This is a genomic window from Shewanella gelidii, assembly GCF_014647855.1.
Classification (GTDB): domain Bacteria; phylum Pseudomonadota; class Gammaproteobacteria; order Enterobacterales; family Shewanellaceae; genus Shewanella; species Shewanella gelidii.
The window spans coordinates 1-57671 of sequence record NZ_BMPZ01000005.1; the positions used below are offsets into that span (position 1 = coordinate 1).

Sequence of the window (57671 nt, forward strand, 5' to 3'; positions counted from 1 at the left end):
TCGAGTGATTGGGGAAGGGTTCTCGGATGTGAGTCTGCTGAGTGGTTTGAGTGATAAGCTGTATTACCTGGCATTTGAGTCCACGCAAGTGACGGACTTTAGCACGCTGGCAAACTTCACGCAGCTTAACCAATTACAGATTACTCGTCATGATGGGCTGGACAATGCAAACTCGCTCGCGGGTCTCAGTCCGGTTCAGCATCTTGAGCTTTCAGACAACGCAGGCTTGGTGGATATTAGTGCGCTGTCGAATCTGACGAATTTGTATTATTTAGGCCTGAACTATACCCAGGTGAATGACTTAACACCGCTGTTTGGTCTGACGGCGCTGCAGAGTTTAAACATCGAGTATATTCCGCTGGCAGATACGAGTCAGGTTGACACGTTGCGAGCGAATGGTGTGGAAGTGTGGGGACAACCACAACTTTAGTTTTTGTGTGATGCCTTACTGCCCATATAGGAACGATAGAATGCATAAATTAGTTAGTGTTGTGCCATCCGTTTTGTTGTTGGTATTGTTTGCAGCTTATGTCGGTTTGGATATTGATCTGATGGCATATAAAAGAGAAAACAGTGCGCTTCAAAGTAAAGTTGAATCTTTGCAACAGACCGTGAATCAGCAAAAAGGTCTAAGTTCTGTGATAATTTCTGATTCACTGGATATGAACGAGGCCGGTAAGAAAAGTCGACCTGTCGTGTCATTTGTTGAGGGTGATAATGCTGTTCCTGATTCAAAACGTCGTCCTACTTTGGGTTTTGTGCGGAGTATGCGCCATCAAAGTCTAGCGGCTCCTCATGCAGCTCAAAATCACAAAAGTAGCATGGAAGCTAAGGACGCTATTTCGTTCGAACGAGAACTTATGCAAAGCTCCGAGACAACATGGCGACAACGAAATCAATTGATAATGTAGGTCGGTTATTTTAAGTACAACAAAAAGACTATGATGTGAGTTTAACCTGTATCTTGCTTATTGCCATTGATACGTCAGCTAAATGAAATATAACATCTGAATCGCTTGAGCCATTAAAACGAACAGTCGCTAATGAATTTGATCACCTTTTGTGTATAAGGGTGAATGATTTCTAGTGATTGTGCGTGTAAATGAAGCCGGCTTGCGGCTTCTTCGCAAGCTTTATTGCCGTAGAAATCATCTCCCAGAATTGGGTGGCCTAACGCTTGCAGATGTACGCGTAGTTGATGGGTTCGTCCTGTCGTAGGTTTGAGTTCTACCAGCGTCGAGAACTCTCGATATTCGAGAACTTTATAGGCCGTAATTGCCTCTTTGCCAGATTCGCAAACTTTTTGTAGTGGTGGTTTATCTTTATTGGCTGCAATGGCAAAATTTATACACCCTTGTTCCTGTGTTATTTTTCCCATAACTTCTGCGATATAGACTTTTTTGCTGAGTCTGTTTTGAAATTGCGTTTTAATGTGAGATTCGGCTTTCTTGTTTTTTGCAAACACCATGATTCCTGATGTAGCGCAATCGAGGCGGTGTACCAATATTGTTTTGGGTTCGATTTGTTGTAATCGGGTTAAAGCACAATCAAATGTATGGGCTGCGATACCAGGGTTTGAAAGCAATCCGGAAGGCTTGTTGATGACAATGATATCTCGGTCTTGATAGCGTATATCTAGCCAAGGTAAATTCGGTGGATTGTATTCAAATATTTGCATGTATTGCTCCTTCGCAGCGGCGAGCAATACTATCAAAACGAATCAAGAAATTGAATTCGAGTTTGTCTGATCCGTCGGCTTGGATGGATTCAAGTTCACCTCACGGCCATACACATCAATGTTTTGGGAGGTTTAGCATTGGAGCCGATAGTCCGAGGCTAGAATTCCGTCAACCACATCCTGAGCTTCAACCCCCAGCTTGAGCTGAGACCCGTGGTGACAAATTTTATATCACCGGCTTTATCAATAATGTAAATCGATGGAAATGCACGAACGCCCCATTTTTTGTGGATACGCTGAGTGTCATTGATCGTGGGGAAGTCAATGTCATGCTGCAGCATATATTGCTTAATTTCAGCGTTACTGCCGGACTCAACAGCTAGAGATATCACCCGATAATCCTGTGCGACGGCATGAACCATCGGAGAAGTGACCTTACAGTAACCACACCAAGAGCCCCAAAAGTACACGAGAGTGGGTTGTTCTGTATCGATTAAATTAAGTGTCTCACCTAGAATACCAGTTGCAGATAACTGAGGGGCTTTGCCGTCAATCATATCTCGTTGCAGGTAGGCTGAAAATGCTGAAAAAACTACAGTGAGAATAAGCAGTTCTTTTGCTCTGGCGTACCAAAAATATTTAGAAGTGAAGCCTGCTTGCTTTTCTTTTATCAGGGTCGCGTCATCTTCAGGCTTTGGATGTATCTTTGTCATATTCGATGCTTTTTTATTCATGGCTCACTATTTCTTATAAACTCTTATCGTTATAAGAACGTGTTTATCATGATTTTTATTCAACTTAATTTTACAAATATGCTGCGGGTGTTTTGCGGATCCATATTCGGCTATAGGCCATAAGTTGTGGATAAAATGTTCTAAATGCAATTTCAATTTCTATATTGAGCTGTTTCACAACGTCTTCAGCACCATTAAATAATTCAGGATTTGAAAGGCGTTGACCGACGCCAAAAATGGCTTTATTGAGGCCCTCTTCATGACGATAATTTAAAAGCCAGTTGTTTTTTTCCATATTTGGCAAGACGGATTTAAGTTTTTCCGGTAAATCAGGAGTTTGTTTCAACTCTAGATAAGCCTTGCTGCAAAAGGCTTCCAAGCTTAGGTGATGATATTCTTCCCAGTATTGTGCCAGTATATGATCAAATGCTAAATCCATCAGAATTGGCGCCACACGAGTATAAGCTTTCGGAAATTTAGCTATTAACTCTTTCGTGATTTCATGGGTGTCGGTTAGCTGATCAATTTGGCGATGCAGCCAAATGCCTTGCTGTAAATGTTTAGGAAATCGCTCGATATTTCCTTTGGCAAAATCGCCACTTAAGTTGGCTGCTAATGAGGTACTGCTGATGTCAGCTAGGTGCAAATGTGCAAGGAAGTTCATAGAGGGTACTTGGTTAGAGTTCAGCGTTTACGGTATCATGTGCGCCGAATTGAAGGAAGCCTTTCCCGGCTGGCGGTAATTCTCTGGGCCAATGATTTGTCGTGTTGGAGATTACACACTGCAAATATTCTGATTTTTGGCGATACAATTTATTAGGTGAAGGGATCACGGATGATGTGGAATTGGTTACTGAACAAAATCGGCAAAAAACCGGTACAGCAGCGTAAAAAAGTCCAAATCGACATTCCCTATGAGCAGCATCAGTATCGCGTTGAAGATATGAATGTCGGCAAGCTGACCAAAAATGTATCTAATGTGAAGGAAGATGCTCAGGATTCTTGATCTTCATTAGCTGTGGCCATAGACTAGCGCGGTTATAAACTAAGCCGAGACCAACCATGCGCGTTGCTGATTTTTCTTTCGACCTTCCAGATGAGCTTATTGCCCGCTATCCAACTAAACAAAGAACCGCTTCAAAGCTGCTGACGCTTTCAGGTCAAGATGGAAATCTTGCTGACAAAATGTTTACGGATATTTTGGAGCAAGTGCAACCTGGCGATCTCATGGTTTTCAATAACACTCGAGTTATTCCTGCGCGGCTATTTGGCCAAAAAGAAACCGGCGGTAAGCTGGAAGTACTTGTTGAACGCATGCTTGATGATAAACGTATCCTTGCTCATGTTCGCTGCTCTAAATCCCCTAAGCAAAATAGCCTAATAATTCTTGATGGTGGCTATGAGATGAAAATGGTCGCGCGTCATGATGCTTTGTTCGAGCTTGCGTTGAATCACGACAAAACCATCTTAGAAGTGCTCGAAGAAGTTGGTCATATGCCGCTGCCGCCGTACATTGACCGGCCAGATGAAGAAACCGATAAAGAGCGCTATCAGACGGTTTATAATCAAACGCCTGGTGCGGTTGCTGCACCGACAGCAGGCTTACATTTTGATGACGACATGATTGCCCGTTTAAAAGCAAAAGGTGTCCAAATTGCTTTCGTCACCTTACATGTTGGTGCGGGAACATTTCAGCCTGTTCGTGTCGACAATGTTCTAGAGCATAAAATGCATTCAGAATGGGCCGAGGTCTCTGAAGAAGTCGCGGATTTGGTTGCTCAAACGCAATCTAACGGCAATCGGGTGATTGCTGTGGGAACGACCTCTGTGCGTTCACTAGAAAGTGCAGCCCGTGCGAACAATGGTAAACTCAAAGCATTCCGCGGAGATACGGATATTTTTATCTATCCTGGTTATGAGTTTCAGGTCGTTGATGCCATATTGACGAACTTCCATTTGCCTGAGTCCACACTCATTATGTTAATCAGTGCTTTTGCGGGTTATGAGCCGGTGATGTCTGCATATCAGCATGCCATCGAACACAAATATCGTTTCTTTAGCTACGGCGATGCAATGTTTGTGACTCGAAAACAGAATTGAGTTTTGAGTTTGTATTAAAATATGCCGTGTTTTTGTGAGCTACGCCCACTTAAAACACGGCAAATTTAGTTTTTGGGGTTGAAGCAAAGGTTTTTGTCCTCATCTCTATAGGTAATCCGAGGAATGAACTTTCCTTTAAATGACGTCAGACTGTTTCTCTGGCGAGGTAAAATATGAAATTTGAATTAGATACGACAGATGGACGCGCACGCCGTGGGCGACTTATTTTTGAAAGAGGCACTGTTGAAACGCCAGCCTTTATGCCCGTCGGTACATACGGCACTGTAAAAGGAATGACGCCAGAAGAAGTGCGTGAAACCGGTGCAGACATTCTTCTCGGCAATACTTTCCATCTCTGGCTACGTCCAGGTGAAGAGATCATGCGCAAACATGGTGATCTTCATGACTTTATGAATTGGCAGCGTCCTATTTTGACTGACTCAGGCGGTTTTCAGGTCTTTAGTTTGGGTGATATTCGGAAAATCACCGAAGAGGGGGTTCACTTCCGCTCGCCAATTAATGGTGAAAAGATTTTCCTAGACCCTGAAAAGTCGATGCAAATCCAAGATTCATTAGGGTCGGACGTGGTGATGATTTTTGATGAATGTACACCATATCCAGCGACCCATGATGAAGCCCGAAAATCGATGCAAATGTCTTTGCGTTGGGCTCAGCGTTCTCGTGATGAGTTTGACCGTCTTGAAAATCCAAACTCTTTATTTGGCATTATTCAAGGTGGTGTCTATGAAGATTTACGTGATGAAAGCGTAAAAGGTTTGACCGAAATTGGCTTTGATGGCTACGCCGTTGGTGGTTTAGCGGTTGGTGAGCCCAAAGAAGATATGCACCGCATTCTTGAGCATGTATGTCCGCAAATTCCGGAAGACAAACCCCGTTACCTTATGGGGGTGGGTAAACCCGAAGATTTAGTGGAAGGCGTGCGTCGTGGCGTTGATATGTTCGACTGCGTGATGCCAACGCGTAATGCGCGTAACGGTCACTTATTCACGAGTGAAGGCGTCATCAAAATTCGCAATGCGCGTCATCGCGAAGATACATCCCCGTTGGATTCAAAGTGTGATTGTTATACCTGTAAAAACTACTCAAGAGCGTATTTATATCACCTTGATCGTTGTAATGAGATCTTGGGCGCACGCTTGAATACAATCCACAATCTGCGCTATTACCAGAGTTTGATGGAAGGTTTGCGTGGCGCTATTCAGACAGGTACATTAGACGACTTTGTAAAAGAATTTTATACCAGTTTAGGACGTGAAGTCCCTGAGCTTAAAGACTAACTAATCACTAATAAGAAGAGAGAACTATGTTTATTTCAAATGCTTATGCTAACGCTGCGGGTGCTCCACAAGGTGGTGGTACTATGGAATTGATTTTCATGCTTGCTGTATTCGGGGTGATTTTCTATTTCATGATTTTCCGTCCGCAAGCTAAACGCGCCAAAGAGCAAAAGGAGCTAATGGCTTCGTTGAGCAAAGGTGATGAAGTGTTAATGAATGGTGGCTTGCTAGGTAAAATCGCGAAAGTATCAGAAGACAGTGATTATGTTCTATTGAGCTTAAATGACAGCACGCAAGTGACTGTGAAAAAGGACTTCATTACAGCCGTTCTGCCAAAAGGCTCTATCCAGTCGTTATAAGCCAAGAGGGCTAGCGCGTGCTAAATAAATATCCTATGTGGAAGAACTTGATGGTGATAATTATTATCGCCATCGGTTCATTCTACGCTATTCCTAACCTTTTTGGTGAAGATCACGCTGTTCAGGTGGTTGCAAACCGAGGTGCGGAAGTCACTGTGTCTACTCAGTCTCGAGTGAATGAGCTTTTGGCCGAAAAGGGCATTAGCATCAAACGTTCTGAGTTTGAAAATGGCCAGTTGCTTGTTCGAGTACAGGATGCTGATCAACAGCTCCTCGCGAAAGAAGTGATTGCTGAATCACTCGGTGATAAATATACCGTAGCGTTAAACCTAGCGCCTGCAACACCTGAATGGCTTGAGTCTGTGGGTGGATCACCGATGAAGCTCGGTCTTGATTTGCGTGGTGGGGTTCACTTTTTGATGGAAGTGGACATGGGTGAAGCCATTCGTAAGATGGAAGAAGCTAAAGTCGCGGATTATCGCTCACAATTACGTGAAGAAAAGATCCGTTACGCTGGAATTCGCCGAGGTGCTACTGGCATTGAAATTAAGTTCCGCAATGCTGAAACCCTTGCTAAAGCAGAAAACTTCTTAAAGCGTCGCAGCAACGATATGGTGCTTACCGATAGGTCTGACGGTCCACGCTATTTGCTTGTAGCAACTATGAGTGAAGCGTACTTAAAGCAAGTGAAAGAAGAAGCGCTGCAACAAAACATTACGACCATTCGTAACCGTGTCAATGAGTTGGGTGTTGCTGAACCTGTGGTTCAACGCCAAGGTGCTGAACGAATTATCGTCGAGTTACCTGGCGTACAGGATACGACACGCGCGAAGAAAATCTTAAGTGCGACAGCTTCGATTGAATTCCACATGGTCGATCAGAAAGCAGATGTTGCATCTGCAGTGAATGGTCGCGTACCTGCGGGTTCAAAGCTATATCAGCGCCGTGAAGGCGGGCCTGTTGTTCTCAAAAGTGCGGTTATGCTTACCGGTGACCATATCACAGGTGCGCAGCCTAGCTTTGATGAATACAGCCGTCCTCAGGTGAGCATTAACCTTGATGCCAAAGGCGGTAACATTTTCTCAAACGTCACTAAAGATAATATTGGGAAGCCGATGGCAACCTTATTTATCGAATATAAAGATAGTGGTGAAAGAGACGCTGAGGGCAAAGTAAAGCTGAAGAAGATTGAAGAAGTCATTTCCGTGGCAACGATTCAAGCGCGCCTTGGTCGTAACTTTGTCATCAATGGTCTTGACCATGCTGAAGCACAAAGCCTTGCTTTGTTACTTCGTGCGGGTGCATTGATTGCGCCTGTTTACATTGTTGAAGAACGCACCATTGGTCCAAGCCTCGGTAAAGAAAACATCGAAAACGGCCTACAAGCAATGATTTGGGGGATGGCTGTTGTTCTCCTCTTTATGATGTTTTATTACCGTGGTTTTGGTGTGATTGCTAACCTTGCCCTGAGCGCCAACTTGATTATGGTCGTGGGTGTGATGTCAATGATCCCTGGAGCGGTTCTAACACTGCCTGGCATTGCGGGCATGGTGTTGACTGTCGGTATGGCTGTTGATGGTAATGTGTTGATTTATGAGCGGATCCGGGAAGAGTTACGTGCAGGCCGAAGTATTCAGCAAGCGATTCATGAAGGCTATGGTAATGCATTCTCAACCATTGCTGATGCCAACATTACCACCTTTATGACTGCATTAATCCTGTTCGCTGTCGGTACAGGTGCAGTGAAAGGTTTCGCTGTTACGTTAATGATTGGTATCGCTACATCTATGTTTACTGCCATCGTGGGAACGCGAGCCATTGTCAATGGTTTATGGGGTGGTAAGCGTATGAAGAAACTATCAATCTAAGGGAAAGTTGTCATGTTGCAGATTTTAAATTTTAAAGGCACGGTCAACTTCTTACGCCACGCGGTTGCGATTAGTTTTGTGTCTATGGTTTTAGTTGCGGGCTCTCTGGGTTCATTGGTGTTCAATGGGATCAACTGGGGTTTAGACTTTACCGGTGGTACTGTTGTAGAGCTTGAATTTACTGACCCTGTCGACCTCAATGGCTTTCGCACAAAATTGACTGCACCAGCTGCTGAAGGTGCTGTGGTGCAAAACTTTGGTTCAAGCCGTGATATTCTGGTTCGATTGCCAGTCAAGGCTGAACTGAAAAGTGATGATCAAGTGGAAGCCGTTATTAAAACCGCGAAAGCGATTGATAGCAATGTCATTCAAAAGCGAGTTGAGTTTGTTGGCCCACAAGTCGGTAAAGAGTTGTCTGAGCAAGGTGGTTTAGCGGTATTAGTGGCGTTGATTTGTATTCTCATCTATGTCTCGTTCCGCTTTGAATGGCGCCTCGCGTTAGGTTCTGTTGCTGCTTTAGCACACGATGTCATTGTGACTTTAGGTATTTTCTCGGTATTACAGCTTGAGTTTGATTTAACCGTGCTTGCGGGGCTGTTGACCGTGGTTGGTTATTCATTGAACGATACCATTGTTGTATTTGACCGCATTCGAGAGAACTTCTTAAAGATGCGCAAAGGCAGCTCAGAGGATGTAGTTAACACGTCGATTACACAAACTATGAGTCGTACCGTCATTACCACAGCAACCACTTTGGTTGTGGTTATTGCGTTATTTTTAAAAGGCGGCAGTATGATCCATGGTTTCGCAACAGCGTTGCTGATGGGTATTTTTGTCGGTACTTTCTCTTCTATCTACGTGGCAAGTTTCTTAGCCATTAAACTCGGAATTAATCGAGAGCATATGTTACCGGTTGAAATTGAGAAAGAAGGCGCAGATCAACCGTCGATGACGCCGTAGAAAACATCGATACTCAAAAAACCACCGTTAGGTGGTTTTTTTATACCCGTAGAAATGAGGCAATAGCTCTGGTTGAACTCTATTTGAGGCGAGTTTTATAGTTTAAGCTAGAGGCTCAATTATTTTTGGATTGGGCCACGCCCAATTTCGACTCGGTTTCTTCCAGTATCCTTTGCCCGATATAGCGCACTGTCGGCTGCAGCATATAGCTGGTCGACATTCACCGTATTGTCATCGATTGCGGAAAGGCCGATGCTAATGGTTATGTTGAGCTGCAAGCCCTCAAATTGGAATGGGTACTCACTCACTTGCTGGCGAAATCTATCCATCGCGAGTCTGGCATGCTCAGCCGGTGCATGTAACAGCAAAATGGCAAATTCTTCACCGCCAATTCGTCCTGCAATATCGGTTTGTCGCAAAGACTGTTTACAGAGTTTGGCAAAACTTTTTAGTACGGCATCGCCGATGGGGTGGCCATAGGTATCGTTGACTTCTTTAAACTTATCGATATCGATGAGCGCCATTGTTGCTGGTAAATCATGTCGCTGTGCGCGATGAATTTCTTCTGTTGCACGGGATAAAAAGTGCCGACGATTATACAGCTCAGTTAAACTATCATGGTTGGCGAGGCGTTTGAGCTTTGTTTCAAGTTGAATACGTCGATCTATTTCTTGCTCTAAATTCTCTCTTTCTTTTTCTAAGGTTTTTCTTTGACGAATGGCCTCGTCGGTATATCGATTTCGATAGTATTCCAGCCATGACGTAACACTTAAAATTGTGAGGTAAATAATACTAAATCGAATTTCGAACTCGATGGACTGCGCCAAGTCTATATTGCCATTCATGACTAAACTGACAAGAAGCGCCACCAGTAAAAGGACGCTCCATTGCACCCCGAGACGATTACCAAATAAAAAAATACTCAGTACCGGATACATGTAGCTCCAAAGAATTTGTCCTTCACTTTTGTCCCCCCAGATTGATACGAGAACCAGCATCACGAGAAACAAACAGTTGGTGGCATGATAGACCATTGATGGCCGTTTCACTTTGGTGATGAAAAATAAACTCGCAATCATGCTGCCCATCAACATGACGACGACAGCGGCAATACTGTAGTTTCCGGCAAAAAAGTTTTTAATAATAAAAATAATACTGAGCGGAATCGAAATGAGTGCGAGCCATACGTAATGATTGAGGCGCAACGCATCATGGGTGGTTTTGCAATTGCTTTTTTCAATGAGGCGATCAACGACGCTTTGGCATTTACTCAGTAATGGATGCATGCAATCTAATGACCTCTCGGTGGCTACTTGTTTTAGTATATGTGAAGCTCGGCAGTAATTCATTGTAACAACATAAGTTTTATTCAATACCAGTGTAGGTCTATATGCGTGGGAGGCACTTGATAGACAAATACCTCGAAAGCGATGTCAATTTATGGCGTCGATAATCTTGCATCGATGGAGCTAGGTTTGATTGGCGGTGTGAAGTAAATCATAGCTATTTTAACCGCCGTGAACGGTTCGAGAGTTGAGGACAAGGTGAGGCAACTGAATTGTAAAGAAACAGTATTCGACAACGTAAGTCGTTTGGCGTTAGCATGTGATTGCTTATTGAGAGTTGCTTCACATTTTTAGTGTGTTTCCGACTTGATGCAGTTGGGTTATCTAATCCTAGAGAATAGATAGTGTGTGAATGAATTAGTGGTAGGAACGAACATGGAACAGCGCAAATGCTTTGTAGTTGGTGGCAACTTGTTACAAGCCCACACATGGAAAGGGTTGTTGGAATCTTTTGGCCTTGATGTGGAGTTGCGTGGTGAAGCGTTATTGGGTGGCGTTGGCGAACTGCCTGCCGATATGCAAAATGTCGAACTATGGGTTCCAGAGCCACAATTAGCCGAAGCCAATAGTCAACTGGCCTTGCTCGATGTTCAGTCTGCAAAGTGGAAGTGTGTTCAATGTCACGAAATCAATGAGGGAAGTTTTGATTTATGCTGGCAATGTAGTGCTGAACGTAGCGAAACTCATAACTAATCATAGGTTTGCGTTGCATGTGTCGATTTCGTTAATTACACTGAAAATCAATAATCGTTCATGTGTATTGCAAGGAGTATTCGAGTGAAACATAACCCAGCCTTCCTAGCCTTAGTTGAAGAAGTGATTCCCCATATTTCGGAAGTTACCATTGAGCAGTATCAAGCTGATGATCGATGGCAATTGATTGACGTACGAGAAGATCATGAGTGGCTAAAAGATCATCTTCCAGAAGCAAAACATATGGGGCGCGGCATTATTGAGCGAGATATTGAAGCCAGATTCCCAGATAAAGAAACGGCTCTGTTACTTTATTGTGGTGGCGGTTACCGTTCAGCACTTTCTGCTTTAAGTTTGCAGAAAATGGGTTATACCAATGTCGCCTCCTTGATTGGTGGTTATAAAAGTTGGGTGCAAAACCAGCTGCCAGTGGTACAAGATTAATATTCAATCGAAGTAAGGGCGTTTATTCATGCAGTATTTTCCTCTCTTTGTGGACACACAATCTCTCAACGTTTTGATTGTTGGGGCGGGAGAGGTCGCAGCTAGAAAACTTGATTTGTTGGCGCGCACTAAAGCCAATATTGAAGTGATCGCGCCCAATGTTTCTGACGAGGTTTTAGCATACGCCGAGCAAGGCCGAATTACGCTAACGCCTCGACCAGTGCTCGAATCTGATATAAAAGATCAAGCATTGGTGTACCTGGCGACAGCCAATGCAGAGCTGAACCGTCAACTGGCAGAAGTGGCAAAAGGTAAAGGGGTATGGGCGAATGTCGTTGATGACCCACGCTACTGTCGTTTTATCACGCCCTCCATCGTTGATAGAGGCAAACTGGTCATCGCAATAAGTACCGCAGGCAGCGCACCAGTATATGCCCGAGATATTCGTGCACGTCTAGAAGCTTGGCTGCCACAATCTCTGCGCCCTCTATTTGATTTTGTTGCCGAGAAACGTTTACACGTGCAATCGTCGGTCGCAACAGGAAAAGAGCGTCGCTTAGTATGGGAACGTTTTTTTCAGCTGAACCGTGATCGTTTTGATGAAGAAACAGCAGAGCACTTTGAGCAAGCATTAGTTGGAGGCTCAAGCAAAGGCGATATTCTGCTTTTGAGTCAAGATACAGATTTAGAGCTTCTCCCAATTGGTGCGATGCCGTTACTCCAACGTATTGACAAAGTGCTGTGTGATGATGAACTGCCGCCCGCACTGCTCGAATTGATCCGACGAGACGCCTCGCGCGCGCCCATGATGTCTCCGAGCCATCTGATAGAGGCATACACCCATGGGAGTCGTTTGTTAATTTATGGGGCGCCACAACAAATCACCCAATTGAAAGCCGCTATTCCAGCGGCAAAACATATCCAAGCAGGAGCGCTATAGCGCTTTCAACCTCACTTTCAATACGCGCAGGTTTTGGCTAAATACAGAACTGCATTTGTACGCGTAAATCAATCACTTCATCAGAATAAGTAATCTATATCATGGCTTTGAAAGCAACTGTATTTAAAATTCAATTAAACATTGCCGATACCGATCGGCACTATTACCAAGATCACCAATTAACCGTTGCCCAGCATCCATCTGAAACCGATGAACGCATGATGGTGCGGTTATTAGCTTTTGCAATGAACGCAAGCGATACATTGGCATTTAGCAAAGGTCTTTGTGTTGACGAAGAACCTGAGCTTTGGGATAAAAGCCTCAGTGGTGAGATTAACCTCTGGATTGAGTTCGGTCAGTCTGATGAGAAATGGCTTCGCAAAGCCGCTGGCAGATCCAAACAAGTTCAACTGTACGCTTATGGCGGGCGTAGCGTACCGATTTGGTGGCAGCAGAACGAGTCTTCGCTTGAACGGTATCAAAACTTGACCGTTTGGAATATCGCCGAGGATTCAGTCAAAGAGATGGCGCAATTGGTGAGCCGCAATATGGAGATCCAATGCTCAATAAGTGATGGTCAAGTGTGGTTATCTAATGCAGAACATAATGTGATGATTGAACCAGAAGTCTTGAAATATGCTGTCATAAATAACGGTTAGCAAATGCATCATTTTTTAAACAAGACAGGGAGCTGATAGCTCCCTGTCTTGTTTTTACAAGATCAACCAAACGCTGTTCCTGTTTGGGCGTGATACTTATCTTTATTTAAAGGTTAACTCCCATGATTCGATGCGACCGGTATCACGACGTGCGCTATCAACGGCTTTCAATTTCCAAGTGCCAGCGGACTCAGTTCCACTCATATCAACGGTATAGGTTTTCACAATATCGTTGGCACTGCCACCACTGTTGTCATGAAGTACAGCCACTTGACCTGCCGGTGAGTGCAACTCGACCTGTAAGTCACCAATATACGTATGGCTAATATCGACTTTAACCGTTACTGAGCCTGAGTCTCCTGTTCTTGTGACGTCAATTGGGCTACTTACACCAGAAGAGCGGTTATCTGGAATGGAGTAGTTATTGTCATTGCGATAAGTCGCTGCACCACCAGTATCGCCTCCACCGGTGTTGCCACCACTTGGCTCAGTAAAGCTTGCCGCGAGACTCGTGCCACTAAAGTCACTGTAGCCTTGGATCATGACATGGTAGGTACCTGCTTGTGGGTTGCTGACTGGGCAGGATTCGGTATTTCCGTTTTTCCACGGGCGGCAGTCATAGCTACTGGTTGTTGGCGCTGCACCATACTGAACGTAGAGATCAGCATCTCCAGAACCACCACTCATTGCAAAATTAAGATCGGTAGCGCCAGCAGGAACCTCTAAGGTAAAGAAGAGTTCATCTCCTTTCGCTCCCGAAAGGTTAGTTTTAGCGATGCCATTTTCAAGCGCTCCATCTCCAGAACCCCCACCTGAACCCGGATCGGTTGGGCCATCACATGATGCATCTAAGTATGCTTTCGCGGCGACAGCATTGACGAGTCCAAATCCAGTCTTGTTGTCACGTCCTGCTGCATCTAAATCTTCAGCAGTTGCAGTGAGTGCCGTACGAACTTGAGAGGCACTACACTCTGTATGGTAGCTCCAAACCAAAGTTGCCACGCCAGACACGTGAGGGGTTGCCATCGAAGTTCCATTATAATATTCATAGTCTTCATTGCTCGTATTGCTGACGGTGGCAGTGTTGCCCACCTGAGCACGAAGCGCTAGCCCTGTCGCTCTATCGACAGAGACAGATACGATTGGAGCGTCACTTGGACCATCAACAAGGAAGGGGTTTTGTAGTCCTGGCAGCGCAGTATTACTAAATACAATGGCTGCTCGTGCACCCGCGTCAGAGCAAGCTTTGACTGCGTCGATCTCTGGATAACTAGAACCCTGATTACCGACACGTTCTACCAAACAAATCTGGTTGCTCATGTTACCGCAATTGAAGCTGCTGCCATTGACCGAACATTCGGCGAGTGTTGCCGTTTCACTGCCATTGATTGGACCATGAATAAAATCAGTGCCAGGTTTGACGTAGCGATTGTGTGGAACAACGCCATTTGCAAAATATGAAACCCCACCCACATTAATGTCTGCGAGACGGCCTTCACCGACTGTAACCGTAGAAAGAACTGCCTCGCCTGGTCCTGAAATTTCAACTTGGTCAGTGAACTGAGAAAATGCAGCATGATCTTTGTTGCTATCGACAGCGGCAACAGACATGACAGCATCATAGGAGGCAGGGTAGCTATGAGTTGAGTTGCCATCGTTACCCGCAGCGGCAATAAGCAGCACTCCGTTATTGGCATGGGCATTCAGCGCATTGCGTTCTGTTGTGCTAGAGCTTGAGCCGCCTAGGCTCATACTGACGACGTTTGAACCATTGGAAACACAGGTGTCAATTGCGGAAACGAGCGAAGAAGAGTAACCCCAACCACTTTCATTAAATACTTTAATAATATGGATATTAGCATTTTGATTTGGCATCACACCCACAACGCCTTCGGTGTTATTGATCGCAGCTATCGTTCCTGCGACATGTGTACCATGGGCATTATTATTGCCAGGATCGAACCAGTTTCCTGTGCCAGAATTGTTGGTGCCAGTGACATTATTGCCACTGAGGTCGTTGTGGCTGCGGTCATAACCAGAATCAATAATGCATATGGTCCGGTTTCCAGTGAGGCTGTCACTCAGTGACGTAGCACCGACGTAGCTTTGTCCCCAAGGTGTTGTTTCAGAAAGGAGACGCCGTGGTACATCCTCTTCAACATACTCGACATCTGCTCTGAGACGTAGGTCTCGAATGCCTTTCGAATCAAGCTTTGTTGTATAACTGTTGCTCCGGCCAATTCGCTTCATTTCTCTCGCTTTTACACTATTAAGCGCACGGTGATGGCCATAAACTTCAACCGTTTGTGGGATATAGTTAACGGAGCTATCAGATTGCACTTCAGACTGGGATGCTGTGGCTAGATTCGGGTTATTTCTAAATTTGACGATGTAGCGCTTAGGTAGTGGGGATTGTTGTGATTGGAATTGACCGCTTCTTAGTTCTGGTGCTAGATTCGGTGCGGCATGTACACTTGCAGAGACAGCAAGTGCGACACTTGAAAGGCTTAAAACCTTTGCTGTTTTATTGAATAAACTCATACTTATCTTCCGTGTTGTCATTTAAATAGAAACTTTCTAATTTTTGCAATGGCGGCATTCAGAGGAACCAATATTCTCTGAACAGGCCTATCGAAGTTAGAGGTGTGTTTTTGTTTTGTAAATGAAATGTTAATTGTCGGTCGTGCGGTAAAGTGTTGATATATTCACCAGTCTTAATTCGACTATTTATTCATTAATTGATGTTATATTTCTACTCAAACTCTATCTGTGTGATTTTTTAGGTGAACATCTTGCGTATTTATGCGTCAGCCGATCTCCCTTGATTAAAATTATTTTATCTTTATGCTTGATTAAGTATTTGTTTAGATGTGCTTTTTTGTGCCCCGGCGTCAATGTTAACTTTTTATTCCTTCTGGTTATAAGTTATTCCCTTATGCCTTTTTATGACTGAGTTACGGTACGCTATGCAGTTTTTATTCAGTTTTATAAATCGAGTTGTTCATTTCATGACACTTGCCAAGAATTTGGCGGCATCAGATAAAGTGAGGTCAGTTCAGAACGTTGAGGAATATCAGTAAGGAAGCGAAACAGGGAGCGTGGAGAGTATAAGCTGGCAGCAAAAATAGTGCTCAGTGATGCTTACACATCGTTTGAGTTCGGTTTGCTTTGGGAGAGGACTGCGCATAAAAAAAGCCACTCTAAGAGTGGCTCATCGTTCTGCTACGCACGACTAGTTGGTCGCTGTTCTTTGCTGTTTATGCTGGATAAGTGGTACAAACCCACCGCCATTATACGATTGTTCAAAACCAGCATTCAGTAAGTCTTGATTTGCAATACCGCTACGGCGACCGCTACGGCAATACACCACTATCGGAGTCTTTTTATCAATCTTATAATGGCTTACGCCTTGTAAGATTTGTTCAAATGGGATGTTAATAGCATTTTCAATATGACCCCGCGCGAATTCAGCTGGCGTTCTTACATCAATTAATACTGCACCTGCTTCAATCTTTGCCCACGCAACATTAGCGTCTTTGCCTGTTGTTGCTTGAACATTTGTCGCAACAAGTACACAAAGTAGCAGGCCAAATTTGATCAATTGATTTTGGATCCCCGAAAATCTAGATAACACGTTGACTCCTTAATGATTTAAAACATACCTAACTTTGCGCAAGCTCGGCTTCTGTTTTCATTCCTAACTTCCGCATTATCATAGATGCTGGACAGAATCCTGTAAATGAACTCTGAAATAAATTGGCTCCAACAAATGCAGTGAACCAAATGAAGTTAGGGTGGACGTATACGGTAAGTATAAGCGACAGCATTATCATAAAACCTGCAAATGCCATGGTTGCGCGTTCAGTTGACATAATAAATCTCCTTATGAATGAGATGGGGTAAATTGTTTTTTCATGACTGCGTAATACAGAACAGGAATGACGACAAGGGTGAGTATGGTCGAGATGAATATGCCAAAAATCAGGCTAATAGCGAGCCCGTTAAATATGGGATCATCAAGGATAAATAGGGCGCCTATCATCGCCGCAAAAGCGGTCAACATAATTGGCTTCGCTCTGACAGCACCTGAGTTTATTACCGCTTGCTCAAATGGCATGCCGGCTTGGGTTTGCTGGTTAATAAAGTCGACTAACAAGATGGAGTTTCGCACAATAATGCCGGCAAGTGCGATCATGCCAATCATTGAGGTGGCAGTAAATTGAGCGCCTAATAATGCATGCCCAGGCATGACCCCAATAACCGTGAGAGGAATTGGCGCCATGATGATCAGTGGCACAATGTAAGAGCGAAACTGAGCGACGACGAGCAGGTAAATCGCGATCATGCCGACAGCATAAGCAATGCCCATATCACGAAAAGTTTCATAAGTTATTTTCCATTCACCATCCCAAAGCACTGCAACTTCGTTCAGGCCTGTGGGCTGTTCGATGTAATATTGGTTGAATTTCAATTTGTCGCGTATATCTCCAACCATATTGAACATACCGTATAGTGGGCTATCGAGCTTCCCAGCCATGTCTGCGACAACCATGACCATCGGGATCATGTTCTTATGAATGATTGGTGCATCTATCGTGCCTCTGCTGATTTGCACAAGCTCAGTGATGGCGATTGCATATCCTGAGCGGTTTAGCAGTTTAAGGTTCAGGACTTGCTCAAAATCCATTTTTGCAGCTTCAACAAGCGATAGGCGTATCGGTACAGGTTCTTTTTGCTGTTGAATGTGCAAGTAGCTAACATCCTTACCGCCGATAGAAGTTGCAATTAAATTGACGATACTTTCATAAGCTATCCCTTCGATACTTGCTCGACTTCGATCAATTTTCACGACCCATTTTTCTTGCTCAAAGGGAAGGTAGATATCAATATCAATTAAATCAGCTGTTTGCCTAAATGTCTCTTGGAGTGCATTTGCTGCTTGTTGTCTGATCTCATGGGTTGGGCCATAGACTTCAGCCAAAATAGGTGACCAAACTGGTGGCCCCGGCGGTACTTCAATCACTTTGACATTTGCGTGGTGGCGCAAACCAATTTCTTGTAATTGGGGGCGAATTGCTAAAGCGATTTGATGGCTATCTCGCTCACGCTCAGATTTATTGACTAAGTTAACTTGAATATCACCGAGCTCCGCTGAGTTACGTAAAAAGTAGTGGCGGACGAGGCCGTTAAAATTCATGGGTGCACTTGTGCCAGCATAAAGCTGTAAATTATCGACCTCATCTACTTGATGTAGAGATAGAGACAACTCTTTTAGTACTTTCTGTGTTTGCTCAACGGGTGTTCCTTCTGGCATATCTACGATGATTTGTAGTTCGGATTTATTGTCAAAAGGCAGCATTTTGAGTACGACCAATTGCAAAGCCGGTAACGCTACGGCAATACCGATACAGGCGACAATGCCAATAGTGAGCATGGCTCGAGCTTTGCGCGCATGTTGCCCGATTAAAAATGGGCTGATGAGCGTTTGAAAGATACGGTTCATCGGGTTGCCAGTTGGGGCCCGCTTTTCAGCGGTTGGTTCAGGATGCGCTTTCAATAAGCGCTGGCTTAACCAAGGCGTAATGACAAATGCGATAACTAAAGAAATGAGCATTCCCATGCTTGCGTTAATCGGAATGGGACTCATATATGGTCCCATCAAGCCTGAAACAAATGCCATGGGCAACAAGGCTGCAATGACGGTAAAGGTTGCGAGTATGGTCGGCCCACCCACTTCATCAACCGCGATAGGTATCAGTTCAGAAAGTTTACGTTTGCCCAGAACCATATGTCGGTGAATGTTCTCAACAACCACAATTGCATCGTCAACCAAAATTCCGATTGAGAATATGAGCGCAAATAAAGAGACGCGATTTAGGGTAAACCCCCACGCCCAAGATGCGAATAAAGTAATTGCCAATGTAATGATGATAGCAATGCCTACAACCACAGCTTCTCGTGCACCCATAGTCAATAAAACGAGTAAAACCACCGCGGCAGTCGCAAATATGAGTTTAAAAATGAGAGTGTTGGACTTGTCAGCTGCTGTTTTTCCATAGTTTCTGGATATCGTGACTTCGATATCTTTAGGAATCAACACATTGTCAATTTGCTCTAATCGAGTGATGACATCATCAGCGACATTAACGGCATTTTCTCCCGCTTGTTTGCCAATCGCTATGGTGACTGCTGGATATATATTTTCTTTGTTACTGTGCCAAACGCCTTCTGATGGAATATCAGACTTTAAGCTGATTTCCGCAATGTCTTCGAGGAACACAGGAACACTATGTCCTGAGTCGCTTTGTTTGATGGCTACGACGAGTTGTTTTACATCATCGAGGGTTTGTAAGAACTGACCTGCCTGTACCTTAATTTCTTGATTATTCTGTACTAAAGAGATCTCTGGTGAAACATGGTTGTGATTATGGAGCACGCTCGATATCGCGTCGAAGGTGACCCCATAGAAATTCATTTTTTCTGGATTCATCCGAACATTGAGCACAAGTTCATGTTTGCCGAGCGTATAGATCTCTTTTGTACCAGGAATACGCTTAATTTCAGTTTCTAAACCATGGGCTACATGGGTCAATTGCTCTGCGGAAATTGCTGGATTTTTAGACCATAGAGTAAGGCTCACAATTGGAACGTCATCAATACCACGTGGTTTGATCAAAGGTTGACCCACACCAGCCCCTGAAGGTAAACGGTCCATATTGGAATATAGCTGATTATAGAGTTTTACTATGGCTTCATTGCGGGGAACACCTACATCAAAAATGGCAATAATGAGGGCACCACCGGGTTGAGAAAAGGAGTAGAGGGTATCTATTCCTTTGATTTCAGAAATAACCTGTTCAGCAGGAAAAGTCACTAAACTTTCTATTTCGGCGGGAGTGGCACCAGGGTAAGGAATAAAAACATCGGCGAAGGTGACATCAATTTGGGGCTCTTCTTCTTTTGGTGTAACTAAAACCGCGAATAACCCGAGTAGCAGACCAAGAATGGCGAGCAAAGGGGTGAGCGCATTACTTTGGAATTTCTGAGCGATTTTTCCCGATATGCCGAGTTTGGCTGCAGAATCTTGGCTTGAATGATTGTCCTGGCTCATTTGCAGTTACTCTTTGGTGTCAGCGTATTGAGGATGCAATAAAGCGTCATAAGCGTTTGAGGCGATCACATCGCCGTCAACGAGGCCTGATAAGACTTCAACTTGATCGTTTAGATGCCGACCAATGCGAATTTGACTGAGGACAAATTTTCCATTGAGCTGTAGATAAACACCACTGACTTCATTGGCGTATACCAACGCAGACTTTGGAATATATATGGATTGGTAACGCCCATGAATAAAGCTTGCTTTTGCCCACTGTCCTGGTGAAACCCCTGATTGGTTTGCTGGTATTTTTATTCTTACTTGGTAGCTAAGTGTGTGTGGATCTGCAAATTCAAAGATAGTGATATCCCTTGTTGAGAGTTGTTCGCCATTGGCTAACTCCAACAACATAGAGGGATGCTCTTTTAGAGCCTGGATATGTTTTTGAGGGACATGGGTAACCGCGCGGAGTTGGTTCGTTGCATAGCCACTCATGAGTGCTTGACCAGAATTTACGGTTTCACCAACTTCTACATGGCGCTTTGTGACGATACCCGAGAAAGGTGCGGTAACAATGGTATAATTTTCAGAAGCTTGTGCGTGTACGAGTTGTGCCTGCGCTGCTTTAACAGCCTGTTCGCTGGATTTTGCATTGGCGATGGCGTCATCCATCGCGCCTTGTGAAATTGCTCCTTGAGGGAAGAGTTCTTGATATCGTTGTAGTTGCAGTTGGGCTTGACGGTTGACTGCATTAGTTTTTGCAAGCTGTGCAGAAGCATTCGCCACTTGTGCACTTTGTTCTGTGGCGGTGATTTCTAACAGTGCTGAGCCTTCAGTGACGCGATCATTGATGTCGTAGTTCAGTTTAAGAATGCGACCATGGGTTTGTGCCGAAACAGTCGCGGCTTTCACTGGTTCTAGTTTTGCGTCTAATGTGATTCGATAATCGTAGTCTTGCTTTGATACGGTTGTCGTTACTATTTGGCTTGGTTTTGGTTGGATGGATTCAACTGTTGAGGCCTCAGCTGTCGCGCCTTGTATTCCAAATAGCCATAGCAGTAATGCTGTTCGTCTGCGCATGTTCACACTCACTTCTTATTTAATAAGAAAATTCTAATGGAATGTGATCAGGGATTCAAGCATTCATTAGACAAAATTAATTTATAGGTGATAAAGAGATGATGCATGTTTATTTTAATAACATGCAATTTGTTGCTTTTATTCACTTTTTTCTGTTGCCCGCAATAGGTGCTGACAATTAAATTTTGTTTATTGAGCTTGACTAAGCAGTGCAGCTGCAATCCGGTGATGGTGTGAATGAGCCCGAGTTTGAAGAGGGGGACCATGAGTTTTCATGGGGTTGATCTGCGTGAGAAATCAAAGTATGGCGGGGGAGTGCAGCAGCAATGCGCTTGAGCGTAGAGTGACATTATTTCGAAAGGGAAGATTGAAAGTCATCTTTCCCTCAGATAGCGATTGCCACTCATAAAGTGCTTTAAGTGGTTCTGTTTCGGTGTCGTTGATAGAGCCGCGGATTCATCAGCATGATGTGTATTATTTATTTGTAACACTTTTAAATGACCGTGGCTTTGCTTAACCAATGCTGCATTTCTGCCGCTGTGATGGGTTTACTGTACAAATAGCCCTGAGCTTGATGACAGCCATTTTGCGATAGTATTTTGGCTTGCTCAAAGGTTTCGACACCTTCAGCGATCACGCTTAAATTCATCGCATTGGCAAGTGCGATAATTGAAGCGATAATCACTTGACTATCAGTGTCCTGCACTAAATCAAATACAAATGAGCGATCGATTTTTAATTTAGTGATCGGTAATTTCTTTAGATAGTTGAGTGAGGAATACCCCGTACCAAAGTCATCGATTGCGATTTCAATTCCCATCGCTTGTAATTGTGCCAACTGCTTTATATGTTCGTCGGCTTTACTCATGACAAAATCTTCTGTGATTTCTAATTCTAAAGCATGTGGCGTGAATCCAGTTTTAGTGATTGCTTGTTCGACAATTTGATTAAATCGACCATGACGAAGCTGCATACCCGCAACATTCACTGCGATTCTGCCAAAGTCTAAGCCCAGATCATGCCATGCTTTCCCTTGTTCGCAGGCCTGATGTAGAACCCAATTACCGATATCCCAAATGAGACCGAGTTGCTCTGCGAGCGGGATAAAGACTGCTGGCGAGACTTGTCCAAGCTCTGGGTGTCGCCATCTCAATAAGACCTCAATACCTAGGCAAGTGGCGTGATTTAGATCCATTTGGGGTTGAAATACAAGCGAGAATTCGTTTCGATTTAATGCACCTCTCAGTGCATTTTCGATTACGTTTTGTTCTTCGATGTCTTGTGTGCTGAGCTCACTAAATAATGCTGATTGATTGCGGCCTTGCTGCTTAGATTTGTACATGGCTGTATCGGCATTATGGATTAATTGTGAGGGTGTTTGGCCATCATTTGGATATAAGCTAACTCCTATGCTAGCGGTAACAAACAATGCATGTTTTTCAATATAGAATGGTGTTGCAAATGCTGCAGAAAGGCGTTGAGTCGCGGTTTCAACGTCTTGGCTGCTTGTGGTATTTTCCAAAATGGCCACAAATTCATCACCGCTGACTCTTGCAATTGTATCTTCTTCACGAATGCAGTCTTTCAATCGACCGGCTACAGCGACAAGTAGTGCATCACCCGCGCTGTGACCTAGGCTATCATTGATGTTTTTGAACCGGTCGAGGTCGATAAATGCAACTGCCAGTCGACTTTGGCTTCTTTTGGCTCGGTTTAAACTTTGCTCTAGGCGTGCACTGAGCAATAGGCGGTTGGGTAGATGGGTTAAGTTATCGTGATGAGCCAAAAACTCCAGTCTTTCTGATGTTCTTTTGTAGAAGCTCATATCGCGAATTACGCTCACATATCTTTCCGGCGTATTGTTTCCTGTGGTAACCGCATTAATCGTCGCCCAAATGGGAAGCAACGACCCATCTTTACATTGAGTTACAAGCTCACCTCGCCAAGAGAGATCTTGCTCCAGAGTATGGTGTACGCTATCAATGTCGAATGTAGCCGGTGCTTGGCGGGTAAATAGTGATAACGTGGGCAGCCCAATTAGGTTTTGTTTTTGGTAACCGGTCATATTGATAAATGCTTGGTTAACATCAACAATTTTGTTTTTATTGTCTGAAATAATTACGCCTTCAACTGTGGACTGATATACGGTCGCAGATAAGCGCAACTCTTCTTCTATCGATTTTCTTTCAGTGATATCTCGCTGAACAGCAACGACACCGGCTTGTTTGCCAGAGCGAGAGTAAAAGGGGAAGTACCTCACTTCGATATCGCGCTTACTCCGATTCGCGTCATAAAAAAGTCGCTCAAATACAACAACCTCACCTTGCATCGCACGTTTATAGTGCGGCAAATAGTCGTGATAGGCGTGTTCGCCAATAATATCTCGAGTGAATGCGCCAATGACCTGCTTGTGGGTTTTATTGACCAATTTGAGGTAGCTTTGGTTGGCGGCAAGATAAGCATGCTTGTCATCGATAACGGCTAACATGTCTGTTGATGCCGTAAATACTTGTGCGTATAGGTTTATTTCTTGCTCAGCTTTAATTCTGTCAGTGATGTCGTGGATGACACTAAATAGCAATGGCTGATTTTGGACTTGGATTGGACTTGAAAATACCTCGACATCACGAATATTACCGTTAGCGAGCTTGTGTTTAAAAATGAAGTAGTTTCGTTTACAGCTTTTGGCCCGAGACATCTCTTGTTTGATCTCTTGTGGTGAAAGCTGGTTGAGTGCCATGATATTGAATTGGGTGAGACCTTTGCTGTATCCATAATAAGCTTCGGCGGCTCGATTAGCCGATACAATTTGCCCCGTTTCTGGCGAAATGATGAGCATCGGAACCGTGGCTTCATTGAACAAATTTTGATAAAGCTCAGTTGTATTCGAGCTGAGTTGCTTTGGGTACATATTTACTCCACCATCAAACACAACGATTGGGACGAAAACGCATCTTTGAATCGATATACTTGGATTAGTCTTTCAAGTAGTAGGTTAAGGTTGAGACAACACGAACTCGCTTCATATGGGGGGTATTGCTGTCTCGGTCATTGATACTAAATTGTCCTTGGCTCGCTCGTTTAATTTTTCCTAACTTGGATTCAGAATCTTTTGCGAACTTCTCTGCGACTTGGCGACCATTTTGCGTGGCGAGTTGTACCATTTGCGGTTTGATTTCGTTGAGCTTGGTAAACAAAAATTCAGTGCGGCCATCATAATTTTGAGTCGTAATGGCGATACCGTCTTTGGCAAGTTCGATGATACGTGTGCGAGTGGCAAGCAGCAGATCTACTTGCTCGGTATAAACACTAACTGTGACTTTCGCTGCGTAGCGGAAGCGTACGTTGGGGTTTACATAGCCTTGAGCTTGTCTATCTTCGATTGAGGGGAGCGACAGTGTGATCTCACTTCGGTGAAACCCCTGATGATTCAAAAACTCGACCACACGTTCGGTTTTCTCTTGTGCGGTTTGGTAGAGAGCCGTTAAATCATTATCGACTTGAATAAATTGAATTGGCCAGATGGCGATATTGGCTTTTACTTCACGTTCAGCGAGGCCTTTCACGGTCACCGTTCGCTCTAGGGCTTTCATGTCTATGACGGCGTTGCTTGTCGTCACGCCAAAAGTGATGATTCCAAAGCTGATTAAACCACCCAAAATAAGCGCTGCGATGCTTTTTGATTTATCCATAAATCTTCCCTGCAAAAAGATGTAAGTTATTGCTTAATATAGATCCTGCAATAGATGATTTATATCAACAATAACCCTATAAATATAGCGGGTTTCAAATAAAATAAAATAGGAAGAAAGGTTTTATATTCATTTGAGCGACGCTCAAATGTTGAGGAGATAAAAAAGGCCGCAATTAAGCGACCTTTTTATTCATTTCAGCATTTCAAATAACGCCATCCTCATACTGAGCATGTTGAAATACCGATGATTGCAGATAGCGTTAGAAACTTGAGCTATATTGCAGTGAATAATATACAGCGTCAGAGCGTGTGTGAGCGCTGATATCACCAACAATTGCGCTATTCTCAATAACTGTAGCATCTTCGCCACGAACAACAGCTAAACCGAAGTCAATGCTTGCTTTCGGTGTCATTGCATAACTAAAGCCAGCAGTGTACCAAGTACGGTCTGAATCTGGAATTGAGATCGAGCTAATTTCACCAGCAACCGCTTGGTCTTTCATTATGCCAGCGCGCGCAGTGAATTTGTCATTGATTGTATAGGTACCGCCGACGCTGAATAACCAAGAATCTTCCCACTGGTATACTTTCAGAGGCGCTTCATCGACAATCACATTTCCAGCAACAGAGCCTTCATTGACGGTAATTTGATCAAAATCACCCCAAGTAGTCAGTTGCGCTGTGTAGTGAACCGCGAATTTTTCATTCAGCTGATGGAAGCCCGCAAATTGCATAATATCTGGCAGTGGGATAACAATCTCATCGAAAGAAACAACAGCGCCAAGCTGAGTGTTTAGCGTATCGATATCACCTTCAGCTTTAAATTCTGGGCTAAAGCGGTAGCTGAATCCAAGGCGGTTGTTTGCGTCAATTTCGTACGTCGCGCCAACAATACCACCAAAGCCAATGCCGTCAGCATCAACGTCAACAAGGTTTGCCGGTACAACAGCGCCACCAGGGCCAATAGGTAAGTTACCTTCACGCGTTAAAGTGCCTTGGCCGTAGACTAAATCAATACCGGCACCAACACTGAACTGCTCGTTAATGCGGTAAGAAACACTGGCATTGAAGTTCATTGTGGTCACTTCAGTGTTTCCAAGCAAATCAACCGGTGCAGGAATTGGGTCGCCAGTGACAGGGTGATTAATTGTGCTATTGGCTAAAGAACCCGCATCGGTCCCTGTTGCAAAGTTAGTGAATGCGCCAATACCAAATGCAAACTTATCGTTTATGGGTTGGATATAGTAAAAGTTAGGAATGAACTTATTTGTACCAGCGCTATTAACACTGCCATAACCATTTTCAGGAGGCATCCCAACGAGTTCGATATCTTTCACTGAGATATCGATATCGATGTATGACAGACCTACCGAGTATGAGGTTTCGTCAAATAGAGCCATTGCAGCAGGGTTACGAGATAAAACAGAGGCGTTGTCTGCAATCACGGCGTCGCCAGCGAAAGCACGACCAAATCCAGTGGCTGATTGACTATTAGATTGAAATCCTGAAGCCATGGTTTGTGAGCTGACTAGAGCAATTGATACAGCAAGTAAAGTCTTATTGAAGTACTTCATCATTATCTTCTCTTTTTTTGTGGTTCTCGCATTTGTAGTTTTTGGTGGCTTTCCTTGCCGCAAGAACTTATTAGACCAGTGCATATTAGGGAGCAGGAGTTAGCTCAACAACTCCGACCAGTTGTAAATTTTTGTTAATGAAATGTAGATCTCGTTTTTTGATTAGAGTGATTATTCAGGCGTATTAAAATCAATGGTCTAAAACCGAATATGGCTCTACACCTAGCTTTCAGAGAGGTAAAATAGAGCTAAGGCTCTAATGTTGCGGTGGTGTTAAATTGGGGTGGTTGCAAAAGTTTTTCTAAAACCTCAAAAGCGTACGCGTGTACGCTTTTGAGGTTTTCAGTGTTGAATGTCACAAGTTAAGCAATAGCGCTCTTGGCTTCGCAAAGTTAGTGTGAGCAGCGCCTTTGGCGAGACCTCCAAATACAAGGTGAAATGTTGGATTTTGTGAGTTGATGATTATAGGTGGTTCAGTTGTCGTCAAATGCTTCGACTTTTGGCAGGCTGTTGCCGTCGCTTGTGATTACTGATTTAGCGGAAGTTATTGGGTGGGAGATTAAATAGGTACAAAAACAAAAAAGATCACCGCAGTGATCTTTTTAAGCTTTAAGTTTGGCAACTTTAGCTGCGTCTATATAAAGGTGTTAATAATTTCCTTTTTTACATACTCAAGATCTTCTTCTTGCTCTGCAACTGCAAGCATGTATGCATCGTTTGCTTCAAAGCCCATACCTTTGTAGTTTTCATCAGCAAAGGATTCTTCCAACATAAAGCGCTTTTCAGCTGGCACGACAAATAAAGTGACTTTGCCTTGTTGGCCTTCCATAACGAGGTGAATACTCTTTACACCTTGAAAATCACAATAAGTGGTATAGAAAACTTCACCCGGTTGCTGTGTAAAACGGCTATTTTCTAAGCCTTTCAGCGAAGCGAGTTGAACATTTACATCCTTAAAGCTGACGTTTTGATCCGCAGTCATTGCTTCATCTTCGTGGTAAACATGCGCTAATGCGTGATCACCTAGATCTACAGGGGCAAGTCTCAATAAACTAAAACTAATACCCGCAACAAACGCGACAGATGCCGCCATAGCGACCATGAAACCGGTTTTCTTGCGTTGGCTATGATGATGCGTTAATTGTTGACGTAAAATCAGTTTGTCAGACAAGTCGTCTGGGACATCAACTTTTAAGGCTTGTTCTAGTTTTGCATCGAGAAACTTTAAGTCGTTGACGAATTCTTCTCGGCTTGAATCTTCATTTATTGCTGCCAAAAACTCAGGATCTTGGCTTTGTGGCTCACCATAAGCGTGGCGGCGAAACTTTAGCTCATCCATTGGCTTGACCTCTCACTTCTGTTGTATCTAAAACGTCTTTTAGCTGGTTGCGCGCCCGAAACAGTCGAGTCATTACCGTATTCCGGTTTAGATCCAAAAGTTCTGCGATTTCTTCACCGCTAAATCCGCCAATAATTTGCAAAAGTAAAGGTTCACGATACTCGGCGTCTAGCTTGCCAATTTGTCTGCGTAGCAGATACTGTTCGGTATGTTCCTCATTGCTACTTGAGAAAACATCAACCAATTGTTCCTGCTCAACATCTGAGTAATCAAATTGCTTCCGTTCAAACCGTCTTGCGTTTTCTCGGCGAAGGATTGTGATTAACCACGCTTTTGCTGCTTTGTCGTCTTTTAAAGAATCTAAAGACTTCCAAGCTCGCAAAAAGGTCTCTTGAGTTATATCTTCAGCAACGTGTTTATCTCCACACAACCAGAAGGCATAGCGGTAGATATCTGCGTGCAGAGCCCTGACAAGGCTATTGTATCGTCGTTGTTTACTTAGCATGTCAGAATTGACCGTGGTACTCTTATTTTTATTTCGCCATTGATCAAACATTTTTCATTCTAATTGATATATGTATGTTTATTAGCTTATGTTTCTTAGCCTGAATAGCAAGCGAATTTGTTTGGTTCAAGACGGGTTGAGCGCGTCTAGTGTTACTTTTTCCTCTGGTTTATCATTCAAAGGTAAACTCTTTACTAATGAAATAAGCGCATCATAATCATAGGTTTGCTTTTTTCCGCCATACGCAATTGCTTGGAGTTGTGAGATGGTATCGCTTAATTTAGGTTGCTGTTGGCTGAGTTGAATAAGGGTGAGTTCCTTATTCGAAGCCGTCTGATAATAGTGCAAAAGCGCTTTGAGCGTTTGGCTTGCATTTTTGTCTTGTGCTGCTATCTGTAACGCGTTCAATGCCTGTGCAGTGTTGGCCTTTGTCCCTTGTGGATGTCCCTGATTACTGAGGTTTTCAACGGATATTTGCGTCAGTTGCTTTGTGCGTGCTTGATACAGCATCCCTAATGTCAATAGCCAGCAGAGAGCGAGAAATCCACTGAGCCAAGGCCAAAATCCTGCTCGTGGTTCTGAAGTCTGCGCGGGCGGAAGATTCGTCGCTTGCAGCAGGACAGGTGCGACGACTTGAACTGTTCGAGCTGGGATTTTTGCAAAATCTTGTTTTTTAAGGTGTGGGTTCCACCAAGGCACGATAATTTCTGGAAGCGTGAAACTACCTGCTGTTGTTGGAACAATTGCCGTGGTTTGGACTAGTTGTGAAACGAGGCGTTGATCCCGCACAATGCTTTTTCTTTGGGGCTTCTCAGGGTAAGTTTTGAGGCCTTGCGGCAAGTTTTGTTCAATCTCTGGGAGTTGTGACTCGTCAGCATTGGAGGCTATGAGAGTGATCTCTCGCGTGATTGGGCTGCCGACTTGGTATTCTGTCGTTTTGTTTGCGTCTTCTTGTGGCCAACTTTCTTTCAATACCACTAAGTCAGCAACCAATGCTGTACCTTGCAGGTGTGCTGGCAAAGAGTTCACCAATACCACATGTTTTTGTGCTCGAGCATGCATAGGACGGCTTTCATTAAACGTAAACAAGCCTTGGCGGCCCGGTGCATTGATGAGTATGTCTCCCGCAAAGCTTGCACCTGCAATCGTCAGTTCACCAGGGAAGCTCGGTGTAATTGCATAGGTTCGCTCAATCACGCGAAACCTACGGCCATCCACCAGTTGGTCGAAATCTTTGTCGTCGCCAATTTGTTTAATTTTCGCACCTTCGAGTACTGGAGCGTTAATGGCCCCCCGTTGTAACTCAGCAGCTAAAAATAGGCGAACGGTATAAATCAGCATTTGTCCGACATAGGCTTCTTGGCTTGATAGTTCTGCCTCAATAAAAAGATTTTTCATTTTCTCCGGTATTGCCGTCGCATCAACAACTTTAAGTGGAATTGGGTTGGAGCCAATTTTATCAATACGTAGGGAAGGGATAGTGATTTGCCCTTTATTCTTTGGTGCGAGAAGAATTTGCCACCGGGTTTCTTTTGATGTTTTAAAATTGATCATCTGAGTGCTGCGGCTCACGCTTGTGCGACCGACGATAAAATCTTTCAATAAAACAGAGGTATCTAGATTTGCGGCATCAATTTCGTCATCGGCCACAATATTTAAAACAAAATACTCACCTTGGGTAACTGGGTTTCTATCAACCGAAGCCTGAATGCTACTCAAGGCATAGCTGTGGCTTGAAAGTATCAATAAAAATGCTGCTATCATTAAATGACGAATTACCACTGTTGTTTTTCCCTTACTTTTTGACCGCGCTGACGGCGTTTCTCATATTCAAGCTGCATTTTATTGCGAAGTAATATTTGAGGATCTTCCTTAATGGCTTGAAGAGCCTGCTGCATTTCTTCAGGAAGTGCTTGCTCGCTTTGCTTTACACTAGCTTGCTGCTGCGCTTGCGCAGATTTACTTGGGTCATTTTCAGAACTATCGTTCTCTTGTTGAGTAACCGCTTGTTGTTCTTGCTGTGCTTGTTCTTTCGAGCCCGCTTGTTGTTCGTTTAAATTCTTTTGTGTTGGGTCAGCTGCCATTTCTGGTGTTGCTGACTGAGTATTTTGATTGGCTTGCTGTGATTTTTGTGCATCAGAGTCTTGAGTCGAAGAGTCTTTCTCTGAAGATGATTGTTCTGATTGGTTTTGCTCAGCGCTATTTTCATGACTAGATTTATTTTGCTGACCATTTTTTTCACTACCTTCACTACCTTCACTACCTTCACTATTTTCTTCGCGGTTTTGCTCGTTATTCTCTTCTTGATTGTTTGACGAGTCAGCATCAGACGGGTTTGGATTTGACTGCTGGTTAGCGAGTTGTTTTGCCAACTCTAGATTTGCTCGGGCATCTGCAAAATCAGGTTGTTTTTCTAGCGCTTGTTGGTAACGTTGCTGTGCCTCTGCATATTTTCCCATCTGCATGAGTGCATTCCCTTGATTAAAATGCCCTCGCGCTGACTTATCCTGCTCAAATTGCTTCAGTGCGGCTTCATAGTTGCCATTTTTGTAGAGGGCTGACGCTTGCCATTGTTGATGCTCGAATATATTGGCTGCTTTTTCGTAGTCATTTGCTTGATAAGCTTGCTGTGCTTGTTGATTTTTGGTTTGCCATAGATCTTGCCAATCCATCGCGTAAGATTTTGGTAAAGGAAGAATAAATAGCAAGCATAAGCTTGCGAACAAGCCATGTCTAAAGCTTAGCAATACAGGAATAATTAATAGGAGTGCCACAAAAGGACCGAGATCGCGCCATGCCTCTCCAGTGAGCTGTGTTTCAACCTCACTTCCTTCTTGTGCTAACCAGCCAATGAGCGTGGTGACTTCTGAACTGTCTGCTTGAGCAATGAATACACGGCCATGACTTTGTGCGGCCAGTTGCTGTAGTAGTCCATAATCTGTTTTTGTAATGACTAATTCATTACTGCTATTTCGCAATAGCTGACCGTCAGGAAGACGGATTGGAGATCCTTGAGGGCTGCCTAACGCAAGTATGCCCAATCGATACCCTGTCTGTTTTAACAGGTGAACGCTCTCGTTAAACTCATCTGGAGATACACCATCGGTCAAAACGATGATGTCGCCTCGAATGTGTCCCCCTTGAGCTAATAGGCTTTTTGCTTGGTTTATGGCGAGCGCTAAATTAGACCCTCTAACAGGCATAATATCAGGGCTTAATGTTGGGATAAGGTTAAGTAAAGTTGCCGAGTCCGTTGTGAGCGGGCTAATGGTGAAGGCGTCACCTGCATAGGCAATCAAGCCCGTTTCTCCATCTTTGATTGTTTTAAGAAAATCAATCGCCCGAAAACGGGATTGTGTTAATCGATTTGGGGTGAGATCGGTGGCGTACATTGAGAGTGACATATCCATCACCAGTACACGACCTTGCTGGCTCGCAAAAACGGGAAGTTCTTGCTGGTTGACTGCAGGTCCTGCCAATGCAATAACCGCGATAAGCCAAGCAAAACCTAGACTATATAGGTTGTATTTGGTCGTTGTGTGTTCACCGTTTACCAAAACGTTGGCAAGGTGTGGCGCAATATAACGATGCCATCCATGACTGTGTGATTTTCTTCGCCAACTGATCAAGCAAAGTATAAGCAGAGGCACAATAGCCCAAAGCCATTCGGGTCGAATAAAATGTAACGTCATGACTTCGGCCTCCGCAGCGGTTTGGTGAAAATGTGTAAAGAGGCTAAGTATTGTAAGCAGCTTAAAATTAGGCCGATGGCAAGTGGCCAATAGAACAGCTCTGTTTTTGGTCGATAGCTCAATTGTTCACGGCTGACGGGTTCGAGTTGATCAATTGCTTGATAGATTTCTTGTAACTCTTCCGTATTTCGGGCTCTAAAGTATTGCCCGCCGGTGAGACTTGCTATGTGGCTGAGTTGTGTCTCATCTAAATCTGAAGAAGGGTTAACTCTTTCTGTACCAAAAAAGGATCGGCGCTCAAGAACTTCAGCACCAACCCCGATTGTGTAAATGGTGATGTTCCGTTGCTTAGCTATTTCAGCTGCTTGTTCTGGGGTGATGCTCCCTGCGTTATTGGTCCCATCAGTTAACAAGATCAACACGCGGTTACTTTGTTCGATTTTATCAAAGCGTTTGACCGCGAGACCTATGGCCTCACCAATGGCAGTTTGTTTTCCGACGAGGCCGATTTGTGCTTCCTTTAAAAACTGTGCGATTGAACGTCGATCTTGAGTGAGCGGAGATTGCAAATACGCGTGATCGGCAAACAAAATGAGGCCGAGCCTATCTCCTTGACGACGCTCGATAAACTCACTGAGTACATGCTGGATGAGTCGAAAACGATCAACGCGTTTTCCATCAATAACCATATCATCGATTTGCATGCTGCCAGACAAGTCCACTGCCAGCATTAAGTCGCGTCCACGGCTGGGGAGGTCTATGGGATCGCCTAGCCATTGTGGTCGAATGAGGGCTGCGATTAGCATTAACCAAATAAACCAACTGCCTTTGTTACTCAAATTGGTATTGCTGTGAGATGTTGTGTGGATACGACTTGCAGCGCCAGGAAGCAGCAGATGGCCACTAGCTTGTGCTTGTGGCTTTCTTTTAATGAGAAATGGCAGTGGCAGCAACAAAACGAGCCATAGCCATGCGAAAGAAATCATGACTTGAACTCCTGAGCCACACTGGTTTGTTGAAGATGCTTTGGCTGGCAGGTTAGGGTTGGTGCCACTACTTTTAGCCATAGGATTGCAGATGTTTTTGCGTGCTGCCAATCTTCTTGGCTAATTGCAATCGGTTGATAGCTTTGGTTGAACATCTTTTCTAAGTGCTGCCATTCAAAATGTTGGTTTTTGTGTTCTGGAATTTGAGCTTTTAACCAATGAAGCCATGCCGGGCCGGTTAAATTAGCCACTTGCTCTCTGGGCACATAATGCATCACAACGCGCTTTAATGTACTACTGAGTGTGAGTGCGGTTTTAGTTTCATCATATTCGATTGATTTAATCGCGCTGATCCCAAGTTTTATAATCGCGTAGCGCCGTTGACGGCGAATTAAGTAAAGCGCGATACCGAGACTAGTAGCGATTAAAATAAATGCGAGCACGACATAACCCAAAGCGATTGGCCAGACGCCAATAGGCTCTGGAGTCACAATATCTTTAAGTTGTGCAAGTGCGGGGTTTGCTTCCTCAATTGTTGCTATGGCGTAGTTTGATTGGGTTGCTAAAGCCAGGCTGAACAACTTCAAGGTTTGACTGAATCGCCCTTTGCCGATGAGTTTTTCAGGTTCGTTAAGGGTGCTGTCTGTTCGGTTCATCATAGTTGTAAACATTAGCGGAGCAACTCCATTTGGTCGGCTAATGTTTTCGCTGCATCGATATAACGGGTTTCAATGTTTAGTTTCGCTAGCATTTGTGCCACATTATTTTGTTGAGAAAGCTGGCCGTTTAACCAGTGTTGATAGCTCTTTCTATCGAGTATTCGTTCTTGCTCTGCATCTTTCACTGGCAAACGAAACTGCTTTGGGAGCGCCTTTGTGCCTTGGCGCAATGGGTCGGTAATGAGGAAAGTTCCGATGTCGCAATGTCGCTTTAGCTCTGATAGCGGTGGGATGCAGGTATCATTGATGTTGTATCCATCTGAAACAATCCAAATGAGTGATCCTGGCTTGGCCAGTCGCTGAAGTCGTTGACACGCTTCGGCAAGATGGTTTTTATCAGTAGTTCGAGATGCAAATTGCTTGATTTGGTTTCCATGTACTTTCGCCATTGCGGAAATCAAACTTAATATGCCTTGCTGTCGGCTTCTGGGCTTAAGCTCAATATGTTCTGTTTCTGACGAGATCAGTGCGCCAATTTTGTCGCCGTGCTCTATTGCGTTCCACCCCAGTGCCGCAGCGAGGTGCGCTGCTTGTACCGATTGCAGCATCAGGCTTGAGCCAAAATAAAGGCTCGCGCTGAGATCAACCAAGATAATGACAGGGCGCTCACGTTCTTCAACAAAAAGTTTTGTGTGTGCTTTACCTGTTCTGGCTGTGACTCGCCAGTCAATGGTTCGCACATCATCACCACTCTGATAATGTCTGACTTCTGCGAACTCCATGCCGCGCCCTTTGATGAGGCTGCCGCGATGGCCGGCAAGATTGGCCCGAGCACGATTGTTGCGCTCGGGAATGGCTTTTGCGATAGCTTGGCAAGCGATAAGCTCTTGCTGATTTAAATGAATACCATCGGCAAACAGGGGAAGTGATATGGGTTCAGACATTTAAGGTACGGCTACCAAACTTAAAATGTGGTGAATGACGTCGTCCCTGCTGATACCTTCAGCTTGCGCTTGGTAGCTCAAAAGTAGACGATGGCGCAGTACATTCGGTGTTACTGCTTGTATATCTTCTGGTGAAACAAAATCTCGATTATGCAACCAAGCTCTCGCTCGAGCACATCTCTCAATGGATTGAGTAGCTCGAGGGCTGACACCATAGTCCAACCATTTGGCAAGTTCATCGCTGTATTTATGAGTCTGGCGGGTGGCCATGACAATATCGACAATGTAATTTTCCAGAGGCTCGGCAAGATACAGTTGTAGTGCTTCATTACGTGCTGCAAATATTTCCTCTTGCGACAAATTCTCAATTTGAGGCATGGTCTTGGTCATGGCTTCATTTCGAGATAAACGTAAAATTTCCAGTTCAGTTTCAGCTGATGGATAGTCTAGGTTTAAATGCATCAGGAAACGATCTAACTGCGCTTCGGGTAGCGGGTAGGTCCCTTCGTTTTCGAGTGGGTTCTGCGTCGCCATCACTAAAAATAGTTCAGGAAGCTGGTAGCTATTTTTTCCTACTGTGACTTGCCCTTCAGCCATCGCCTCAAGTAGAGCAGACTGCACTTTTGCCGGTGCACGGTTGATTTCGTCTGCCAAGATTAGGTTATGAAAAATAGGACCAGCTTCAAATTCAAACGTCGCTGTTTGAGCTCGATAAATATCGGTTCCGGTTAGATCCGCCGGAAGCAAATCGGGCGTAAATTGAATTCGATGAAAATCTCCTTCAACGCCATCGCACAAAGCTTTCACTGCTCGGGTTTTAGCAAGACCTGGGGGGCCTTCCACGAGTAAGTGGCCATCTGCAAGTAATGCAATAAGTAGGTTTTCAGTCAAACATGGCTGTCCCAATATGACAAGATTGAGATAGTTTTTTAAGGATTCAAATCGGCTCAAAGGCATGGTGTTACTCAAATAATTGTTCTACTGATCAATAGACTGCACATATGGTAAATAATTCCATATGCCGTTGGCTAGTGTAAAAATGCAAACAAGTGTTTAAAACTTGAGATTAAAAAGTTAGAATCAGATCACACTTTTATGGTCTGACCTGTTAAAGCGGTACGGGTTAACAAGGATATAAACAATACGTTACCTAATTTTAGGTAAAAAGTATGCATAAATTGAGGGCGACAAATGAGTGATAGACAACGGGTGACTAATGCCAATGGCGATCGGATCGCAATTGTTGCAGGACTTCGAACCCCATTTGCTAAGCAAGCAACCGCGTTTCATGGTGTTTCAGCACTAGACATGGGGAAAATGGTTGTAAATGAGCTACTTTCTCGCGCTGAGCTCGATCCTAAAGTTGTCGAACAACTTGTTTATGGGCAGGTTATCCAAATGCCTGCCGCGCCCAATATTGCTCGTGAAATCGTGTTGGGCACTGGTATGGACGTTGCGACAGATGCGTATAGCGTGACTCGAGCCTGTGCGACGAGCTTTCAATCCACGGTGAATATTGCCGAATCTATTATGGCAGGCACCATTGATGTGGGCATTGCTGGTGGCTCGGACTCCTCTTCAGTTTTACCGATTACCGTATCAAAAAGGTTGGCTCATTCGTTAGTCGATTTGAATAAGGCGCGCACGCTTGGACAAAAACTTGCTATCGCTAAACGACTGCGTCTGAAAGACCTGTTACCAGTGCCACCGGCTGTTGCCGAGTACTCTACGGGCTTTTCGATGGGACAAACTGCAGAGCAGATGGCAAAGTCCCACGGCATCAGTCGTGCTGATCAAGATGCACTTGCACATCGTTCCCATACGTTAGCTGCAGCAACATGGAATTCAGGAAACCTAACCCAGGAAGTCATGACCGCGCATGTTCCCCCTTACAAACAATTCATCGAACGGGATAACAATATTCGTGAAGACTCAGTGCTTGAATCTTACGCTAAGCTACGCCCTGTCTTTGACAGAAAGCATGGCACTGTAACCGCTGCGAATAGTACGCCGCTGACAGATGGGGCTTCAGCAATTTTGTTGATGAATGAGTCTAAAGCCAAAGCAATGGGTTATCAGCCACTCGGTTATCTAAAAAGCTATGCATTTAGCGCAATTGATGTTTGGGAAGATTTATTGATGGGGCCTTCTTATGCGACCCCTCTTGCCCTTGCAAGAGCCGGTATGGAGTTAGAAGATTTAACCTTGATTGAGATGCATGAGGCATTTGCCTCGCAGGCACTAGCCAATATGAAAATGTTTGGGTCGAAGAAGTTTGCCGAAGAAAAACTTGGTCGTAACCGTGCTATTGGCGAAATTGATATGGATAAGTTTAATGTGACTGGTGGTTCATTGGCTTATGGTCACCCTTTTGCAGCAACAGGGGCACGGTTAATTACTCAGCTCTGTAATGAGTTGCAGCGCAGAGGTGGCGGAACCGGTCTTGCGACCGCATGTGCGGCGGGTGGTCTAGGCGCGGCGATGATAGTGGAAGTGGAGTAAAAAGACATGGAAAAGACTTTTGATTTAAGCCGCCGCGAAGACGGTGTTGCCATTTTGACTATGGATGTACCGGGCGAAACCATGAATACGCTCCGTGCGGAATTCGGCAGTGAAATCAGTGAGATTTTGAAAGAAATAAAATCTGACCAATCGATTCGTGGTTTGGTAATTATATCTGGCAAAGTGGATTCTTTTGTTGCGGGTGCAGACATCGCCATGCTTGATGCCTGTAAAACCGCCGCAGATGCGAAGGCGCTTTCCTCTCAAGGGCACCTCGTATTTAATGAATTGGTTGAACTAAACATTCCGGTTGTCGCGGCAATTAATGGTGCATGTCTAGGGGGCGGGTTAGAACTTGCACTTGCTTGTCATCAACGCGTTGCGACCGACAATAAGAAAACCATGCTTGGCGTTCCTGAAGTCCAACTCGGATTACTCCCTGGTGGCGGCGGTACACAAAGGTTACCGCGTTTAGTTGGCGTTGCTAAAGCCCTTGATATGATGCTCACCGGTAAGCAAGTTCGGCCAAAACAAGCGCTCAAAATGGGGCTTGTCGATGACGTGGTTCCCCAGTCAATTTTGCTGGAAACAGCGGTTCAAATGGCATTGCAAGGCAACCCTGTTCGTCAAAAACCTAAACAAAGTAAGATCAATACCGTGCTTGAACTGACGAAAGTTGGACGGAACATTATGTTTGACCAAGCAGCCAAGCAGGTACTTAAAAAAACACAAGGTAATTATCCTGCTCCTGAAAAAATTATTGATTGTGTTAAGCAAGGGTTAGACCGTGGGATAAGCCATGGCTTAGAGGTCGAAGCAAGCCATTTTGCAGATTTAGTTGCTTCGCCTGAGTCCGCAGCACTGCGCTCTATCTTCTTCGCGACCACAGAAATGAAAAAGGAAACGGGTGCACAAGGTGTTGAACCCAAAGTGGTGAAAAAAGCTATGGTGCTTGGCGGTGGTTTAATGGGAGGCGGAATTGCATCAGTAACAACCACTAAGGCTAAGGTTCCGGTGAGAGTGAAAGACATCAATCAACAAGGATTGAGTAATGCACTAGCTTACGCCTATAAATTGTTAGAGAAAGGGGTAAAGCGTCGTCATATGACACCCGCAGTGCGAGACGGCTTGATGGCATTGATGACAACAACGACAGACTATGTTGGTGTAAAAGATGCGGATATTGTTGTCGAAGCAGTTTTTGAAGACTTAGATCTTAAGCATCAAATGGTCAAGGATGTCGAAAGAGAGTGTCACCAAGATACTATTTTTGCTTCTAACACTTCTTCATTGCCGATAGGCCAAATAGCCGCTGTGGCGGAACGACCTGAAAACGTGATTGGTCTTCATTATTTCTCACCTGTTGAAAAAATGCCGTTAGTCGAAGTCATAGCCCATGACAAAACTTCTCCAGCAACCATTGCGACAACCGTTGCTTTTGCAAAGCAGCAAGGAAAAACACCAATCGTTGTCAAAGATGGTGCGGGTTTTTATGTCAATCGCATCTTAGCGCTCTATATGAATGAAACGGCACAAGTACTCTTAGAAGGGCAAGATGTTGCCAAACTTGATCGTGCATTTGTGAAGTTTGGATTCCCTGTTGGCCCAATGACTTTATTGGATGAAGTTGGAATTGACGTGGGAGCGAAGATATCCCCGATTTTGCAGCGTGAGTTAGGAGAGCGATTTGTTGCGCCAAGTGCGTTTGACAAGCTCCTTGCTGATGATCGCAAAGGCCGTAAAAACGGAAAAGGCTTTTATGTATACGGAAAGCAGGCAAAGAAGGGTAAAAAACAAGTTGATGAAACTGTCTATAACATTTTAGGCATCACACCTTCGGAAAGTTTGGATGCTGCTGATGTAACAATGCGTTGCGTCTTACAAATGCTCAATGAAGCAGCTCGCTGCCTCGAAGAAGGTATTATTGCCAATCCACGAGATGGTGACATTGGAGCTATTTTTGGTATTGGTTTCCCACCATTTTTGGGCGGTCCGTTTAGGTACATGGATAGTCTTGGTATCGGAAGCGTTGTGCAACAACTGCAAGGGTACCAAGAAAAATATGGTGAACGGTTTGAACCTTGTCAGTTGCTACAAACCATGGCGGACTCTGATGCGCGCTTTTTTGAATAAGATTGGATTTACTCAATGAGCGTGAATAGGAAAGGGAGGCAACGATAGCTTTCCGGTATTTAAAAAGCGGCAATTGATTGCCGCTTTTTTTACTCTTTCCGGCACAGCCTTGCCTGTTATTTGTTCAGATTTGAGTGGTTTTCGGTTATCATCTGTCCACATTTGTAAGGTAAAAGTGTTATTTCAAAATGCGATATAATGCTTTTTTTATGTATAGAGGTATGTAAGTGGCTGGATTGATATTCATTTTTTCTATGTTGTGCGGGTACTCGTTAGGGTATTTAGCGTTTAAACATGGGTTGTCAGTATGGCGCTGGGCTGTTCTTGGAAGTGTATTTGGCCCTTTAGTATGGCCTTTGTTTATGACACACAAGCAACTTGCATATCGGCGCAGTACCCAGCGTGACGATGTTAATCTGCAATTTTAATTCATGAGCTGCAGTCATGAAAAAAGGAGCCAGAGGCTCCTTTTTCGTATGCTAAGCAAATGCAAATTTATTGCGTTAGTTCCACCAACCTTTTGCAGGAACTTCTTCCAAGTGCATCAAACCTTCAGGCAACTTTACTTGCTTACGAGTTGTTTTAGATAGACCAAGTGCTTTTTTCAAAGAATCTAACATTGTGAACTCCTTAAGCGATTTCAGTAAATGAATAAGTGATTTGTGATTGTTCTATTTGTTTATTCCATAAGTGTTCTAAGCTAGCAAACTTCATCGGTTCATGTCTGACTATGGGGAGACCAGCAACTTGAATGGGGTCATGTCTGACAATTGGAAGTCCAGCAATTTGAACAGGTTCATGTCTAACTATGGGGAGGCCGGCAATTTGAACAGGTTCATGTCTAACGATGGGGAGGCCGGCAATTTGAATGGGTTCATGTCTAACTATGGGGAGGCCGGCAATTTGAACAGGTTCATGTCTAACTATGGGGAGGCCGGCAACTTGAATCGGTTCATGTCTAACGATGGGGAGGCCGGCAATTTGAATAGGTTCATGTCTGACTATGGGAAGCCCGGCAACTTGATTAGAGCCATGCTTGATAATTGGTAGGCTTATAATGTGAGTTGATTTGCTTTTTTTTGTTTTTAAATCAAAAACCTTTACGAGAGGATGTGAGCTCTTGTTTCCTGATATAAGTTGTGCTGTATTAGCTGTCTCTATTGGTGTGCTTATTAATAAAGAGGTTAAAGTAATTAATCCAGTTATCATTGTATGTACTCTCGTTGTTTTCAATAAATTGACGTCGAGAGTACATAGCAGTTCTTGTGCCAATTCTTCGTATTGGCAAATTTTAACTATTTGATATTGGTCACATTTAGCATTGCGCTTTGTTTTTCCAATAATTCTGAAAATTCGTTATGAGGGATTGCTTTGCTAAACAAGAAACCTTGTATTTCTTGGCAGTTTAACCCCTTTAAGATATTGAGTTGTGACATATCTTCTACGCCTTCTCCAATCACAGATAACCCCATGTTATGAGCTATAGTAATGATAGAGTCTACCATTTTCATGTCTTGTTCTGATTTATCAATGTCATCGACAAAACTTTTATCTATCTTCAGCGTATGTATCGGAAAGCGTTTTAAATAAGACAGGGAAGAATATCCTGTGCCAAAGTCATCTAGTGCAAGGTGAACACCTTTATCAGCTAGTTGTTTCATAACTTCTATGGCTTTTTCTGGATTTTTGATCACAGTGCCTTCTGTTATTTCCAACTCCAAATGTTTAGGAGGTAATTTGGTCAATTTTAGTGTTGAATCTATTCTTTCTACGAGATCTGGTAATGCGAATTGGTGAGATGACAAATTAATGGCTACACGCCCTTGAAACAATCCAGATTCCACCCATTGATGGGCTGCAAAACATGCTTTTCTTAAAACAATGTCGCCTATTTCTACAATTAAACCATTAGACTCTGCGAAAGGTATAAATTCATTCGGGGGGACTAAACCAAATACAGGGTGGTTTAGCCGAACCAACGCCTCCATACCCGTAATTTCATTGAGCTTTATGTTCACTTTTGGTTGATAATAAACTTCAAATAAATCATCTTTTAAACCATCTCGTATCAGGTTTTCTGTTTCCAATTGTTTGATTGCGTTTTTATTTAGTGACTCAGAAAAGAATTGGTATCGGTTTCCGCCTGCTGATTTCGCATAATACATTGCAATATCTGCTTTCCGTAATAGTGCTTTTTCGTCGATCTCGTCTTCAGGGTAAAGCACGATGCCTATACTTGCTCCAATGGTTAGCTTTTCGTTGTCAACTTCGAAATGATTTCTGAAGCATTCAATTATTCGCGAAGCTATTGCGGTACTGGCATTTAAAGCGAAAGTATTATCGACTAAAATTGCAAATTCGTCTCCACCTAGTCTATATATAATTGCGTCTTTAGAAATCTGTTCGTGAATTCTATGTGCAATTTGTATAAGTAACTCATCTCCTATTTGATGCCCTAATGAATCATTAATTCTTTTAAAGTTATCAATATCTAATACCATTAGCGCATGAGGAGCCTTTCTTTTGACTATATGGCCTAGAGTAACTTGGAGGTTTGAGCGGTTTGGTAAACCAGTTAACAAATCAGTATTGGTAAGTTTTCTAAGCTCTTCTTCTTGTTTTTTTCGTATCGAAATGTCCGAAAAAACGCCGACATAATGGCTCAGCTCACCGGCTGCATCGTATATCGCATCTATAGTCAGTTCCATCGAGAAGCTCGAACCATCGCCTTTAGACGCCTCAACTTCACCATACCATTGACTTTGCTGGCTTAATATAGCTCTGATTTTATCTGAAAAGTGTTCAGGGTATAAATCAAAGCGAAGAATCTGACCGATAAAATAGTTCCGAGACTTGAGTGCGATACTGCAACATGCTTCATTGACTTCTACAAAACGATAATTGCTATCGAGAATGAAAACCCCTTCAGATATATTTTCAATGGCTCGTTCAAACAGCCTTAATTGCTCTTCTGCATGTTTGAAGTTATTGATATTTTTAATAGTACCTGTCATACGCAGCGCATTGTCATTTTGATCTCTTTCAACGATTTTAGCTCTGTCCAATATCCAGACCCACTGACCATCTTTCGCTTTTACGCGATACGCAGCCTCAAAATGATCGGTTTCGCCATAAAAGTGTTTATCAAGTGCCTCTTGTACTCTTTTTTGATCAATTGGATGTATATTGCTTTCTTCATTATTAAGACCGGAGCGCTGACCATCTTTTGGAAAGTCGAGTTCACCCCAAATATTCGAACGGAAAATTTTTCCAGATTCAATATCCCAGTCCCACATTTCATCACCGCTGCCCCATAATGACAGCTTCAATCTTTCTTCACTTTGAGCTATCTTTTTTTGCGTGTCCCGTCGTTTAAGTATCAACTTTATACTTAGGTATAATAAGAACACAAATATGAAAATGTATACTGCTTTTGCACTAGTCGAGTACCACCATGGGGGGGTTATTTCAATATTTATTACTTTTTTACTTCCTAAATTCCCAGTCACGAGGTCTATTGCATAAACTTCAAAAATATATGTGTCTGGAGGTAAATTAGTGTATGTGGCATAGTGGTTTCCATTGGAGTTAATCCATTCTTCGGATAAACCGTATAGCCTGTATTTGTATAATAATTCATTCTTTGAAAAATTTGGAGCATTGAACTTTATCGTTAAAGGGTATTCTGAATATTTTACTTTTAACAATTGGCTTTCGTTTATACTATCTGTGTAGTATTCTTCTGTGTTTATTACTGGGGAGTTAAAAATTAACAGTTCTTCTAAGTTTGTAATTGGCGCCCCTCGTTTTTTTATAAAGTATTCAATCTCATCAATATTCAATAAGCTGATTCCGTCTTTTCCTCCGAGGAATACATTCCCTTTTAAAGTAGTGCTTGCTTGTGAGTTGTATTCTTTTTGAGCACCTTGAATTGAAGAAAGGTTGATTAGTTTCTTGTTTGAAGAGTTATATGCTATTACGTTGTTAGATGATGCAGCAATAATATAGTCTCCAGAGATTTCCATTGAATATATTATTTTTTGATCTTTGTATATTGTGTTTATCGAATTAGTCTTAGTTGAAAATGTCATGATAGATGTAGATGTGCCAAAATATAAGATGTCACCTAGCATTTTAAGTGAGGCTACAAGCTCATCGTTATATAAAGGCTTTATTATATCGCCATTTTTTTCATACAATCCTGATTGAGATGATATATAGAAAACCCTATTTTTTTTTGTGATGTCATATATAGGGTTTTCAATTTTTGTGTCAAATAAGCTGTGCGTTCTGGTTAGGTAGTTTATTGTAAGCAATTTACCGTCAGATGTTCCTGCATATATTTCATTTGAGTCAATATCACTGCTAATGGAAGTGAAGCTTCCTTTATGCAATTGTTTTACTTTTCCTGTTTTTATATTATAAAGATGTATACCTCTATGGGAACCTATATAAAGATGGCTGGTAGTAATTGCTAAATGTTTAGGGCCAGCAATACCGATATCTATCAAACTATTAATGGTGAAATCTTTTTTATATGTTTTTATAAATTGTGTATCATCGCTTGAGTAAAAAAGGCCTGATTCGGATTGAACTATAGACCAAACGTTGTTCTTTGCTGCAGCTAGGCGTTTGATTAAATTACGTTCTTTTCCTATTATGGTTACTCCTTTGTTATCAGCAGTAATATAGAAATCCCCATTTAATGAATGTATTTCTATGTTTTCAAAACCCTTTGTATCAAAGTTTATTTTTCCAATGGTTTTTGTGGTTATTCCATTCGTGATGCTAATGTTAGAGTTTTTAATGTATGCAATATTGTCATTGTCGTATGTTGTGGCAGCATCTATATCCACGCGAAAGTTTGTTTTTGAGTTTATCCATATGTTGTCACGAAAAACAAAACCATAGTCTTTAGCGCCTTGGAGAAGATTTATTGTTCCCTTTGTTAATAATTTATCCTCGCTGTTTGTTACTTCATATATATATCCATCGTAAGTTCTTAGGTAAACGTTGTGGCTTTCCTTTATGACCTTCTTTATCCCGCGAAAGTTTTTGTTTTCAGTTAATTTAGTTGTCGTTTTTGAACTGAAGTCATAAGAGAATAATGTGTTTTCAGTCCCAATGTACAAATGGTCACCTATTAAATCAAGTGACCAAATCGGTAGTGATTTTAAGTACTCTGTGTTTTCTAAGGGATAAAATTCGTCTTTTACAAGATCGTAAACAATTAACCCCTTATCAGTACCTATGTATAGCTTTTTATCGTTTGACTTTAAACTTCGAATAAATGAACTTGGTAATTCGGATTTTTTATCTGCGAAATATTGTTTGAATTTAGTTCCATCAAATCGGTTCAATCCATTTAAAGTACCAAACCAAGTGTAACCGTAATGATCTCGTGCGATAGAGGTAACCGTGCTTTGTGATAGACCCTCTGTAACATTGTAAGATGTTGATTGTAATTCAATTGGGAATTGTGGCTCAGAAGCATACTCTCTCGCTTGTGCAAAAGAGCACACAAGCCAAAAGAAAAGAAATATAGCTTTCGTTAAAATGTTGATAGGCATAGATTCTAGCTTATTTATTAGTCGTTTGTGCTTGGAATGGCTGCAATGTATCCCACTTTTCCAGAATCATCAGCCATTGTCAAAAGAACATGTCAGTAATTCGTTTGATGTCTAGACATTTGTGCCGAACGTAGAAGATGCTTATGTTTAGTCATTCCTGATGTATGGTCAATTATTTCACCGATAAGAGATGAGCTAGCTGGTTTGACTGTATAGTGGTTCCTTTGTATTGATTCTTGCTAGAGGAACGCATGGTGTTTGTTCTTCTTGCAGAAGTTGTCAAGCCTGGGTTTTCTCCAATTCATCGGTGCTACAACTGGAATTTCTTCGAGTTTTTCTTGAATGCTCGCAAGTCGGTCAGTACATGTCTAGTGTTCAACTGGGTTTGTTGCTTATGCTGTTCGCCAGTGTTGTACAGTACGAGACGATCACTATTTTTGCTTCGCATCGAAGCGACCATGAATCGGATTAAGTCCGCACGAGTTAGCTGTTTTATTTGCTCTACGACATTTTCTCTTTGATTAAACTGATGATCTTTGTTACCGATACTAATCCAGTAACGCTGACTGCGAGTTTTTAAGTTGCTATCAGATTCAAGAATTTGTTGAATTAACCCGAGCTTTGTTGTTTCCCACTGTTCGTTGGTGATTTGTAAAACTGCATAATTGAAATCTGCGATAAACTCATCAATGGCTTCAAGGAGTTGCAGAGGGCCAGCAGAAGGAGATTGGACATAAAAAATCATCCCTGGGTGGCGGTTTAGGGGCAAATAACCAGTACCTACCATATACCCAAGCTGACGTTTAGTCCGTAGTTCGTTAAAAAATGTGGATGACATGGTATGATTTAGCAAACTAAATAGCGCCATGTTTTCGGGTGTCGAGGTCGTTGACTGGTAGTAGACAATTATCGCGCTATCTTGATGCGCTACTTCTAATTCTCTGAATAATGTTTTGCAGCCAGTTAGGTTGATGAGCTCTCGGGTTGACTCTGTACTGGGCTGACTGACTTTGCTTAGGGTTGCTTGTACGGAGGTCGCTAGGCTTTTCGCTTCAGTACTCAGCCAATCACCGTAAACAAATCCTTCGACATGGGTGTGCTCATAGAAATCATCAATATGAGAATTTAGGTCTTCGAGTGTCACGTCTTCTAAGCAGTCAGCAAGGCGTTTTGGTTCGTAGCTATATTTCTGTAGAGTGACGGTTAGACTGGTGAATAATTGAGAAATGGGCTTGGTCTGCGTCGTATTAATCCAATTTCTAATAAGCTGATTTTTTATTTGAGTAAAGCGTTTTTCAGTAAAAGCTCTCTCTCTTCCTTTTTGAAATAATAAAGCGAGCAAACTTTCTTGTTTGCCTGTGTAACCACTTAAATGCAGTGTGAGCCCACCTTGGTGAGAGTAGATACTGTAGTGTAGCCCCGCGATTTCTGCTTGATAGGTGTGTTCGTTCAAATAGTCTGATAATAATTCAATGTACAGCTTAGTCATTGCTGCTTGAAGCGGTGTTTTACAAGCAACCTGGGAATCTACAGAAAGATATAAATGACCTTTTGGGACGTTGAAATGATCATCCTTTTTGTGCCAAAGCGTAAAACCTGGCTGTTGATGAATGATGAGCGGTTTTGCGGCGACATTAGGTTCACTGCGGGTTTGTGCATCTTCAATTATAAATGGGTTTTTAGTTGGAAGAGTCAGCTCAGCCCTTACTCCATTGACTTGCCAAGCCTGCAGTTGTTTTTTAGTAAAGTTTTCGATGTGGTAGGGGGTGTGGTACCAATCTGCAGTTCTTTCAGTATCAAGATCTTGTGCTACGATCTGTAGGCGCATATTTTGCGCGTTCATCAGTGCCAATAGTTGCTGCGTTTCTTCGATATCAAGGCCATCCATACGGTAGTCTCCGACTACTAGATCAGCTGCAGGATAGTGATGCATATTAATGCTAAGGTGACTGACTAAATCGAGAGACTTGATCTGCTCTTGGTACTTGAATGCAATATTGAGTAGATTTGCACGTTCTTGATAACGCCAGCTTTCTAACCCTTGAGTACGTATCAGCTCAATGTATTCAAATGTTGCTAATACGATAGTATCGACGTTCGCTAAGCCTTTATCTGTCAACTGAAAGGTGATGGCATAATCTTTAAAGTTGTACCCACTCACTCCGCCACCTGCGGACATGTTGTTTGCAAGGCCACGCAGTTTCAGATAGGACAAGAGGCTGCCGGGGCCTTCATTCCCAAGTAAATGGCTGATGAAAGTGAGAGGCTTATGCCGGTATAGGCGCTCAACTGCAGGTAAATGGAAGTTGAGGCTTAGCCGTTTTTGCTCTTTCAGGGGCACAATGTTGATTTGTTTGCCAAGTTCATTCGGTGTAAAAAGTGGTGTGTCGTGATAAGACTTTTCGATATCTTGGTTTTTGATATTCCCAAAATAAGCCTCTATCATTGCTTGTGTTTTTGACAATTCAATCGGAGCTACAACGCAAAGGGTCATGAGATTAGCGCTATAATTTTGATTATAGAAGGTTATCAATTCTTCACGAAGCTGGTGCTGTTCCCCTGAAAGGGTTTTAAGATTGCCGACCGAAAACTTAGCAAAAGGGTGTGCTTGGTTTGCTGTTTCTTTTTGAACTTGGTATACCCGACGAATATCATCTTTTAGTTTCAGGCTGTATTCTGATTCAATAGCTTGGCGCTCTCTATCGACAAGGTCTGCGGTAAACAAAGGTGCGATGAAAAACTGGCTAAAGCGGTCTAAAGCTTCTTCAAAAACGTCCGCTGAAATACTAAAGAAATAATTGGTATGTTCGGTGCCTGTCCACGCGTTGTTACTCCCACCATGTTGGTTAATAAAGGCATGGTATTCACCAGACAGAGGGTACTTTTGCGTTCCTAAAAATAGCATGTGCTCCAAAAAGTGAGCCATACCTTCTCGATCTTCAGGATCGTCAAAATGGCCCACGTTAACAGCCATAGAAGCCGCAGCTTGTGTCGCCATTGTATCTTGGATTAATAGGACCCGTAGCGAGTTCTCCAGCGTAAGATATTTATACTGCCGATGATCATTAGGGCTGATTGTTATTTGCTCAGATCGAGTCAATCGGAATGCCTATTCTTTTTTTTACTTACTATATAGTGATGGGATAAGGCGTTTTTAGCAAATATATGCGAGGTTAATCGACTAAAGATTAACAAATTGAAGGTTTGTTGTAGGGCGATTTAACGCTACAATCAAAGTTAGATTCTAAAATATTGTTTAGCTAGCGAGAAAAGGTGTATGCAGCTGTATTTGATGCGTCATGGTGAAGCTGGATTCAATGCAGCTTCTGACAAGGAAAGAACCTTGACGAATTCTGGACGGTATCACACAAAGCTCATGAGTAACTGGCTGTGTCAGCAGGTTGCTGACTTTGACCTAGTACTGGTTAGCCCGTATCTCCGTGCGCAACAAACTTGGCAGGAAATCAGTCAACATTTTCCATCACCTCGCAAGTGGTTGGTGTTGGACGATATTATTCCTGCAGGGGATCCAACAACTGCAGCGGATGTCTTATTAGCTTATGCTGAGCAGTATAAAGCGGATAAAGTTTTAGTGATTTCTCATATGCCGCTGTTGGGTTACCTTGTTGCTGAGCTGGTGAAAGGCGTGGAGCCGCCCTTGTTTGCAACCTCTGGTATTACAATGATCGATAAACACGGCGAATCTTGTAGCATGGGATGGCAACAAACCCCCCATACCATTAGTTAGGTTTTAGTCTGCTGAGCCCAAACATCTTCGTGATTTAACGCTTGTACTCTAATTCACCTAAGTCCATCAATACCAATAATGATGAATGTCCTCCCCACTCTTTGGGAGCCTGATGAAAAGCAATAACCTGTGGGTGCTGAGCTAACCACCTAGGAACTTGCTGCTTCAAGGTGCCACTTCCTAATCCATGCATGACGCAGCAGCAGTGAATGTTTTGCTTCACGCAGGCGTGTAGAAGCGCACTCAGTTCACTTTTTGCTTCAGATTGACGAAGGCCGTGCAAATCCAAAAGCAAATCAGGCGTATAGTCCCCCCGTTTTAGCCGCTTTAAATGAGCATTTTCTTCATGATTCCTCACCCATCGCATTGGACCTTCTTCAGGGAGTAAAGGCTGATAAGTGTCTGAAAAATAAACCTCCGCATGAACCTGTTTGCTTGCAGGCGCAGCAGCTCGCTTTTTTTGCACGGGCTGGCGAAATTGGTGTTTGTCTTGTTTCAATGGCTTTATATCAGCAAAAGTAGCTGAAAAATCATCCATTGTTTGTTTATTCTTAGGATTATTCATTAGGCTATTTTATTGAATCTCATGCCATATGAATAGACTTCAGTTACAATGAGCCGGTATTAAAAAGCTGGAGTTTGTTTTGGATAAAATTTTTGTAGACGAAGCGGTAACAGAGTTACGCACAGTTGGTGATATGTTGCGCTGGGCAGTGAGCCGTTTTAATGACGCTAACATCTACTATGGTCACGGTACCGATAATGCTTGGGATGAAGCAGTATCACTCGTATTTCATGCGCTACACCTGCCCGAGGAAATCGGTCAGCAGGTGATCCATTCAAACCTGACCAGTAGTGAGAAACATAAAATTGTCGAATTGATTATTCGCCGTGTTCAAGAACGATTGCCGGTTCCTTATTTAACAAACCAAGCGCGGTTTGCGGGGCTTGATTTTTACGTGGATCAACGTGTGCTTGTGCCTCGTTCGCCTATCGCAGAGATGATAGGAAATCGATTTAGCCCTTGGCTATATAACAAGCATGTAAATCGAGTCCTTGATTTATGTACGGGTAGCGCGTGTATTGCGATTGCTTGTGCTTACGAGTTTGAAGAAGCAGAAGTTGATGCACTTGATATCAGCGAAGATGCTTTAGAAGTTGCGCAAATTAACGTTGAGTCACTTGGAGTGATGGATCGTGTGTTCCCGATGCAGTCTGATTTATTCTCAGCGATCCCCAAAGGGCCGCACTATGATCTCATTGTGTCAAATCCGCCATACGTGGACGCAGAAGATATAGGTGATATGCCAGATGAGTATCATCATGAACCAGAACTAGGTCTTGCGTCCGGTTACGACGGTTTGGATCTCACGAAAAAGATCCTCGCGAATGCCGCAGATTATCTGACAGACGATGGATTACTTGTTGTTGAAGTTGGCAATTCAATGGTGCATTTAATTGAACAGTATCCTGATGTTCCTTTCACCTGGGTTAATTTTGAACATGGTGGCGATGGAGTTTTCGTAATAACCCGAGATCAACTGGTTGAAAATGCAGCTTTATTTGTTCAATTTAAGGAAAGCGAATAGTATTCATTGGCAAAGAGATGCCGAATAGAGCTACTCTTATTTTAACTTAGCAATGTTATAGAGGTGTAAGAAGAAGGATGGCAGGAAACAGCATAGGTCAAAATTTTACGGTGACAACTTTTGGGGAAAGCCACGGAGTTGCACTTGGTTGCATTATTGATGGTTGCCCGCCGGGGTTGGCGTTGTCAGAACAAGATATGCAACACGATTTAGACCGCCGTCGACCTGGTACTTCTCGTTACACCACCGCAAGACGTGAAGCCGATGAAGTGCAGGTGCTCTCTGGGGTTTTCGAAGGTAAAACCACGGGAACCTCTATAGGGTTACTGATCAAAAATACCGATCAGCGTAGCCAAGATTATTCAAACATCAAGGACTTATTCCGCCCTGGGCATGCCGATTACACCTATCAGCAAAAATATGGCACGCGTGATTATCGAGGTGGCGGCCGTTCTTCTGCTCGTGAAACAGCTATGCGTGTCGCAGCAGGTGCTGTTGCAAAGAAATATTTAAAGCGAGTTCATAATATCGAGATTTATGGTTACCTGTCTCAGCTTGGCCCGATTGCCGCTGAGCAAGTTGATGTTGCTCAAATAGAACAAAATGCTTTTTTCTTTCCTGATGCATCTAAGCTAGATGCTTTAGATGAATATATGCGTGACCTAAAAAAGAGTGGTGACTCGATTGGTGCCAAGGTCAGTGTAGTGGCAAGTAATGTTCCTGTTGGTTTAGGTGAGCCTGTTTTTGACCGGTTAGATGCCGATATTGCACATGCGCTGATGGGAATTAACGCGGTAAAAGGTGTTGAAATTGGAGACGGCTTTGATGTTGTTGAGCAAAAAGGCTCAGAGCATCGGGATTTAATGTCCGTCGATGGGTTTGAGTCGAACCATGCGGGAGGGGTGTTAGGTGGTATTTCATCCGGTCAACCGATTGTCGCGCATATGGCATTAAAACCAACATCTAGTATCAGTATTCCTGGTCAGAGCATGACCAAGCAAGGCGACACCGCTGATGTTGTGACTAAAGGTCGCCATGATCCTTGTGTTGGGATCCGAGCGGTTCCAATTGCAGAGGCGATGCTTGCGATTGTGTTGATGGATCACCTGTTAAGGCATCGCGCGCAAAATCACGATGTGCAAACATCCACACCGATTATCGGCATGAAATAGTTAAATCGATTGAACGAAAAACCCAGCAGAATATGCTGGGTTATTTTTTGAGTTTTATTCCTTTTGGGTGCTACTCATATGACCCAGAGAGGCAATGATCATTTCATGACCGAACCCCTACCACAGAAACTCCATTGGCTGAGTGCATGCTACTTTTTCTTCTTCGCCATTCTTGGGATTATGGTGCCGTATCTCGGTGTTTTTTTTGATCATCGAGGCTTTGATGCTCAGGAGATAGGCCTGTTACTCGCAATACTCATGGCGACTCGCATCATTGCACCCAATATTTGGGCCTTTGTCGCCGATAAATCTGGTAAACGGACAGAACTGATCCAATGGGGCGCGGGTGCAGCTGCGTTAAGCTATTTGAGCTTTTTTTATGAAGGCGGTTTGGTTTATATGGCTGCCAGCTTGGCCATTTACTCTTTTTTCTGGAATGCAATCTTAGCCCAGCTTGAAGTGGTCACGCTTGAAACGCTGTCTGACAAAAGCTATCTGTATGGGCGAATCAGAAGTTGGGGGAGTTTAGGCTACATTGTTTTGGTTATCGGAGCCGGTTATGCCATAACGTTGTATGGCCCAGAAGTGGTGCCTAAGATAGGTCTGGCCTTGTTTATGGGAATGTTCATTAGTAGCTTACTGCTGCCCTCTGACAACAATATGCGACGCTCTGTTGCGAATAATAAAAAACTTAACATCAGTCGCCCAATGATTTGGTTTTTAATATCTGCGCTGTTTTTACAAATGAGTGCAGGACCCTTCTATGGTTTTTTTGTCTTGTATCTTCGAGATATTGGCTACTCTGAATCTATTGCTGGTTTCTATATTGCGTTGGGGGTATTTGCTGAAATATTTATGTTCGCAGTCACCCCTCGTTTCTTATCTAAATATGGCGTAAAAAAGTTACTAATCACAAGTGTTGGATTTACAGTGATACGTTGGCTACTTTTGGGTGTCGCCGCAGAGCAACCTTTATTATTAGCGCTCAGTCAAATATTGCATGCTTTTACTTTTGGTTTGACCCATGCCGCCTCTATTCACTTTATCCATCAACAATTTGATAAGCACCATCGAAGTCAAGGTCAGGCGCTATATGCTAGCTTGAGCTTTGGCGTTGGGGGGGCTTTAGGTACATGGCTTTGTGGCATCATATGGGCAGATGGAAGCGGTGCATTCGATGCGTGGATGTTTGCAGCTGCTTGTGCCACCATATCTTTAGCTGCCGTATATTTAATCCGTGAACAAACGATAATCCAGTGACTTCATGGGGCCGGTAGAAAGTTTAGGTATGACAGTTCAGGTTTCCGTTTTAAACCGCACTCATTGAGTGAAAAGATAAAATAGTGAAAAGATAAAATAGTGAAAAGATAAAATAGTGAAAAGATAAAATAGTGAAAAGATAAAATAGAGAAAAGTGAGATATGCGCCAAAAATTTCGTTTGGGGTTATTAATTAACCCGGTTGCTGGTTTGGGCGGCAGTGTCGCCTTGAAGGGAAGTGATGGTGTTGCTTCACAAGCCATCGCTCTCGGTGCCAAACCTCAAGCGAGCCATCGAATGGCTCAAGCATTGGATATCTTTGTCAAATATGCCGATGAAATCGAGGTGGTAGCCGCAGCAGGCCTAATGGGAGAGGATTTAGCTAAAAGCAAAGGCTTTACTACACAAGTGATAGATACTTTAAACTCTGCACAATTTGGTGAAACAACTGCCTCTGATAGCCGTCATTTTGCCAGTGCAATGATGACTCAAAATATTGACCTGTTACTATTTGCTGGGGGCGATGGCACCGCGCGGGATATCTATGCTGCAGTTGGCGATTCTCTACCCGTATTAGGCGTGCCTGCAGGCGTCAAAATTCATTCAGGTGTGTATGGTATTACTCCGGTTGCCTCAGGCATGGTTGTTAAACAGTTGCTTGAAGGGGAGCTTGTTTCGCTTATGACGGCAGATGTGATGGATATCGATGAGGCGCTGTTTCGGCAAGGCAAAGTCATGGCTAAACGTTATGGGGAAATGCAAGTTCCAGCGGAACCACGATATATTCAAGCTGTGAAAATGGGTGGCCGGGAATCAAATGAATTGGTATTAGCTGACATTGCTGCTGAGGTTATTGAGCAAATTGAAGGTGAGACCGTCATTGTTGGCAGTGGCAGTACTGTGGCCGCTGTCATGCAGGAGTTGTCATTAGACAATACCCTATTAGGTGTGGATGTGATTGCATCGGAGTCTTTACTTGCTTCAGATGTTAAAGCGAATGAGCTGATAGACATTGTCAACCAACGTCGCTTAGACTCCTTGCCTGTAAAATTGATGATCACTGTAATTGGTGGACAAGGTCATATATTAGGACGCGGCAATCAACAGCTCACCCCCGAACTGTTAAAAATGATTGGTAAAGAAAATATTTTGCTCGTCGCGACAAAAACCAAATTAAAAGCACTTGAAGGACGACCATTAATTGTAGATAGTGGCGAACCTGAGCTCGACCAATGGTTATCAGGGTACTATCGCGTGATAACCGGTTATCGTGATTATGTGATGTATCAGGTGAGTAGTCCAGTTTCTGAAGCATGATGAAAATGAGCTGCTGGTTATTTAATTTTTGCGCACTCGGCGATGTTCACAATGTGTGTTTATGGAAAGAGTATACGGAGAAAGCATGTTAGAAAAGTATGAGCAAGTCATTGATCAGTGGATAGAAGATATCGTAAACAATGGTGATGATGATGCTCTGTTTGCCAGTGGTTATTTGCAAGGGCACGTCGCAGTGGTTTTAGCAAAGCTAGATGATGCTCAAGAGTCAGATTTCGCAGCACTTGAAAATAATATGGCTGAATGTATGGCGCTTGCGAGAAAAGAACTCGAAGATGCTGATTTTGCCTTGGTGCAAACCGCATGGCTTGATTTGCGAGATCGCTTGTTAGCTTGATGCTATGGTGGCCTGCTTAGAACAATGGACTGGATTTATTTATCCTGTCCTCAATGAATGCCTGCATTTGCAGGCATTTTTATAGTGATTGGCTCTAGCGTTCATCAGATATCTTTACCTTTCAGCAGTTTTCGCAGCCACATTCTATTTGGGTTGAGTAGCGCAAGCGTATTGTAATTTGTGGGGATAATATCACCGCATATTTGCGCCGCTAATATTTCGGCTGCGAATGGTGCGGAACATATGCCCCTTGAGCCGAGCCCCCCCAAAACGTAAAGGCCCTCGATAACCGGTGCATGGCATTGCTTCCATTGTTGAATCGCGGTTTGTTTGCTTTGATTATCTTTTGATAGCCTTTGCTGATATAAGCTGTATATGCGATCTACATCAGGGGCTAGCCCAACCATAGGAGCATGATCTCGAGTCACCATTCGCACGCCCACTCTTGAATCTTGCCCACTGATATCAATTTCCTTTATCCAATTCGTTTCGGGGTAGCAACTGGCTATTTTTGCTTGATTGTCATTTTGCTCTTGTCGGCAATGGCTTAATGAAGTTGCATTTTTGATGTAACTCGCGCCGATGCAATGGATGCTGTTATGTTGAGGTGTCATGTAACCTTGTGCACATAGTACTGTTGATATTTGGTTCAAAGTTGCCGTCGTTGGGATATGGCTGACTTGTCCTCTAAATGCCGTTGCAGCGAGCTTTCTAGTTTGTTCAAACTGATTGAACCCTTGTCCATTGGCAAGGACGATTTCAGAGAATGGGCCAAATAGTGTTTGGGTATCAACTTCAGTTTCAGTTTCAGTTTCAGGAATCGTGCTCAGGTACCAATCACCATCTTGCTGAAATACTTTTTTTATTTCAGTGTTGAAATGGATTTCAGGGGTCGACAGTTGCTTTGCTTGTGCTACAGCCGCTTGCGTGAACTCATGTGGGCATACCCAGCCACCCAGCGGGTAAAATAGACCGGGTTGGTTAATCTGTACCCCGGCCAATTGATTTGCTTGTGCTGCATCGACACGATGCATGATATCGCGTGGCCAGTTTTGCCCTGAGGAGATTTTATTGAGTCTTGCACTACTGCGGGCGTCATGCCCCGTTTGCAAAACACCACAAAAATCATGACTAATCTGTTTCCCTGAGCTCGTTAGGTTGAGGATCCGTTGGCGGCTATATAGATAAGCTTGCTGGTAAAATTGACTTAAAGGGCCGTTATCAGGTGTGAGTAAAGGGTACAGTGCGCCTTGTTTATTACCTGATGCCGCTTTTGCGAAGCCACTGTCTCTACAAAACAGACTTATGCTTTGATTTCTCTCCGCCAATGAAAGCATTAAGCTGGCGCTGGCAATTCCACCACCGATAATAGCTATAGACCGAGCTTTCACATTTAACGAAGCATGAGTGGGGTCGTTGCTTGGTGTGATATCTGCCGCTGACGGGTGACAATATCGATATGGCTGGATGATAGACTGGCACAACATGCTTCTTTCTTGAGATAGCATTTGAGCATCTTTTTGTGAATGCTTTTGCGTCGATTTAAGAATGGCGTCGTGTGAATTCTCGAATTGTTCATCAATACGCTGTTGCTGATTGCTTTCTAAGTTTTTCTCGTAAATTAAACTGTCTTTGTTTGATTGGGGCGTATTTTCTCCAAATAAGTTTAGTGGTTCGAACCCAGCTTCAGTAGCAAATTCACGCAATGATTCCGACCATTTTTTTGTCGAGTAACATGGCGGATATAGCCTTTTGCTCATTCTTGCCATTTGCCAAAACGTATGTGTATTCCAACGGTGCTCTGTTGGCGGGGCAATACACCAAAAGTCAATGAGTGCTGTGGGTTGGGGGATGATGTCATTCAGTCGAATGTTTTTATCTCCAATATGCATGTCGATGATGCAGTTGTCGCTGATGTGCAGCCTTTGTCTTGGGATTGAATGACTCAGAAGCTGTTGGGTAAATTTTTGGGTGTATTTCTCTAGGGTTATTGAGGCTTTACTATCTTCAAGTTCACTATTCATTTGCTTGAAAACACGATCAAGAACCAGCGGGTTTATGTCTGGGACAAACAGCTGTATTTGTAATTGAATTGGCGAAATTAACTTAGCTCGCATGAGCGATTCATGAACACAGAGTAGCTCTGGCAAGAATTGTAAGCAGTCAAGCCCGACTAACCCAAGAGATAGCAATATTTGGGAATGCGATAATTTGGTGTGTTCGTGCAGACAAGCATTCGTTTCGTCAGTACATTGGCAATATTGCCCAAGTATTGCAGTTAGCTTGCGAATGCGATTTGCATCGAAGTGAGCACTTTGAATATAGGATTGTGGAAAAGTCACAATTAAAGCCTCACAATTGTTCGACAACTCAGGGGTTAAATCTATAACATTGCTCAAAAAAATAACCTTTATTTAGATGTGTGCACATATTTTAACTTGGATTTTGGAAAGCTGACCACTTTAATGCCTTAAACCAAGTAAGATAAGCCAGCGAAAATAGTTCTGACATGTACGGAATGGATAGTAAATAATGAAAAGAGTCGTGATCACCGGAATTGGTATTGTTTCAAGTATCGGTAATAACAAGCAAGAAGTGACTGAATCTCTCAAGGCAGGTCGTAGCGGTATTACACGATCAGAGCAATTTGAAGAGATGAAACTCCGTAGTCAAGTATGGGGTGATCTTAAAATTAACCCTGCAGACCACATAGACCGTAAAGCGCTCCGTTTCATGGGGAATGCTGCGGCCTACGCTTATATTGCAATGAAAGAAGCAATTGCAGATGCCGAGTTAACTGAAGAGCAATATTCAGATCCTCGTGTGGGCATTATTGCTGGTACAGGTGGTGCATCATCATCTAACCAAGTTCAAGCTGCGGATACCCTCAGAGAAAAAGGTGTGAAACGCGTAGGCCCATATATTGTGCCTCGTATTATGTCCAGTACTGCAAGTGCATGCTTAGCAACACCTTTCAAAATTAAAGGTATGAACTATTCTATTAGCTCTGCGTGTGCAACGAGCGCCCACTGTATTGGTCATGCCGTTGAACTTATTCAAATGGGTAAGCAAGATATGGTCTTTGCAGGTGGCTCGGAAGAGTTGGACTGGACTTTGACCATGGGCTTTGATGCGATGGGAGCGTTATCAACAAAGTATAATGACTCTCCAGAGCGTGCTTCGCGTACCTATGATGCTGACCGTGATGGCTTTGTCATTTCTGGCGGTGGCGGTATCGTCGTCGTAGAAGAGCTCGAGCATGCATTGGCTCGCGGCGCGAAAATTTATGCTGAAGTTATCGGCTATGGCGCATCTTCTGATGGCTATGACATGGTTGCACCTTCGGGTGAAGGCGCAGTTCGCTGTATGCAAATGGCG

Annotated in this window: 45 protein-coding genes and 1 pseudogene (1 of these 46 running past the window's edge); 21 read left to right on the plus strand and 25 right to left on the minus strand. The window is 43.4% G+C overall.

The features are described from left to right. Together IEY18_RS10560 and IEY18_RS10565 are read left to right on the plus strand one after the other, a co-directional pair. Positions 1-430: pseudogene (locus IEY18_RS10560) on the plus strand (hypothetical protein); the annotation flags it as partial. Between the two features lie 40 nt (positions 431-470). Beyond that, entirely contained in the window at positions 471-911 is a 441-nt protein-coding gene (locus tag IEY18_RS10565; protein ID WP_188920596.1) for a hypothetical protein, read from the plus strand. Between the two features lie 113 nt (positions 912-1024). On the opposite strand, the gene IEY18_RS10570 is transcribed toward IEY18_RS10565, so the two are convergent. From IEY18_RS10570 to IEY18_RS10580, 3 genes are all read right to left on the minus strand, one after another. Then, positions 1025-1678, minus strand: a complete 654-nt coding sequence (locus tag IEY18_RS10570) for an RluA family pseudouridine synthase (protein ID WP_188920597.1) — start codon at positions 1676-1678, stop codon at positions 1025-1027. Between the two features lie 158 nt (positions 1679-1836). Next, positions 1837-2391: a protein disulfide oxidoreductase gene (locus IEY18_RS10575; RefSeq protein WP_188920599.1), complete on the minus strand. Its 555-nt coding sequence runs from the start codon at positions 2389-2391 to the stop codon at positions 1837-1839. Positions 2392-2482: 91 nt separating this feature from the next. Further along, the gene (locus IEY18_RS10580) at positions 2483-3076 is read right to left on the minus strand and encodes an acyl carrier protein phosphodiesterase (protein WP_188920601.1); all 594 of its coding nucleotides are present in this window, start codon (positions 3074-3076) and stop codon (positions 2483-2485) included. A 171-nt stretch (positions 3077-3247) separates the two neighbouring features. Between IEY18_RS10580 and IEY18_RS10585 the strand changes: the two genes are divergently transcribed. From IEY18_RS10585 to secF, 6 genes are all read left to right on the plus strand, one after another. Beyond that, positions 3248-3418 carry a hypothetical protein gene (locus IEY18_RS10585; protein WP_188920953.1) on the plus strand — a complete coding sequence of 57 codons (171 nt, stop codon included), beginning with the start codon at positions 3248-3250 and terminating at the stop codon, positions 3416-3418. 56 nt (positions 3419-3474) lie between these two features. Then, on the plus strand, positions 3475-4512 hold the full coding sequence (gene queA, locus IEY18_RS10590; RefSeq protein WP_188920603.1) for a tRNA preQ1(34) S-adenosylmethionine ribosyltransferase-isomerase QueA: 1038 nt from the start codon (positions 3475-3477) through the stop codon (positions 4510-4512). A gap of 173 nt (positions 4513-4685) precedes the next feature. Continuing rightward, positions 4686-5810, plus strand: coding sequence for a tRNA guanosine(34) transglycosylase Tgt (gene tgt, locus IEY18_RS10595; protein ID WP_188920605.1), 1125 nt, complete (start codon positions 4686-4688; stop codon positions 5808-5810). Between the two features lie 26 nt (positions 5811-5836). Then, positions 5837-6169: a preprotein translocase subunit YajC gene (gene yajC, locus IEY18_RS10600; RefSeq protein WP_188920607.1), complete on the plus strand. Its 333-nt coding sequence runs from the start codon at positions 5837-5839 to the stop codon at positions 6167-6169. Between the two features lie 17 nt (positions 6170-6186). Further along, positions 6187-8037 (plus strand): protein translocase subunit SecD, encoded by a 1851-nt coding sequence (secD, locus tag IEY18_RS10605; protein ID WP_188920609.1) that lies wholly within the window; start codon positions 6187-6189, stop codon positions 8035-8037. A 12-nt stretch (positions 8038-8049) separates the two neighbouring features. Then, on the plus strand, positions 8050-8997 hold the full coding sequence (secF, locus tag IEY18_RS10610; RefSeq protein ID WP_188920611.1) for a protein translocase subunit SecF: 948 nt from the start codon (positions 8050-8052) through the stop codon (positions 8995-8997). Between the two features lie 119 nt (positions 8998-9116). Here secF and IEY18_RS10615 read toward each other — a convergent pair whose 3' ends face one another. Then, positions 9117-10283, minus strand: coding sequence for a GGDEF domain-containing protein (locus IEY18_RS10615; protein WP_188920613.1), 1167 nt, complete (start codon positions 10281-10283; stop codon positions 9117-9119). 435 nt (positions 10284-10718) lie between these two features. On the opposite strand from IEY18_RS10615, the gene IEY18_RS10620 reads away from it, so the two are divergent. From IEY18_RS10620 to IEY18_RS10635, 4 genes are all read left to right on the plus strand, one after another. Continuing rightward, positions 10719-11036, plus strand: coding sequence for a putative signal transducing protein (locus IEY18_RS10620; protein WP_188920614.1), 318 nt, complete (start codon positions 10719-10721; stop codon positions 11034-11036). An 84-nt stretch (positions 11037-11120) separates the two neighbouring features. After that, positions 11121-11480 carry a rhodanese-like domain-containing protein gene (locus tag IEY18_RS10625; RefSeq protein WP_188920616.1) on the plus strand — a complete coding sequence of 120 codons (360 nt, stop codon included), beginning with the start codon at positions 11121-11123 and terminating at the stop codon, positions 11478-11480. Between the two features lie 28 nt (positions 11481-11508). After that, complete coding sequence (locus IEY18_RS10630; protein WP_188920618.1) at positions 11509-12420, plus strand: precorrin-2 dehydrogenase/sirohydrochlorin ferrochelatase family protein; 912 nt, start codon at positions 11509-11511, stop codon at positions 12418-12420. 101 nt (positions 12421-12521) lie between these two features. Further along, a complete protein-coding gene (locus IEY18_RS10635; RefSeq protein ID WP_188920620.1) occupies positions 12522-13079 on the plus strand; it encodes a YaeQ family protein in 558 nt (185 codons plus the stop codon). 102 nt (positions 13080-13181) lie between these two features. Here the strand turns inward: IEY18_RS10635 and IEY18_RS10640 are convergent, their stop codons facing one another. From IEY18_RS10640 to IEY18_RS10715, 16 genes are all read right to left on the minus strand, one after another. Beyond that, the gene (locus tag IEY18_RS10640; protein WP_188920622.1) at positions 13182-15620 is read right to left on the minus strand and encodes a S8 family serine peptidase; all 2439 of its coding nucleotides are present in this window, start codon (positions 15618-15620) and stop codon (positions 13182-13184) included. A 691-nt stretch (positions 15621-16311) separates the two neighbouring features. Continuing rightward, complete coding sequence (locus tag IEY18_RS10645; RefSeq protein WP_229779824.1) at positions 16312-16713, minus strand: rhodanese-like domain-containing protein; 402 nt, start codon at positions 16711-16713, stop codon at positions 16312-16314. A gap of 28 nt (positions 16714-16741) precedes the next feature. Then, entirely contained in the window at positions 16742-16951 is a 210-nt protein-coding gene (locus tag IEY18_RS10650) for a YgaP family membrane protein (RefSeq protein WP_188920624.1), read from the minus strand. Positions 16952-16962: 11 nt separating this feature from the next. Continuing rightward, entirely contained in the window at positions 16963-20190 is a 3228-nt protein-coding gene (locus IEY18_RS10655; RefSeq protein ID WP_188920626.1) for an efflux RND transporter permease subunit, read from the minus strand. Positions 20191-20196: 6 nt separating this feature from the next. Then, a complete protein-coding gene (locus IEY18_RS10660) occupies positions 20197-21255 on the minus strand; it encodes an efflux RND transporter periplasmic adaptor subunit (protein WP_188920628.1) in 1059 nt (352 codons plus the stop codon). Positions 21256-21748: 493 nt separating this feature from the next. Beyond that, positions 21749-24166, minus strand: a complete 2418-nt coding sequence (locus IEY18_RS10665; RefSeq protein WP_188920630.1) for an EAL domain-containing protein — start codon at positions 24164-24166, stop codon at positions 21749-21751. A 64-nt stretch (positions 24167-24230) separates the two neighbouring features. Further along, positions 24231-24947: an SIMPL domain-containing protein gene (locus tag IEY18_RS10670; RefSeq protein WP_188920632.1), complete on the minus strand. Its 717-nt coding sequence runs from the start codon at positions 24945-24947 to the stop codon at positions 24231-24233. Between the two features lie 262 nt (positions 24948-25209). After that, positions 25210-26523, minus strand: a complete 1314-nt coding sequence (locus IEY18_RS10675) for an OmpP1/FadL family transporter (RefSeq protein ID WP_188920928.1) — start codon at positions 26521-26523, stop codon at positions 25210-25212. Positions 26524-27157: 634 nt separating this feature from the next. After that, the gene (locus tag IEY18_RS10680; RefSeq protein ID WP_188920634.1) at positions 27158-27862 is read right to left on the minus strand and encodes a DUF3379 domain-containing protein; all 705 of its coding nucleotides are present in this window, start codon (positions 27860-27862) and stop codon (positions 27158-27160) included. Beyond that, positions 27855-28418 carry a sigma-70 family RNA polymerase sigma factor gene (locus IEY18_RS10685; RefSeq protein ID WP_188920636.1) on the minus strand — a complete coding sequence of 188 codons (564 nt, stop codon included), beginning with the start codon at positions 28416-28418 and terminating at the stop codon, positions 27855-27857. Before IEY18_RS10685 ends, IEY18_RS10680 begins: the two co-directional genes overlap by 8 nt. Positions 28419-28493: 75 nt before the next feature. Next, the gene (locus tag IEY18_RS10690; protein WP_188920638.1) at positions 28494-30149 is read right to left on the minus strand and encodes a BatD family protein; all 1656 of its coding nucleotides are present in this window, start codon (positions 30147-30149) and stop codon (positions 28494-28496) included. Further along, positions 30143-32059 (minus strand): vWA domain-containing protein, encoded by a 1917-nt coding sequence (locus IEY18_RS10695; RefSeq protein ID WP_188920640.1) that lies wholly within the window; start codon positions 32057-32059, stop codon positions 30143-30145. The genes IEY18_RS10690 and IEY18_RS10695 overlap by 7 nt, the downstream gene beginning before the upstream one ends. Beyond that, the gene (locus IEY18_RS10700; protein WP_188920642.1) at positions 32056-33045 is read right to left on the minus strand and encodes a vWA domain-containing protein; all 990 of its coding nucleotides are present in this window, start codon (positions 33043-33045) and stop codon (positions 32056-32058) included. Before IEY18_RS10700 ends, IEY18_RS10695 begins: the two co-directional genes overlap by 4 nt. Then, a complete protein-coding gene (locus tag IEY18_RS10705; RefSeq protein ID WP_188920643.1) occupies positions 33042-33716 on the minus strand; it encodes a DUF4381 domain-containing protein in 675 nt (224 codons plus the stop codon). The genes IEY18_RS10700 and IEY18_RS10705 overlap by 4 nt, the downstream gene beginning before the upstream one ends. Beyond that, positions 33716-34648 (minus strand): DUF58 domain-containing protein, encoded by a 933-nt coding sequence (locus tag IEY18_RS10710; protein WP_188920645.1) that lies wholly within the window; start codon positions 34646-34648, stop codon positions 33716-33718. Before IEY18_RS10710 ends, IEY18_RS10705 begins: the two co-directional genes overlap by 1 nt. After that, on the minus strand, positions 34649-35605 hold the full coding sequence (locus IEY18_RS10715; protein ID WP_188920930.1) for an AAA family ATPase: 957 nt from the start codon (positions 35603-35605) through the stop codon (positions 34649-34651). It lies immediately after the preceding gene. Positions 35606-35839: 234 nt separating this feature from the next. On the opposite strand from IEY18_RS10715, the gene fadI reads away from it, so the two are divergent. Together fadI and fadJ are read left to right on the plus strand one after the other, a co-directional pair. Continuing rightward, the gene (fadI, locus tag IEY18_RS10720) at positions 35840-37150 is read left to right on the plus strand and encodes an acetyl-CoA C-acyltransferase FadI (protein WP_188920647.1); all 1311 of its coding nucleotides are present in this window, start codon (positions 35840-35842) and stop codon (positions 37148-37150) included. Between the two features lie 6 nt (positions 37151-37156). After that, positions 37157-39283 carry a fatty acid oxidation complex subunit alpha FadJ gene (fadJ, locus tag IEY18_RS10725; protein ID WP_188920649.1) on the plus strand — a complete coding sequence of 709 codons (2127 nt, stop codon included), beginning with the start codon at positions 37157-37159 and terminating at the stop codon, positions 39281-39283. Positions 39284-39913: 630 nt separating this feature from the next. Here the strand turns inward: fadJ and IEY18_RS10730 are convergent. From IEY18_RS10730 to IEY18_RS10740, 3 genes are all read right to left on the minus strand, one after another. Further along, positions 39914-40492 (minus strand): hypothetical protein, encoded by a 579-nt coding sequence (locus tag IEY18_RS10730; RefSeq protein WP_188920651.1) that lies wholly within the window; start codon positions 40490-40492, stop codon positions 39914-39916. A gap of 86 nt (positions 40493-40578) precedes the next feature. After that, positions 40579-44853, minus strand: a complete 4275-nt coding sequence (locus IEY18_RS10735; protein WP_188920653.1) for an EAL domain-containing protein — start codon at positions 44851-44853, stop codon at positions 40579-40581. A 310-nt stretch (positions 44854-45163) separates the two neighbouring features. Next, complete coding sequence (locus IEY18_RS10740; protein ID WP_188920656.1) at positions 45164-47953, minus strand: insulinase family protein; 2790 nt, start codon at positions 47951-47953, stop codon at positions 45164-45166. A 177-nt stretch (positions 47954-48130) separates the two neighbouring features. On the opposite strand from IEY18_RS10740, the gene sixA reads away from it, so the two are divergent. Then, the gene (gene sixA, locus IEY18_RS10745; RefSeq protein ID WP_188920658.1) at positions 48131-48601 is read left to right on the plus strand and encodes a phosphohistidine phosphatase SixA; all 471 of its coding nucleotides are present in this window, start codon (positions 48131-48133) and stop codon (positions 48599-48601) included. Positions 48602-48635: 34 nt separating this feature from the next. Here the strand turns inward: sixA and smrB are convergent, their stop codons facing one another. Next, positions 48636-49166 carry an endonuclease SmrB gene (gene smrB, locus IEY18_RS10750; protein WP_188920661.1) on the minus strand — a complete coding sequence of 177 codons (531 nt, stop codon included), beginning with the start codon at positions 49164-49166 and terminating at the stop codon, positions 48636-48638. 79 nt (positions 49167-49245) lie between these two features. Here smrB and prmB point away from each other — a divergent pair, with 79 nt between their 5' ends. The 5 genes from prmB to IEY18_RS10775 all read left to right on the plus strand — a co-directional run bounded on the left by prmB (position 49246) and on the right by IEY18_RS10775 (position 54293). Next, positions 49246-50190: a 50S ribosomal protein L3 N(5)-glutamine methyltransferase gene (gene prmB, locus IEY18_RS10755; RefSeq protein ID WP_188920663.1), complete on the plus strand. Its 945-nt coding sequence runs from the start codon at positions 49246-49248 to the stop codon at positions 50188-50190. A gap of 77 nt (positions 50191-50267) precedes the next feature. Further along, positions 50268-51362: a chorismate synthase gene (gene aroC, locus IEY18_RS10760; RefSeq protein WP_188920666.1), complete on the plus strand. Its 1095-nt coding sequence runs from the start codon at positions 50268-50270 to the stop codon at positions 51360-51362. Positions 51363-51467: 105 nt separating this feature from the next. Next, the gene (locus IEY18_RS10765; RefSeq protein ID WP_188920668.1) at positions 51468-52622 is read left to right on the plus strand and encodes an MFS transporter; all 1155 of its coding nucleotides are present in this window, start codon (positions 51468-51470) and stop codon (positions 52620-52622) included. 161 nt (positions 52623-52783) lie between these two features. Then, complete coding sequence (locus IEY18_RS10770) at positions 52784-53938, plus strand: ATP-NAD kinase family protein (RefSeq protein WP_188920670.1); 1155 nt, start codon at positions 52784-52786, stop codon at positions 53936-53938. An 85-nt stretch (positions 53939-54023) separates the two neighbouring features. Continuing rightward, positions 54024-54293: a YfcL family protein gene (locus IEY18_RS10775; RefSeq protein ID WP_188920672.1), complete on the plus strand. Its 270-nt coding sequence runs from the start codon at positions 54024-54026 to the stop codon at positions 54291-54293. A gap of 104 nt (positions 54294-54397) precedes the next feature. Here IEY18_RS10775 and mnmC1 read toward each other — a convergent pair whose 3' ends face one another. Continuing rightward, positions 54398-56692 carry an FAD-dependent 5-carboxymethylaminomethyl-2-thiouridine(34) oxidoreductase MnmC1 gene (gene mnmC1, locus IEY18_RS10780; protein WP_188920674.1) on the minus strand — a complete coding sequence of 765 codons (2295 nt, stop codon included), beginning with the start codon at positions 56690-56692 and terminating at the stop codon, positions 54398-54400. Positions 56693-56825: 133 nt separating this feature from the next. Here mnmC1 and fabB point away from each other — a divergent pair, with 133 nt between their 5' ends. Then, positions 56826-57671, plus strand: the 5' portion of a protein-coding gene (fabB, locus tag IEY18_RS10785; protein ID WP_188920676.1) for a beta-ketoacyl-ACP synthase I. It continues 366 nt past the right edge of the window; 846 of the gene's 1212 nt are visible here — the first part of the coding sequence; the start codon lies at positions 56826-56828; the stop codon falls past the right edge of the window.

Excerpts from the sequence above, each read along its gene's own strand:
- IEY18_RS10580 (WP_188920601.1), bottom strand. The coding sequence starts at position 3,076 with ATGAACTTCCTTGCACATTTGCACCTAGCTGACATCAGCAGTACCTCA.
- IEY18_RS10705 (WP_188920643.1), bottom strand. The coding sequence starts at position 33,716 with ATGTTTACAACTATGATGAACCGAACAGACAGCACCCTTAACGAACCT.
- IEY18_RS10680 (WP_188920634.1), bottom strand. The coding sequence starts at position 27,862 with ATGGATGAGCTAAAGTTTCGCCGCCACGCTTATGGTGAGCCACAAAGC.
- secF (WP_188920611.1), top strand. The coding sequence starts at position 8,050 with ATGTTGCAGATTTTAAATTTTAAAGGCACGGTCAACTTCTTACGCCAC.
- IEY18_RS10765 (WP_188920668.1), top strand. The coding sequence starts at position 51,468 with ATGACCGAACCCCTACCACAGAAACTCCATTGGCTGAGTGCATGCTAC.
- IEY18_RS10635 (WP_188920620.1), top strand. The coding sequence starts at position 12,522 with ATGGCTTTGAAAGCAACTGTATTTAAAATTCAATTAAACATTGCCGAT.
- IEY18_RS10675 (WP_188920928.1), bottom strand. The coding sequence starts at position 26,523 with ATGAAGTACTTCAATAAGACTTTACTTGCTGTATCAATTGCTCTAGTC.
- IEY18_RS10565 (WP_188920596.1), top strand. The coding sequence starts at position 471 with ATGCATAAATTAGTTAGTGTTGTGCCATCCGTTTTGTTGTTGGTATTG.
- IEY18_RS10575 (WP_188920599.1), bottom strand. The coding sequence starts at position 2,391 with ATGACAAAGATACATCCAAAGCCTGAAGATGACGCGACCCTGATAAAA.
- IEY18_RS10630 (WP_188920618.1), top strand. The coding sequence starts at position 11,509 with ATGCAGTATTTTCCTCTCTTTGTGGACACACAATCTCTCAACGTTTTG.
- IEY18_RS10615 (WP_188920613.1), bottom strand. The coding sequence starts at position 10,283 with ATGCATCCATTACTGAGTAAATGCCAAAGCGTCGTTGATCGCCTCATT.
- fadI (WP_188920647.1), top strand. The coding sequence starts at position 35,840 with ATGAGTGATAGACAACGGGTGACTAATGCCAATGGCGATCGGATCGCA.
- aroC (WP_188920666.1), top strand. The coding sequence starts at position 50,268 with ATGGCAGGAAACAGCATAGGTCAAAATTTTACGGTGACAACTTTTGGG.
- IEY18_RS10730 (WP_188920651.1), bottom strand. The coding sequence starts at position 40,492 with ATGATAACTGGATTAATTACTTTAACCTCTTTATTAATAAGCACACCA.
- IEY18_RS10685 (WP_188920636.1), bottom strand. The coding sequence starts at position 28,418 with ATGTTTGATCAATGGCGAAATAAAAATAAGAGTACCACGGTCAATTCT.
- IEY18_RS10770 (WP_188920670.1), top strand. The coding sequence starts at position 52,784 with ATGCGCCAAAAATTTCGTTTGGGGTTATTAATTAACCCGGTTGCTGGT.
- IEY18_RS10640 (WP_188920622.1), bottom strand. The coding sequence starts at position 15,620 with ATGAGTTTATTCAATAAAACAGCAAAGGTTTTAAGCCTTTCAAGTGTC.
- IEY18_RS10585 (WP_188920953.1), top strand. The coding sequence starts at position 3,248 with ATGATGTGGAATTGGTTACTGAACAAAATCGGCAAAAAACCGGTACAG.
- IEY18_RS10620 (WP_188920614.1), top strand. The coding sequence starts at position 10,719 with ATGGAACAGCGCAAATGCTTTGTAGTTGGTGGCAACTTGTTACAAGCC.
- IEY18_RS10695 (WP_188920640.1), bottom strand. The coding sequence starts at position 32,059 with ATGACGTTACATTTTATTCGACCCGAATGGCTTTGGGCTATTGTGCCT.
- IEY18_RS10650 (WP_188920624.1), bottom strand. The coding sequence starts at position 16,951 with ATGTCAACTGAACGCGCAACCATGGCATTTGCAGGTTTTATGATAATG.
- queA (WP_188920603.1), top strand. The coding sequence starts at position 3,475 with ATGCGCGTTGCTGATTTTTCTTTCGACCTTCCAGATGAGCTTATTGCC.
- sixA (WP_188920658.1), top strand. The coding sequence starts at position 48,131 with ATGCAGCTGTATTTGATGCGTCATGGTGAAGCTGGATTCAATGCAGCT.
- smrB (WP_188920661.1), bottom strand. The coding sequence starts at position 49,166 with ATGAATAATCCTAAGAATAAACAAACAATGGATGATTTTTCAGCTACT.
- fadJ (WP_188920649.1), top strand. The coding sequence starts at position 37,157 with ATGGAAAAGACTTTTGATTTAAGCCGCCGCGAAGACGGTGTTGCCATT.
- IEY18_RS10775 (WP_188920672.1), top strand. The coding sequence starts at position 54,024 with ATGTTAGAAAAGTATGAGCAAGTCATTGATCAGTGGATAGAAGATATC.
- IEY18_RS10710 (WP_188920645.1), bottom strand. The coding sequence starts at position 34,648 with ATGTCTGAACCCATATCACTTCCCCTGTTTGCCGATGGTATTCATTTA.
- tgt (WP_188920605.1), top strand. The coding sequence starts at position 4,686 with ATGAAATTTGAATTAGATACGACAGATGGACGCGCACGCCGTGGGCGA.
- IEY18_RS10735 (WP_188920653.1), bottom strand. The coding sequence starts at position 44,853 with ATGCCTATCAACATTTTAACGAAAGCTATATTTCTTTTCTTTTGGCTT.
- IEY18_RS10665 (WP_188920630.1), bottom strand. The coding sequence starts at position 24,166 with ATGTACCCAAAGCAACTCAGCTCGAATACAACTGAGCTTTATCAAAAT.
- IEY18_RS10655 (WP_188920626.1), bottom strand. The coding sequence starts at position 20,190 with ATGAGCCAGGACAATCATTCAAGCCAAGATTCTGCAGCCAAACTCGGC.
- yajC (WP_188920607.1), top strand. The coding sequence starts at position 5,837 with ATGTTTATTTCAAATGCTTATGCTAACGCTGCGGGTGCTCCACAAGGT.
- IEY18_RS10700 (WP_188920642.1), bottom strand. The coding sequence starts at position 33,045 with ATGATTTCTTTCGCATGGCTATGGCTCGTTTTGTTGCTGCCACTGCCA.
- IEY18_RS10660 (WP_188920628.1), bottom strand. The coding sequence starts at position 21,255 with ATGCGCAGACGAACAGCATTACTGCTATGGCTATTTGGAATACAAGGC.
- IEY18_RS10670 (WP_188920632.1), bottom strand. The coding sequence starts at position 24,947 with ATGGATAAATCAAAAAGCATCGCAGCGCTTATTTTGGGTGGTTTAATC.
- IEY18_RS10715 (WP_188920930.1), bottom strand. The coding sequence starts at position 35,605 with ATGCCTTTGAGCCGATTTGAATCCTTAAAAAACTATCTCAATCTTGTC.
- IEY18_RS10570 (WP_188920597.1), bottom strand. The coding sequence starts at position 1,678 with ATGCAAATATTTGAATACAATCCACCGAATTTACCTTGGCTAGATATA.